Raw genomic sequence first — 57,671 nt, forward strand, 5'->3', positions numbered from 1 at the left:
AATCGGCACCGTCAAAGATCGTGAGCCCCCAAATTCCAGATGCGACACTTTCTGTCGCAATCCGACATGCCGGGGCGTTTGCGTTGTTCGTTTGATGAAACCAACAACAAGAGGGAGATCGCCATGGAGACCACCACCCGCGTGGCCGTTATTGGGGGCGGCGTTGTTGGCTGCTCGGTATTGTACCATCTGACCAAGCTTGGCTGGTCTGACGTCATGCTTCTCGAGCGCAATGAGCTGACCTCTGGTTCGACATGGCACGCTGCGGGCGGCTTTCACACGTTGAACGGCGACACCAATATGGCGGCCCTTCAGGGCTACACAATCAACCTCTACAAGGAACTTGAAGAGCTCACCGGCATGTCCTGCGGCCTGCACCACGTCGGAGGCGTGACGCTGGCGGACAATCAGGACCGGTTTGACATGCTGCTGGCCGAACGGGCCAAGCATCGCTTCATGGGGCTGGACACCGAAATCCTCACGCCGGAGGAAATTCAGAAGTTCGCCCCTGCCACCAATATCGAGGGCATCCTCGGTGCGCTCTATGATCCGCTGGACGGGCACCTTGACCCGTCCGGCACCACCCATGCCTACGCCAAGGCCGCGCGGCTTGGTGGCGCAACGATCCAGACCCACACAAAGGTTCTGGCCACCAAACAACGCACCGATGGCACTTGGGATGTGATCACCGACAAGGGTACGATCCATGCGGAGCATGTGGTCAATGCGGCGGGCCTCTGGGCGCGCGAAGTTGGGGCCATGGCCGGTGTCTATTTCCCGCTACATCCAATGGAGCATCAATACATCGTCACCGAAGATGTGCCTTTGATTGTCGAAATGATGCAGGACGGCAAAGAGCACCCGCATGTGATGGACCCCGCTGGAGAAAGCTACTTCCGTCAGGAAGGCCGCGGCCTCTGCATCGGCTTTTATGAGCAACCCTGCCGCCCCTGGGCGGTCGATGGCACCCCTTGGGACTTTGGCCATGAGCTGCTGCCGGATGATTTTGACAAGATCGAAGACAGCATTGCCTTTGCCTACAACCGTTTCCCTGCTCTGCAAACAGCAGGTGTAAAATCGGTCATCCACGGCCCCTTCACCTTTGCCCCAGACGGCAACCCGCTTGTCGGCCCCGTGCCCGGCATGCGCAACTACTGGTCCGCATGTGCCGTGATGGCCGGCTTCAGCCAGGGCGGCGGCGTTGGGCTGATGCTGGCGCAATGGATGGTCGAAGGAGAATGTGAGCGCGACACCTTCGCCATGGATTGCGCACGGTTTGGCGATTGGATCACACCGGGCTACACGCGCCCGAAAGTCATCGAAAACTACCAGACCCGCTTCTCGGTCTCCTATCCAAACGAAGAACTGCCCGCCGCGCGCCCGTTCCGGCAGACGCCGATGTATGACGTGTTTGACAAGATGGGTGCCGTCTGGGGACAGCAGTTTGGCCTTGAGGTGGTGAACTACTTCGCAGAAGGCGATGAGCCGCGCTATGAAACCCCGTCGTTCCGCCGTTCTAACGCCTTTGAAGCCACCGCGCGCGAGGTCAAAGCCGTGCGCGAAGCCGTGGGCATCAACGAAGTCCACAACTTCGGGAAATACATGGTCACCGGCCCAAATGCCCGCAAATGGCTCAACAAGATCATGGCGGGCCGCATTCCGGAACCGGGCCGCCTGAGCCTGACCCCCATGCTGTCCCACAAGGGCCGCTTGATCGGCGACTTCACCGTGTCTTGCCTGTCAGAAGACGCTTTCCAGCTGACCGCCTCTTACGGCGCGCAGGCCTATCACATGCGGTGGTTTGAGCAGAATGAGGCCGAAGGCGTGCTGGTCAAAAACGTGTCCGACCGCCTGACAGGCTTCCAGATCGCTGGCCCCAAGGCCCGCGAAGTCCTGCAGGCCTGCACCCGCAGCAATATCTCAGACATGGCCTTCATGGATGTGCGGCCGCTGACCATCGGCATGGCGGACTGCATTGTCCAGCGGGTCAGCTACACCGGCGATCTGGGCTTTGAAATCTACTGCGATCCGATGGCACAACGCGCCCTCTGGAACACACTTTGGGGGGCCGGAGAGCCGCTTGGCATGCGCCCCTTTGGCATGCGCGCCATGATGTCTCTGCGGCTCGACAAATTCTTCGGCTCCTGGCTTTCGGAATATTCCCCTGATTACACCGCCGCTGAAACCGGATTGGACCGCTTTATCTCCTTCAAGAAAGAAGGCGCTTTCATCGGTCGTGAAGCAGCGGAAGCGCAGAAAGCCGAAGGCGCAGCCCGCAAACAGTGCTGCTTTGAGGTAGAGGCAGAGGACGCAGACGTTCACGCCTATGAGCCGATTTGGCTCGATGGTGAAGTGGTTGGCTTCTGCACATCCGGCGGCTACTCGCACCACGCACAGAAATCCATCGCCATTGGTTTTGTGCCCACCAAACAGATCACCGATGATCTGGAGGTTGAGATCGAAATCCTTGGAAAAATGCGCTCGGCGAAGATCATGACAGCCCCGCCATTTGATGCAGACGGCACGCGCATGCGGGGCTAGTATCGCCTCAGAAAACAGAGGCGCCGCAAAACCTGCGGTACCCACTATGGGCGTTGGTTCAAGAAAATGATTTCGATACTGATACTTGCAGCAGGATCTTCATCTCGCATGCGCGGCGGAGACAAATTGATGGAGGAGGTAGAAGGCGCCCCACTGCTGCGCAATCTGGCCCAACGGGCCATGAAGACCGGCTCAGAGGTTCTGGTTGCCCTACCCACGGACAGACCACAGCGCCGCGACGCTCTGGACGGTCTGAACGTCGGCATCGTTGAAGTTTCAGATGCGAGAGAAGGCATGGCCCATTCCCTGCGCGGCGGCATTGCGGCATTGCCAGAGGAGACCAGCGCCGTAATGATCTTACCTGCGGATATGCCGGAGCTCACGTCAGAGGATTTTCAAACACTCACTGCCGAGCATCAAGACGACCCAAAAGCCATTCTGCGGGGCGCGACCAGCACCAACAAACCCGGCCATCCGGTGCTCTTTCCCAGGCGCTTCTTTGAAGATCTGCGCAAACTGTCAGGCGATGTCGGCGCGCGCGACGTTCTGAAAGCCAACCATGATGTGGTGAAACTGATCCCCTTGCCCGGCGATCATGCCCTGATTGATCTGGACACACCGGAGCAATGGGAAAACTGGCGCGCGGCTCAGGATCAAACCCAAGCCGCGCCCCAGTCTTAGAGAAGAGGTCTTAGAACAGCACTCTTAGAACAGGAAGTGGTCGCTGCTCAGATCATTGAGCTGCGCATCTTCCAAAGTGATATTGTGACTGCCCAGCGAGATCACCACATCAGCCCCGCTTTGCTTGGCGTGATTTGACATCAGGTCGGAGAAGCTCTTGATCTCTGTGACCTCAGAGAAGTCCAGCACATCCGCGTCACCATCCACGTCAAAATCGGTCACCACATCGCTGCCAAAGCCGTTGTGGAAGACAAACACATCCACGCCCATGCCACCGGTCATCCGGTCATTGCCCGCATCGCCGCGCAAAGTGTCATCACCGCCGCCGCCAATCAGCGTATCGTTGCCTGCCGCGCCGCGGATATAGTTATCCCCCGCGTCACCGGTCAGATGGTCGGAAGCCTCTTGCGATCCCACCAGCCCTTCGATGCTGACATAGGTGTCAGAGCTTGAGTTTTCGCCGGTCTGCAGGTTGGCAGTCACGCCGGTCGCATGGCCCCAATAGCTGGCGGTGTCAAAACCTTCGCCGCCGTCAAACACATCTTTGCCGTCATCATCGCGCAGATAGTCATCGCCCGCGCCACCTTCCAGCCGGTCATTGCCCTCGCCGCCATAAAGCCGGTCGGTGCCTTCACCGCCGATCAGCGTGTCATGCCCGTCATAGCCATGCAGCGAGTCATTGCCACCAGCCCCGTCCAGACGGTTTGCCACCTCATTGCCGTAGAAACGGTCGTCCGCAATATTGGAGCCAAGCAGATGCTCGATGCTGTCATAGGTGTCAGCACTGGTGTTCTTGCCGGTGGTCAGGCTCGCCGCCACACCGTATTTGTGGCCCCAGTAAGACACGGTGTCCTGTCCGGCACCACCCTCAAAGACATCCCGGCCGTTCTCATCACGCAGATAGTCATCGCCATCACCACCTCTCAGCGTGTCGTCCCCGGCGCGCCCATAGAGGCGGTCATCCCCGAAAGCACCATAGAGCAGATTGTCACCACGGCTGCCTACCAGCGTGTCATTGGCTTCATTGGATCCGTAGAGATTTTCGATGCTGTCATAAGTATCAGAGCTGTTGTTCTTGCCGGTGTGCAGATCAACATAAACGCCGTAGTGGTGCCCCCAATAAGAGGCCGTGTCATTGCCAGCGCCACCGACGAACTCATCACGACCGTTTTCATCGCGCAGATAGTCATCGCCATCCCCGCCGATCAGCAGGTCATCGCCGCTGCCGCCATAAAGCCGATCCGCACCGTCGCGCCCTTCCAAACGGTCGTCGTTGCGCCCCCCAATAACGGTGTCATCGCCGGTGCCGCCCACCAGGAAATCATCCCCGTCGCGCCCGTTGATATAGTCGTCCCCCCCGCTGCCATCAAAGCCGTCCTCACCGTCACCACCTTCGAGAACTTCTGCGGAATTGGTGCCGAAGATGACATCTTCATGCACGATGGTGATTTCAATCACCTCATAGGGGTTGAGCGTCGCCGTCAGGTTGGAAACATCGCTGCCAAGCGCCTGCTGCGAGACATCGGTGACCGAACCCGTGACATCGGTTTCCGTCGCGAAATAGAAATCATTCAGGCTGGTTGCACGCGACACACCGGGACGCAACAGAATGTCCTGCGGCTGCGGCAAATAGGTTTTAATGTTGCCGCCAACAGTCTTGATCAGACTGTCATCCCAGGCATCTCCCAGAACATCGCGCAGCGCATTCAGCTCAGCCTGATCAATGGTCCGCCGCGGGTTACGCGAGGCCAGATCGCCATATTCGTCATAGGCCGCATTGTCGCTCAAACCGTCCGAGGTTGCCGCGTCAAAGCCGATCAGCCGCCCGCTCCAGCTTTCGGCCATACCCGCAAGATCAGACAGATCGAGCGTAAAGTCCTGGCCAAAATTTTCGCTGTGAGAGGTCACATAGACAACCGTCCGGTAACCGTTGGTAAAGGCATTCACCTCCAACTGCGTCGGATCAAAGCCCCCCAGGCTGACGGCATACATCGCGCCGTTCTCCGGGTGCAGGCTCTCGGTCATCAGTTTCAGCGCAACACCCGCGGGGGTCAACTCAACCGGACCAGCATCATTGTTGCCACCCGCAATCGCGGAGGCAGTGTTGTGGCGGATGGTCCAGAAATCCGCCCCATCGACACCCAGCTCCACCATGCTGTGGAACTGCTCCACAATCGCACCAGCCGCGCGCAGGCCGAGATAGGACCAATGGCCGATTTCGACGTTCCATTCCGTAAGCTGCAGATCGAGGTCCTGAGGGATCAGTCCCTCCCAAGTTGCCAGACGCAGATCGAGGTTCTTCAGCTCTGAACGGCTGGCGGCAGGGCTGAGGTCATAGCCGTCCACCTCATCATCAAAGTAGTAGTGCGCAATCACCCCGTCTACGGCACCAGAGGCACTATCTGTCTGGAAGCCATTGGTGATATCGCGGTCGGCATCCAACTGCTCAATGAGCTCAAGATTGCCCTTCACGATGCGTTTTTCAAAACCGCTCAGGCTGCGATAATAGTCTTCGCCAGATTGCGCGTCAGACCAATCCGCCGGCCGCACGTCGCGGTCCCAATGCTGCATGGCCGCAATTGCATCTTCATCCGAAATGCTCCCAAAGCTGCCGCCTTTGTAGTTGGAGCCATCCCCGACCACATTGGAGCTCTGCACCCAGATATCGGGCTGATAGCCATTGATCGAAGCTCCGCTCAGGCCACGTGCAATGTCATGGGCGTATTCGCCGTATTCTCTCTCATCAATGTGCTGCCAGAATTCATTGCCGATTTCATAGCCGACAATCAGCTCCGCCTTGTCGCCCATATACTGCAGCATCAGGTTGGCCCAATCGCGCACATCCTGCTGATTTGCGTTCTCAGGAGACAGCGCAGGCACCACCAAAGTGGTCCGGTTGCCGGTCTCCATCACCCAGTCGAGATAATTCCGCAGATCTTCGCGCAGCTGATCCGTGCCGCTTTCAGAGCGGTCCAACTCAATGATGTTCTCGCTCGCAGCGCGGCCACCGGGATAGCGCAGTCTTGTGGAGCCCAGAACGTCAATGGCATCAGAAAACTCGTCTGTGGGGACGCCATTGACCTCATTGGTTGTGCCAAGGAGGTTGGCTCCAAACATGTCCGCGCGCACTTCGACTGGCGCACTACTGCGATCCACAGTAATGGTGATAGGCATCAAACTGTCCTCAGACTGAGTATTAGTGCGCGGCGCGTCCTGCGACCTGCTGTGCGGCGCTACGTCCGCCTAACGGCATAGCGTCCTGGCTATGCGGCTTGCTCTTGGCAAAGCTGTACTGCTTGAGAAACATGACTGTGTCCCCACGATAAGGCCTTCCCAGGCCGTTACAAATCCCACCTCTATTGGTAGGACTTTCCGCTTAACGAAGCCAAAACATTGAATTTTCAAGTTCTCTCAAATTTGCAGAGAACTAAAAAATTGGCGATTGCTAGACGTAAGCCACTGTAAATAATTGGATTTTCAAAGTGCAACAATTCGCCAGAGAATTGCATCCTATTGTCAAAATTTTAAGAAGATGCTGATCGCCCAATTCTTGCCACATTCTAAACACACGAGCGACTCACTGCCTCAACCTGGCTGACACAATCGATCTGACTGCCACAAAAACACCCCATTAGGGCGAGTCGCAGATTCGGTTCACGAGAGTTTTTTGTAGGAGAGATGGCGCACCCAGAAGGATTCGAACCTTCGACCTTCGCCTTCGGAGGGCGACACTCTATCCAGCTGAGCTATGGGTGCTTCCAAAACGGGGTATAGCCAGTGTGGCTACGCCCCGCAATCGCAAAATGCGTGGTTAGGCAAAGAGTTCGTGGGCGAGTTCGAGCGCATCCACCAGCACATCCACCTCTTCTGTGGTGTTATAAAGGCCAAAGCTGGCGCGGCAGGTGGCCGACACACCCAGATGATCCATCAGCGGCCCGGCACAGTGGTGCCCTGCCCGCACAGCCACACCTTTTTTGTCCAGAATGGTGGAGATGTCATGCGCGTGCGCTGCGCCATCCAGCGTGAAGCTGAAGATCGCCGCCTTATCCGCCGTTGTGCCCTGCACCTGCAGCCAATTCAGCCCGGAGAGCTTCTGCACCGCATAGTCCCGCAGCGAGGCCTCATGTGCGGCGATGTTCTCCATGCCGAGATCCATCATATACTCCAGCGCCACGCCCAGACCGATGGTCTGCACAATGCCCGGTGTACCTGCTTCAAACTTCATTGGCGGATCATTGTAGATGACAGCTTCTTTGCTGACTTCCTTGATCATGTCGCCGCCCCCGATAAAGGGGCGCATCTCCGCCATGCGTTCTGCCTTACAGTAGATCGCGCCGGAGCCGGACGGGCCATAAAGCTTGTGCCCGGTGATCGCATAGAAATCGCAGTCGATGTCCTGCACGTCCACAGGCGCGTGAACCGAGCCCTGAGAGCCGTCCACCAGCACCGGCACGCCTTTTTCATGGGCTGCAGCGGTGATGGTTTTCACATCCACCATGGTGCCCAGTACGTTGGAACACTGCGTGATGGCGACAAGCTTGGTCTTGGGGCCAATGGCGTCAATCACCGCCTGCGGGTCCAGCGCACCGGTTGCGTCCACATCCACCCATTTGATCACCACGCCCTGACGCTCGCGCAGGAAATGCCACGGCACAATATTGGCGTGGTGCTCCATCACCGACAGAACAATCTCATCGCCAGCTTCCATCCGCGGCATCGCCCAGCCATAGGCCACCATATTGATGCCTTCGGTGGTGCCGGAATTCAGGACGATCTCATCCTCGCTCTTGGCGTTCAGGAACTTAGCAATGATGCCCCGCACGGCCTCATATTTGTCGGTCGCCAGATTGGACAGATAGTGCAAACCGCGGTGCACATTGGCGTATTCATCAGCATAGGCCTGCGTGACCGCATCAATCACCACCTTGGGCTTTTGCGCGGAGGCCCCATTGTCCAGATACACCAGCGGCTTTCCATTCACCTCACGGCTGAGGATCGGAAAATCAGCGCGGATTTTATTGACGTCATACATGTTAGGACATCCCAATTGCGGTTGCGGCAGTCAGTGACAGCAGCATGGTCATTCCGAGCACAAGGCCCAATGAGGTAAAAAGCAGCAGCACGAAGGTTTTGCCAAGGCTGCCGATGCCATGGATCACATTGACGAAATGCAACACGATCCAGATCGAATAGAGCCCCACGCCAAGCGACAGCAGCAACGCGAAGTTTGGCAGCAAAACCATAAGGATAAGCACAAACAATTGAACCACGAAACGCATATACTGCAGCCAGCCCATGGCCAGCAGCAGATCGTCAAACCGCCCGCGTCCACCAATCGCGCGACCGCCCCAGAAGAAGGCAAAGATCAGCACAATCAGCCCACCGCCCATGGCAAAGGCATAGAGGAACGGCGCATTCAGCAGAGGTGTGGCAAACTCTTCAGGCGCGGGGAAAATGGCCAGCGTCAGGAAATGAGCAAACACATTCAGCAGGATGCCCAGAAAGAGGATCATCCAGCCAATTTGGCGTGCCACCGGGCGGCTCATGATCGCCAAGGCCGCCTCCGCAGGGTCACGGATCGTGAGCCAGAACAAAGCGCTCAATTGGTCTTTCATGCGTCTACCCTGCCCGCCTCAATCAATCCGGAAAACCAGATCCACAGAAACACCGCAAACCACAAGCCCCCCACGATGGTCAAGGCGGTGCCCTCACCGATGAAGCCCTCCACAAGCCCCACCAAAAGATAGAGCGGGCCGGTGGCGATCATCGCCCAGAACAGCGACATGCGCGCACCAAAGGCGCTTTGCTTACGTCCAACGGTGCGCAGGATCAGATGTGTCACATAGGCCAGAACATAGGCACAAAGCGGCAAAATGAACAAAAGCGCAAAAAGGCTGCCCCCCAGAAGCGGGTTCAGCTCGATCTGCTCAAAATGAGCTTGTCGCGCAAGCGCAGGCCAGCGCGATACAAAAATGACCGCGCAAGCGGCCATGAGGATCGCGAAAGCGCGATCCTCTCGTTCTCCCATTGCAAGCAATCTGCGCACCACGGAGCGTGGTGCGCGATAGCTCGCAACAATGTCTTGCGTGATTGACATCAGTGGTGACGACGCTCCAGCCAGCCTTGAAGACGCTCAATCAGCGCCTCACGCAGCTCTTCGCTTTCGACCTCATCCACCGCTTCGGCCACAAAGGACATCACCAACAGATCAGTTGCAATGTCTTTGGGCACGCCGCGCGCACGCAGATAGAAGAGCGCATCTTCGTCGATCGCACCCGAGGTGGAGCCGTGTGAACAGGCCACATCATCGGCGTAGATCTCAAGCTCTGGCTTGGCGAGGAACTGGCTATCTTCATCCAGCAGAAGCGACTGGCTGATCTGATAGCCATCGGTCTTCTGTGCGCCTGCTTTCACGAGGATCTTGCCCTGGAAGGTGCCAACCGCGCTATTGCGCAGCACCTTTTTGAACACCTGACGGCTTTCACAGTTCAGCGCATCATGGGTCACAAACACCGTGTCATCATGGTGGAACTCACCGTCACCCAGACACGCACCTGCCACATGGGCCACCGCGTCATCCCCGGTCAGCTCCAGCACAGCTTCGTTGCGGGTCAGACGGCCGTTCACAGTCAGCGTGAAGGATTTGAACACGCTTTCAGTGCCCAGACGCCCAAACAGATGGGTCACCGCACGGCGCTCGTGATCACGGCCCTGCGCCCGCACATGGTGGAACGCCGCCCCATCCGCCACATCCACTTCCATGGATTTGTTGAAACGCGCCGCTGCCGGGCCGTTTTCCAGGATGGTCACTTCCGCACCGGCATCCAGTTTTACAACATGGTGCAGGATCGCATCAGAGGTGGTTTCCTTGTGGCGGTAGATCAGGTTCACAGGTTTGCTCACCTTGCCGGTCACATGGATCACCACACCGTCGGTGGCAAAGGCCGTGTTCATGGCCGCCATCGGGCGCTCAACCGGATCCTGACCTTTGGCTTCCAGATGCCCATAAAGGTCTTTGGCCCAGTGAATGTCCTTGCTCGCCACATCCGCCAGACGCTCGATGCTCAGGCCTTCACCGGCCAGTTCATCAGAGGCATCCGCGTCAAACACACCGTCCACAAAGACAACCTTGATGCGGTCAAAATTGTCAAACAGCGGCGCTTCACCGGTTTCAAACACAGCCGCCTCAGGCGCCTCTGCTTGGGTCAGAGTGTCCGGGCGGGTGAACTTCCAGTATTCGTCGCGACGATCCGGCAGACCCATTGCCTTGAGACGGCTCAGCGCCGCCTCACGTGCCTCAGTGGCCCACTGGCCACCGGCCGGCAGGCTCAGCCCGTCCAGCCGCGCCGCCGTTGCCTCTTGTTTCTTTGCCAAAGCGGCCATTATGCCACCTCCGCCAGAATGTCGGCATAGCCGTTCTTTTCAACTTCCAGCGCCAGCTCTGGGCCACCGGTCTTCACAATGCGGCCGTTTGCCATGATGTGCACAACGTCCGGTTTGATGTGGTCCAGCAGACGCTGATAGTGGGTGATCACAAGGAAACCACGGCCTTCATCACGCAGCGCGTTCACACCCTCAGACACCAGCTTCATCGCATCCACATCCAGACCAGAGTCAGTCTCATCAAGGATGCACATCTTTGGCGCAAGCATCGCCATCTGCAGGATCTCGTTGCGCTTCTTCTCACCACCGGAGAAGCCCACGTTCACCGGACGCTTCAGCATATCCGCGTCGATTTTCAGGGTCTTCGCCTTGGCACGCACCTCTTTGAGGAAGTCCGCCGCAGAGAGCTCTTCTTCGCCACGTGCCTTGCGCTGTGCGTTTACCGCGGTGCGCAGGAAGGTCATGTTACCAACACCGGGGATTTCCACCGGATATTGGAACGCCAGAAACAGACCAGCCGCCGCACGTTCTTCCGCTTCCATCTCCAGCAGATCTTCGCCCTCAAGGGTCGCTTCGCCGTCGGTGACCTCATAGCCGTCTTTGCCGGACAGAACATAAGACAGGGTGGATTTGCCGGAGCCGTTCGGGCCCATGATCGCATGCACCTTGCCCGCTTCGACTTTCAGATCCACACCTTTCAGGATCTGCTTGTCTTCTTCTTCCAGTTTGACCTTCAGGCCTTTGATTTCCAACATTTTCTATTCCTCAGAACTTCTTCGAGCGCGCGCGCCCGGTCATAACTTTTGGGGAGAAGGCGCCGCTTTTGAGCCGCCGCGCCCTCAAACAGGCGGTATCAGCCCACAGAGCCTTCCAACGAGATCGCCACAAGCTGCTGCGCTTCCATGGCGAATTCCATCGGCAGCGCCTGAAGCACTTCCTTGGCAAAGCCGTTCACGATCAGCGCCACGGCCTCTTCCTCGTCCATGCCCCGCTGGCGGCAGTAGAACATCTGTTCATCATCCACCTTGGAGGTTGTCGCCTCGTGCTCGACACGGGAAGAATTGTTCTTCACCTCGATGTAAGGCACCGTGTGCGCCCCGCATTTATCGCCGATCAGCAGGCTGTCACACTGCGTGTAGTTCCGGCTGTTCTTGGCTTTCGGGTGCATGGAGACCAGACCGCGATAGGTGTTCTGCGCCACACCTGCGCTGATGCCTTTGGAGACAATGCGCGATTTGGTGTTTTTGCCCAGATGGATCATCTTGGTGCCGGTGTCGGCCTGCTGGTGGTTGTTGGTGATCGCAATCGAGTAGAACTCGCCCTGGCTGTCATCGCCACGCAGAATGCAGGACGGGTATTTCCAGGTCACGGCAGAGCCGGTTTCCACCTGTGTCCACATCACTTTGGAACGGTCGCCACGGCAATCCGCGCGCTTGGTCACAAAGTTGTAGATACCACCTTTACCATTCTCATCACCGGGATACCAGTTCTGAACGGTGGAGTATTTCACCTCAGCGTCTTCCTCGATGATGATTTCCACCACCGCGGCGTGCAGCTGGCTGGTGTCACGCTGAGGCGCGGTACAGCCTTCCAGATAAGACACGTAAGAGCCTTTGTCCGCGATGATCAGCGTGCGCTCAAACTGGCCGGTGTTTTCCGCGTTGATACGGAAATAGGTGGACAGCTCCATCGGGCAGCGCACACCGGGCGGCACATAAACAAACGAGCCGTCAGAGAACACGGCGCTGTTGAGCGTCGCATAGAAGTTGTCGCTCACCGGCACCACGGAGCCGAGGTATTTCTTCACCAGCTCAGGATGCTCGCGGATCGCCTCGGAGATCGAGCAGAAGATCACGCCCGCTTCTTTCAGCTCTTTCTGGAAGGTTGTGCCCACGGAAACCGAGTCAAACACCGCATCCACAGCCACCTTGCGGCCTTCTGCAGGGGCGTTCTCAGCACCTTCGACACCTGCCAAAATCATCTGTTCTTTCAGAGGGATACCGAGCTTTTCGTAAGTGGCCAGCAGCTTGGGGTCCACCTCATCCAGAGACTTTGGCTTCTCTTCCATGCTTTTGGGGCGCGCATAGTAGTACTGATCCTGAAAATCCACCTCATGATAGTCCAGCATCGCCCAATCGGGTTCTTCCTTGGTCAGCCAGCGCTGATACGCCTCAAGCCGCCATTCGGTCATCCACTCAGGCTCTTCGTTCTTCTCGGAAATCAAGCGAACGATGTCAGGGGTCAGCCCTTTTGGGGCATATTCCATCTCGATCTCGGTTTCCCAACCGTATTTGTATTTGCCGCCCACTTCACGCACGGCATCTACGGTTTCCTGATCGACGCCTTCTTTTACTTGCGTCTGGTCGATTGCCGCCATCTGCTACTCCTATGTGTTCGCTGCCCTGCCGTGTTCTTATGCAGAACGGGCAAGGTGTTTCCTCTGGACGGAGAGCCAAGCATCGGCAAACCCCATCACATCGTTCTCTGTTGTTACGGGCCCCAAGCTGACCCGGATTGCACTCGCGGCTGTGGGTTCATCAAACCCCATTGCGGTCAGCACCTTGCTCGCCCGGACTTTGCCCGACGAACAGGCTGAACCGGCAGACACCGCAAAGCCTGCCAAATCCATCTGCATGACCTGCGTCTCTCCCTTCCAGCCGGGGGTCGCAATGCAGCTTGTGTTGGGCAGACGTTTTGCACCCTGCCCCACAAAGATGGTGTCAGAGGTCTCGCTCGCAAGACGTGCCTCCAACATATCGCGCAACTCGGCCACGCGGTCCCAAACGCCGTTGGCCAGATCACGCGCCGCCGCGCTCGCTGCGGCCGCAAAGCCTGCTGCGCCAATGACGTTTTCGGTACCAGCACGACGGCCCATTTCCTGACCACCACCCAAAAGCTGCGCAGGCACGTCCGTGCCGCGTCTCACCACCAGCGCGCCAATGCCTTTGGGGCCACCCAGCTTATGGGCCGAGATCAGCGCCATCTGCGCGCCGCTCCAGTTAAACGCCAGCGGCAGCTTGCCAAAGGCCTGCGTCATATCGCTGACCGCTAGCCCTTCGGGCAGATCCTGCACAATGCCGGTTTCCGAATTGGCCAGCTGCACGCAGCTTTGGCTCGGGTCTTCAATCGCAACGCGCCCGCCGCCATCCACAGGCAAGGTGCCGGAGGTCCAGGCCGCAACAGCATCATGCTCCACGTCAGCACCAAGCAAATCTCGCCCGCGCAGCGCCAAAGCCGCAGCCTCGGTGGCGCTGGAGGTAAAAATCACATCCGCCCCATCCGCCCCAAAGGCTGTCGCGATCTCTGCCCGCGCGCGCTCCAAAAGGCTCTTGGCCGCGCGCCCCTCGGCATGCACGGAGGATGGGTTGCCCACCACATCCATCGCCGCGATCATCGCGTCCTTGGCCTCCTGCCGGATCGGCGTGGTGGCATTATGATCCAAATAGGCGCGCATCAGGCTTCTTCATCCACAACCGCAAACAAGGTTGGGACCGCCGGACATGGCGCAAGATCGTTCTGCACGATGTCAGACAGGCGTGTCTGATGCAGAAACACATAAACATGTGCCGACAGACCTTCCCAAAGGCGGTTTGCCATCGACTGTGCCCGCGATCCGCTGGACCCGCCGCTCGCGCCGGCACCGGTGTGCAGCGCTGACACGGTTTCATCCACCGCCGCCAGAATATCCGCCGTGCGAATCTCAGACGCGCTGCGCGCCAAACGATACCCGCCGCCCGGGCCGCGCACAGATTCAACCAGCCCGGCCCGGCGCAGCTTCACAAACAGCTGTTCCAGATACGGCAGGGAAATGTCCTGACGCTTCGCAATCTCATTGAGGCTCACGAGGTTCTCTGGCGGCTGCAATGCAATATCCGCCAACGCAACCACCGCATAGCGTCCTTTTGTCGACAGTTTCATGACAGACCCCTTCGAACTGATTGACCTCGGCCACTTCTGAGCTTAAGTCGCTAGAACCTGCACGGCGCACAAGCGCCACACGATTTAGAAGCGTTCTAAGGTGATAGAGGGATTTCGTCAAGAATTCCCGGCCACCTTTCTGAGGGAGATTGACGACAAACATGCCTGAGGTGATTTTTCCAGGACCAGAAGGCCGCCTCGAAGGCCGCTACCACCCGCAGAAAGAAAAAGACGCCCCCATCGCCATCGTTTTGCATCCGCATCCGCAATTTGGCGGCACGATGAACAACAAGGTCGTCTACAATCTGCACTACGCATTCTACAACATGGGGTTCACCGTTTTGCGGTTTAACTTCCGTGGTGTTGGCCGGTCTCAGGGCGAATACGACCAGGGCGTGGGTGAGCTGTCTGATGCGGCCTCCGCACTCGACTATCTGCAGTCGATGAACAACAACTCCAAGCACTGCTGGGTTGCTGGCTTCTCCTTTGGTGCCTGGATCGGCATGCAGCTTCTGATGCGCCGTCCGGAAATCACCGGCTTCATCTCCGTGGCCCCGCCTGCCAACATGTATGATTTCTCCTTCCTCGCGCCCTGCCCGAGCTCTGGCCTGATCATCAACGGCAAGAACGACCGTGTGGCGCCTCCGGCAGAAACCCATACGCTTGTGAACAAACTTCACGAGCAAAAAGGCATCACCATCACGCACACCGAAATCGACGGTGCCGGCCACTTCTTTGAAACCGATGAGTATATGGATCAGCTCACCGGCAATGTGACCGACTACGTGAAGCGTCGTCTGACGGAAAGCACCCGCTGATGAGCTCTTCGCTGGAGACGCTGGCGGCCAAACTTGCCGAAGACACCCTCAAAGCCCAGAAAGAGCTGGGCGATGAGCGCCTCTTTGTGGAAGTTGGAAATATGCTGGCGGCGTCTTCGCAGTCTCTTGAAGAGGCCTTTCTGACCGAGATCCGCGTGCGCATGTCCGAGGAAAAAGCGCGCGCCTTTCTGGTGAACAAAGTCAAAGCCGCCCGTGCGGCCAAAGCAGCAGCGGAAACAAAGCCCACATGAGTGATCGTCTCAGCCAGCAAATTGCCTTTCTGACTGAGGCGGACAAACTCAAATCTGTATATCGGGCCACCAAGGTGCTCGATGGCCACCGCAAAGAAGACAGCGGCAGCCACAGCTGGCACATCGCGCTTTATGCGATGATCCTGGCCGAACATTCCAATCGTGACATCAACATCGACCGCGTGATCCGCATGCTGTTGATCCACGATCTTGTGGAAATCGATGTGGGCGACAGCCCCATCCACGGCGATCATGACATTGCCGCGATGGAGGCCGCCGAAAGCGCCGCCGCAGATCGCATCTTTGGCCTTTTGCCTGCCGATCAAGCCAATGAATTCCGTGCCTTATGGGATGAATTTGAAGCTGCCGAAAGTGATGACGCGGTCTTTGCCAAAAGCATTGATCGGGTCCAGCCGGTGATTGGCAACCTAGAAACCGACGGCGGCACATGGCCAGAATACAACGTCACCCGCCAGCAGCTCGAAGACCGCGTCGGCTGGAAAGTGGCCAAAGGGGCGCCCGCGATTTGGGATCACCTCATGGCCCGCATTGCCGCGTGGTTTGAAAGTCGCGCCTAAGCGCAGCTTACCAGCATTGCGGCCAGCCATAGCCCCAGCGCCAGGACAGCCCTGAGCACGGCCACCCGCCTAGGCGCACGGCCTCATACATCCGCTGACTGACAAAAGTGATGATCGCCGCCACTTCCTCAGCCTCGCGCCCGTATTGCGCCGCCAAGGCCGCACTGTCGCGTTGCCCGACGTCTTGCACACAGCTGCGCAGCGCCTCATCCGCCTGCAGGCGCGCCCAGTAACCGGCCTCCGGCGCGGGATCTTCTCCACCCAGATGATACGCCCGATCATGGGTCACACAACACGCATGCCACGGCGCCTGCGTTTCAAAGACCTCATAAAACCAGGGTGATTGCTCTGCCAGCGCTTCCCAAGCGGCGGACATGCCCCCCGAACACCCGTCTGAGGTGAAGGGCTGCAACGCATCTGGATCGCTGTCCCGCACCAATTCCAATCGGCTGTGCCGCCAGATTTCCACCTTGGCCGGAAAGGCAAACCGCGCCGCATCACGCTCATCCGCGAAACTCACATGGCCCGGCACATATGCAGCCAAAAGGCACAGGCCCAACCGTTTAAGCATCCTCATCGCCCTGCTCTGGCAGATCCAGCCCAATGCGCCCCGCCATGCCAAGGATCGCCCGTTCAATGCCACTCAGCGTCTTGCGCTCTGCCAGCACCTGCCGCGCCAAGGCCGGCTCATCCGTGATCAAACCGTCCACCCCCAGCGACAGCATGCCTGACATCGACAGCGCATCATTGACCGTCCAGACATAGACGGGCTTGCCCACCGCCTGCGCGGATTTCACCAGATCAAGCGACACGGTCGCGCTGTTCACCGCCAGAAAATCCGCATCCAGCTTCCACATATTGCCAAGCGCAGCCGAGGCCAGCAGGCCCACCGACCACTCCGGGCGCAGCCCATGTATCTTTTGCACCGCATCATATTTCAGCGACATCAACTGCACCTGCTCCACCATGCCGGTCTCTTCGACAATATCGACCACCCGCTGCTCCAACTGTTGATCACGGCCGTAGTATTTCAGCTCAATGATCACCCCGGCTTTGTCTTTCGCCGCCAAAAGAACATCGCGCAACAGCGGAACACGCTCTTCAGCAAAGGCCGGATCATACCAGCTGCCGATGTCGATCTCCTCCAGATCCGCCAAGGTGGCGTCCCAGATCTTTATGGGATTGCCCGCAAGCTTCATGAAATCGCTGTCATGCATCACCACCACCGCGCCATCGACGGTTTCCTGCACGTCGATCTCAATCCAGTCAGCCTGATCTTCAATCGCCTTCATCACCGAGGCCATGGTGTTTTCCGGGCGCGCGCCTGCCGCGCCGCGATGGGCAATCACCGCCACCGGTCGTGTCTGATCAACGCGCGCCAGCTCCAGCACCCCCGCACCACCAAGGCCCGCAGACCCGGCGGCCACGGCCACCACCGCGATCAACAGCCCGCGTGGTGCAAGCGCTTGGCGCTCTGCCTTGCTGTCGGGCCATTCCGAAGCATCCAAAAAGGTCACCGCCAATGCGCCGGTGGTCCAGGACGTCAGAAGCAAATTCAAAAGCGACCAGCAAGCAACTGAAACCAATAAGAAAGCCGCGGTTGCACGCAGGTTCTCAGACAGCACATGCAGCCCCGCTTGCAGCCCAAACGCCACAACGCCAAGCACCAGCGCACTCACCAGCGCGCCAATCAGCGCCCATGCAATGATCTGAAGCGCAAACGCCATGCGCTTGCCTGTCATCATCCCTTTGCTCTCTCTGATCGCATCTGCTGGCGCCATGCTCTCAAACAGCACCAATGGCAGCGACAGAACCCAACCCAGACTGCGCCACAGCATCACCCCCGCCATGACAGCCAGCGTCGCGGCGATCACCAAAACGGCACGCTGAAACTCCGGCGGGCGCTTGCTGAGGTAATAGTTGATGTCATAGGCACTCAGCCAATACCAAAACGCCAGCCCCGCCACCGCGAGGAAAGGCAAGGCAAGCGCCAGAAGTCTCAAGGCAATCTGCACCGCCAGCCCCAGAACCGCAGGCAAGCGCGGCATCACCAGATCGATGCCATCCCAAAGCCCGTGTGATTTGCCCACCCGGTCCCTGAGTGCCACCGCCATCATGAACGACAGGTTCAGAGTCAGCAGCACAAGCGTCATGCCAATCAGCAAAAGCCCCGCCACAAACCCCACCGGAGACAGCAGGAAATACGCGATGTCAAAATCCGCGAGCGCCGGTTTGCCGGAGAGCTTCAAGGCCAGAAAAATCGCACCCGCCATCATCGGTGTGAACACAGCCGCCAACAGCAGATTGAAAACCAGATGGGATTTCACAAAAGGCACCCGCAAGCGCCAGGAGTCGCCATAATGTCTTAAGACTTCTGTTGTCATATGCGGCTCAGGCTCCCAATGGCGTTAATCAATGGCCACATGTTATCCTTGCACGTGGGTGCGGTCGAGATGCCTTCTCGCCAACCCGCAGCGCTCCCGCGGCACCGCAAGGCAAAGACTTCTCCGGATGTTACGAATTTTTAGTATACTATTGCATACAATACTTTCAAATCGGCCTGACTTCCGCTAAGGAAGCGGCAAGAAGGACTCGGCTCACAGGAGACCCCCATGACCAAGATCAAAGTTGATAACCCGATCGTCGAAATGGACGGCGATGAGATGACCCGCATCATGTGGCAGTTCATCAAAGACAAGCTCATCCTGCCCTATCTCGATCTCGATCTGCTCTATTATGATCTCGGCATCGAAGAACGTGACCGCACCAACGACCAGATCACCATCGACGCCGCCGAAAAAACCAAAGAGGTCGGCGTTGCGGTGAAATGCGCGACCATCACACCCGATGAGCAGCGCGTGGAGGAATTTGGCCTCAAACAGATGTGGCGCAGCCCCAATGGCACCATCCGCAACATTCTCGGCGGTGTGGTCTTCCGCCAGCCAATCATCTGCCGCAACGTGCCCCGCCTTGTTCCGGGCTGGACCTCGCCCATCGTTGTGGGCCGCCACGCTTTTGGCGATCAGTACAAAGCCACTGATTTCACCTTCCCGGGCGCGGGCAAGCTGACCATGAAATTTGTCGGCGAAGACGGCACCGTGATCGAAAAAGAAGTCTATGACGCGCCATCCGCAGGCGTCTATCAAGCGATGTACAACCTCGACAGCTCGATCGTCGACTTTGCACGCGCCTCGCTGAACTACGGCCTCAACTTGGGCTGGCCGGTGTATCTCTCCACCAAGAACACCATCCTGAAAGCCTACGACGGCCGCTTCAAAGACCTGTTCCAGAAGGTCTATGAGGAAGAGTTTGAAGAGAAATTCAAAGCCGCCGGAATCTGGTATGAGCACCGCCTGATCGACGACATGGTCGCCTGCGCCATGAAGTGGAACGGCAAATTTGTCTGGGCCTGCAAAAACTACGATGGCGACGTGCAGTCTGACACCGTGGCACAGGGCTTTGGCTCACTCGGCCTGATGACCAGCCAGCTGATGACCCCGGATGGCAAGATCGTGGAGGCAGAGGCGGCCCATGGCACCGTCACCCGCCACTATCGTCAGCACCAGAAGGGCGAAGCCACCTCCACCAACTCGATCGCCTCGATCTACGCTTGGACTGGCGGCCTGAAGCACCGCGCCAAACTCGACAACAACATCGCCCTGCGCGCCTTTGCCGAAACGCTGGAGCGTGTGATCATCGAAACCGTGGAAAGCGGCTATATGACCAAAGATCTGGCCTTGCTGGTGGGTCCCGATCAGGGCTGGCTCACCACCATGGGCTTCCTTGAGAAGATCAACGAGAATCTCAACAAGGCGCTTGCCGCGTAACGTTTGAGAGGGCGCCTCATACGGGCGCCTTTTCTTTTTACCACCTGAATTTACCTGCCCAAACTTCATGCAACGGCAGAGCTTTGTGCAGCGTTCATAGCTGCTTTGTCCTGCCCCCTCTGGACAGTCCGCGCTCTCTGATCCAAATCGCACTCCATGGTTAGCTTTCTGGAATCCCCCCACCCCGAAAAACACAGCCTCTTTGATGATTTTCAGGGGCTTATGGTCGGCACGCTTTTGGTGGCGCTTTCTGTCACCTTCCTGCAGAATAGCGGGTTGTTCACCGGTCAAATCGCGGGCCTCGCACTTGTGGCCAGCAAAGCGCTTGGCGTGCCCTTCGCCGCGCTGTTCTTTGTGTTCAACATGCCGTTTTACGTAATCGCCTACCTGCGCATGGGGCTCACCTTCACGCTCAAAACCTTCATGGCTGTCGGACTGCTGTCGCTTTGGTCCTATCTGCTGCCCAGCTTCTTCACCATCAGCGACCTCAACAGTCTGGTGGCTGCAATCCTCGCAGGCATCACCGCAGGCTCCGGCCTGATCGCGCTGTTCCGCCACGGCGCAACCCTTGGCGGCGTGGGCATCGTTGCGGTCTGGCTGCAAGACACCCGCGGCATCAAAGCTGGCTGGACACAACTTGGGTTTGATGTGGTCGTCTTTGCACTCGCCCTGTCGTTTTTTGACCTGAACGCTGTCGTCTTCTCGCTGATCGGCGCTGCGATCACCAATATAATGATTGCAACCAACCACCGGCGCGATCGCTACATCGCGCGCTGACCATCAGGACGCCCCATGCCCAAAGCCTATCTGATCCTCATGATCGCCGTTGTGTTTGAAACCATCGGCACCGCCGCGCTTCAGGCAAGCCAGCAGTTCACCAAACCGATCCCCTCCATCATTGTGGTGATTGGCTATGGTCTGGCGTTTTACATGATGGCGCTCACCCTCAAGTTCCTGCCGGTGGGCATCACCTATGCGGTCTGGTCCGGGCTCGGCATCATCTCGATCTCTGTGATCGCCTATTTTGCCTTCGGCCAAAAGCTCGACCTGCCCGCCATTTTGGGAATGGGTCTGATTGTGGTTGGCATCTTGATCATCAACCTGTTTTCTAAGACCGCAGTGCATTAATTTCCCCATAAAGGGCTGGCCTTTTGTCGCAACCCACGTTAGGGCGGGCGCGAACAGAAAAGGCTGCCCTTATGGATCTTCGCAACATCGCCATCATCGCTCACGTTGACCACGGCAAGACCACGCTTGTGGACGAGCTGCTGAAACAGTCGGGCGCATTCCGGGAAAACCAAGAAGTGGCGGAACGCGCCATGGACAGCAACGATCTGGAGCGCGAACGCGGCATCACGATCTTTGCCAAGCCAACTTCCGTGGAATGGAAAGGCACCCGCATCAACATCGTGGACACCCCCGGCCACGCCGACTTCGGTGGCGAAGTGGAGCGTATCCTGAGCATGGTGGACGGTGTGGTTCTGCTGGTGGACGCCGCTGAAGGCCCAATGCCACAGACCAAATTCGTGACCTCCAAGGCGCTTGCGCTGGGTCTGCGCCCGATTGTGGTGCTTAACAAAGTGGACAAACCAGACGCCGAGCCTGACCGCGCGCTGGATGAGTGTTTTGACCTCTTTGCCTCGCTCGATGCAAACGACGACCAGCTCGACTTCCCCCACATGTATGCCTCCGGTCGTAACGGCTGGGCGGATGCAGAGCTTGATGGCCCACGCAAAGACCTGCACGCGCTCTTCAACCTGATCGTGAACCACGTCCCTGCACCCAAGCAGGTGACCCGTCAGGACGACGACTTCCGCATGCTGGCCACCACGCTGGGCTCCGACCCGTTTGTGGGCCGCATCCTCACCGGTCGTGTGGAATCCGGCACGCTGAAAGTGGGCGCAACCGTTCAGGCGATCTCCCGCATCGGCCAGAAAATCGAACAGTTCCGCGTCACCAAAATTCAGGCCTTCCGTGGCCTTGCCCAGCAGGACATCGAAGAAGCCCAAGCTGGCGACATCGTCTCCATCGCAGGCATGGCGAAAGCCACCGTGGCAGACACCATCTGTGCGCTCGCCGTGGATGAGCCGCTTGAGGCGCAGCCAATCGATCCGCCCACCATCACCGTGACCTTTGGCATCAACGACAGCCCTCTGGCCGGTCGTGACGGCAAAAAAGTGCAGTCCCGTGTGATCCGTGACCGCCTCTACAAAGAAGCGGAATCCAACGTCGCGATCAAAATTGAAGACACCCCGGGTGGCGAAGCCTTTGAGGTTTCCGGCCGTGGCGAACTTCAGATGGGCGTTCTGATCGAAAACATGCGCCGCGAAGGCTTTGAGCTGTCGATCTCCCGTCCGCAGGTGATCATGCGCGAAGAGAACGGCGTGAAGATGGAGCCGGTCGAAGAAGCCACCATCGACGTGGATGACGAATACTCCGGCGCGGTGATCGAAAAACTCACCGGTGCGCGCAAAGGTGAGCTGGTCGAAATGCGCCCCGCTGGTGCTGGCAAAACTCGCATCATCGCCCATGTGCCCTCCCGTGGCCTGATCGGCTACCACGGTGAATTCCTCACCGACACCCGCGGCACCGGCGTTCTGAACCGCGTGTTCCACGGCTGGACCGAATTCAAAGGTGCCATCCCGGGCCGCCGCGCAGGTGTGCTGATCTCCATGGAGAACGGCCAGTCTGTGGCTTACGCCCTCTGGAACCTCGAAGATCGCGGCAAAATGATGATCGGTGCACAGGCCGACGTCTACACCGGCATGATCATCGGCGAGCACTCCCGCGACAACGATCTCGAAGTGAACCCGCTCAAAGGCAAGAAGCTCACCAACGTCCGTGCCTCTGGTTCCGACGAAGCGGTACGCCTGACCACACCGATGGTGCTATCTCTGGAAGAGGCGATTGCCTACATCAACGACGACGAGCTGGTGGAAGTGACCCCCAACAACGTGCGTCTGCGCAAGCGCTATCTCGACCCGCATGAGCGCAAGCGGATGTCCAAACAGGTTGGCTAAATGACAAAACGCCGGAGCCCCGCTCCGGCGTTTCTTTTTGGTGTCTGCCGCGCCATGGTTTTGCAACCGTGCGCGACAAATCGCATTAAGTCTTGAGAAAACGCGCATTTTGTTTGACCTTTGGAGCAATTGATTTCCAAAGGTTCTTTTTCGTCGCCATGTTGCTCAGACTGCTTGCAGCTTTTGCCCTCAGCCTCCTTACCTTCACGCCCGCGCTCCTGCATGCCCAGATGGAAGGCTTTGGCGCGCTCCCCGCACGACAAGCGATCACCACACAAAACGCCCATAAGCGCGTGGGCGTTGGCATCAAGATCGACCAGATCACCTTTGTTGATCAGCAGTCCGAAAACTTCGGCGTGGTCGGCACGCTGTTTCTACAGGTGGACTACCCCAATCTCGCCTTTGACGCTGAAGAGCACGGCTTTGAATACAAAACCTACAGTCCGGAAGGGTTCAGCGAAGAACTGAAAGAGACCGGAGAGTTTCTGCCCTATTTCATCTTCCGCAACCAGCAGGGCCGCCGCTTCACACAGCAATCCTCGATACTGGTCTCCGCAACAGGCCAGACAAACTACGCCGAACGATTCAGCGCCACCTTTCAGGCGCCACACTTCAATTTCAAAAGATACCCGTTTGATAAGCAGGAGTTTTTTGTCGAAGTCTCCTCCCTTCTTCCCACTGAATTTGTAGAATTCTACCCGCTGGAAGACAAAACCGGCATGGGCGATTTGCTGGGCGAAGAGGAATGGATCCTGTCCAACTCCAGCATCGCCGCCTCAAACGTGCCCGGCATTGGGGAGCGTGAAACCTCCATGGTTGCCCTGCGGTTTGAGGGCAAACGCCACGTGCAATATTACATGCTGCGCATCATGCTGCCGCTGGTCATCATCCTCTTTGTGACCTGGGCCACGTTCTTTCTCGAAGAATACCGCCGCCGCATCGACATGGCCTCTGCCAATCTGCTGGTGTTTGTCGCCTTTAACTTTGCGATCTCCACCATGCTGCCAAAGCTCGGCTATCTCACTTTCATGGATTCCCTGCTCGCGGGCATGTTTGTCATCACCGGCTCAACCGTGCTTGTGAACATCATGCTCCGGCGCATGAAAACCACAGGCCGCGAAGCCCTGGCGCGCAAAATCGACACCTATCTGGTGATCTGGGTCTACCCGATCCTGCACGGCATCTTCCTATTCTGGGCCGTGAAGTTCTTCTTGATCTGAGATCAGCTCAGCGGCGAGAACGGCTCGATCTCATAGCTGCCATCTTTGTGAAAACGGCAGAAACTGCCCGGCGGCACCACTTCCCAGCCATCTTCGGCGGGCACCAGCGGCTCGCTCACCACCGCACGGCCGCTCCGGCTTTCGCTGATCTTGTGATAGACCGTGGGCGCGCGCTCATCTGAGGCATAGCGGATCGCATAAAGCGTCTCGCCATCGGAAAACGCTGTGGCCAGCCGCATATGTGGCGTGCTGCCCCGCTCCCGGCTCATCCGCTCCAGAATGCCCACGGCGATTTCCATCGCCTCGCGTGGATTGTCCTGCAAGCCTTCGGTCAGCCCCAAGAGAAACAGCACTTCGCTGTCGGTTGCGCCTTTGCGCTCTTGGTAGAGGTCATCGGGGATCAGCATATCGGCACGACGGCGGAAATTCTCAAATCCCCCGATCTGCCCGTTGTGCATGAAAGACCATTTGCCCACCGCAAAAGGATGGCAATTGTTGCGGCTGGTAGCGGTGCCGGTCGAGGCCCGCACATGGGCCAGAAACAGCTCCGATTGCACCTGCGCGGTCAGCGAGCGCAGATTGGGATCAGACCAGGCCGGATGGGTGTCGCGGTACAGCCCCGGTTCCGGGCGGCTGCCGTACCACGCCAGACCAACGCCATCGCCATTGGTCTGGGTTTTGCATTCAGTCGCCTGCATACTTTGCTGGATCAGCGAGTGATCTGGCCGCGTGACGAGATCTTCAAGATAACAGGGGTGCCCGATATAGGCGGCCCAACGACACATCTGGCCAGTCTCCTTCCGCTTAATCGGTGGTTTCAACCACCATCAGTTCGCGCTCACTTGCGCCCCGCGCGTGGTTCAGCGCTTCTTGGTATTCGGGGCTGTGATAGCAGGCCACCGCCGTGTCCACATCCGGGAATTTCGCCACCACATTGCGGGGGCGCTCTTTGCCCTCAAGCTGCACAAATTTGCCGCCGCGCGCGATGAACTCGCCGCCATGTTTGGCAATCGCAGGGCCTGCGAGCTCTGCGTATTTTCCATAGGCCTCCGCGTCGGTCACGGTGACATGTGCAATCCAAAGTGCGCCCATCTGGCTCTCCAATCCTGTTGTTCTGCCCGGCAGTTTAGTTAAAAAGCCGGGCAGTCCAAGCAGAATTTGACCAAATGGTCAGCCAGCGATCACCGCTTCAGCAGCCACAAAGGCTTCGTCTGCTTTGGAGGCATCTTTGGCGCCGCCCTGAGCCATATCCGGACGGCCACCGCCGCCCTTGCCGCCCAATGCGCCCACGGCCGCACGCACCAGATCCACGGCGCTCAGGTCGCCTTTCAGATCATCGGTCACACCAGCGGCCACAGCCACTTTGCCATCGGTGTCCGCAATCAGCAGAACCGCACCGCTTTCCAGACGCGCCTTATGCTCGTCAATCAGCGGCGGCAGGTCTTTGCCGGACACACCAGAGAGCACCTGTGCAAAGAATTTCACACCGTTGATCTCTTTGGCTTCCGGGCCAGCGCCCTGACCAGCTCCACCAGACATGGCCAGCTCACGACGCAGAGTCGCCACTTCGTTTTGCAGCGCCTTACGTTCATCCAGAAGCGCTTTCACACGGTCCACGATGTCCGCTGGCTGCGCCTTCAGCGTGCCAGCCACTTCGGCCACACGTTTGGCTTCACGTTCCAAATGCGCAAACGCCACCTCACCGGTCAGCGCCTCGATCCGGCGCACACCGGCAGAGGACGCGCTGTCAGACAGAAGCACAAACACACCGATGTCGCCGGTCTGTTTCACATGGGTGCCGCCGCAAAGCTCCAGCGAGTAAGTGTCGCCATTCAGCCCTTTGCCGGTGTTGGCACGGCCCATAGAGACCACGCGCACCTCATCGCCATATTTCTCACCAAACAGCGCCTGTGCGCCCATTTCACGCGCGTCATCAGGCGTCATGATCCGGGTTTCCACGGCGGTGTTCTGGCGAATATAGGCGTTCACATCGAGGCCAACCTGGGTCAGTTCCTCAGCGCTCAGCGCCTTGTTGTGGCTGAAGTCAAAGCGCAGACGGTCATCGGCGTTGAGCGAGCCACGCTGAGCCACATGATCGCCAAGCGCTTCGCGCAGCGCTTCATGCAGCAGGTGGGTCGCAGAGTGGTTTGCGCGAATGGCCGTGCGGCGCGCATGATCCACGTCCATGGCAACCGGATCACCTTTGGAGATCGTGCCACGCGCCACTTTGACCTTATGGGCAATTAGCTTGCTGTCCGCAAACTTCTGCACGTCGGTGACATGGCCCAGCTCATCGCGGTTCTCAAGGCGCGCAACCACACCATGGTCTGCTACCTGACCGCCGCTTTCAGCATAAAATGGCGTCTGGTTCATCACCAGCCAGCCCTCTTCGCCTTCCGCCAGCGCATCAACAAGCGCACCATCTTTCAGCACGGCCTGCACCTGCCCCTCGGCGGTTTCGGTGTCATAGCCCAAGAACTCGGAAGATCCGTTGTCCTCGGCAATATCAAACCAGATCGCATCCTCAGCCACATCGCCGGACCCCACATGGGCCGCACGCGCCTTGGCCTTCTGCTCCGCCATCGCGGCATCAAAACCGTCGGTGTCAACCTCACGGCCCTTCTCGCGCAGCGCATCCTGCGTCAAATCCAGCGGGAAACCGTAAGTGTCATAGAGTTTGAAGGCCGCCTCACCAGAGAGCGGCGCGCCCTCTTCCAACCCGCCAAGCTCGTCATCCAGCAGCTTCAGACCACGATCCAGCGTCGCTTTAAACTTGGTTTCTTCCTGCTTCAGGGTCTCTTCGATCAGCGCCTGCGCCTGTCCCAGCTCCGGGTAGGCTTGGCCCATCTGAGTGACCAGAGCCGGCACCAGCTGATGCATCACTGGATCTTTTGCGCCCAGCAGGTGCGCATGACGCATCGCGCGACGCATGATGCGACGCAGCACATAGCCCCGGCCATCGTTGGACGGCATCACACCATCTGCCATCAGGAAGGAGGTGGAGCGCAAATGGTCCGCAATCACGCGGTGATGCACGTTCTGATCGCCATATGGATCGGTCGAGGTCAGATTGGCGGAAGCCTCGATCAGCGCCTTGAACAGATCAGTGTCATAGTTGTCGTGGCTGCCCTGCAGCAACGCGCCAATCCGCTCCAGCCCCATGCCGGTGTCGATCGACTGCATGTCCAGCGCCTTCATCGAACCATCTTCAAACTGCTCGTTCTGCATGAACACCACGTTCCAGATCTCAATGAAACGGTCGCCATCTTCCTCAGGGGAGCCGGGAGGGCCACCCCAGATGTGATCGCCGTGGTCATAAAAGATTTCCGTGCACGGACCACAAGGGCCGGTTGGCCCCATCTGCCAGAAGTTATCGGAGGTGGCGATGCGGATGATCCGCTCCTCAGCCACGCCGAGTTTCTTCCAGATCTCAAAGGCTTCGTCATCGGTGTGATAGACGGTGGTGTAGAGCTTGTCCTTCGGAATGCCGAATTCCTTGGTGATCAGCTCCCACGCAAACGGGATTGCTTCGTCTTTGAAGTAGTCGCCAAAAGAGAAGTTGCCGAGCATCTCAAAGAATGTGTGGTGGCGCGCGGTATAGCCCACGTTGTCCAGATCGTTGTGCTTGCCGCCGGCGCGCACACATTTCTGGGAGGTTGTCGCGCGCTGATAGTCGCGTTTTTCCACCCCTGTGAAGAGGTTCTTAAACTGCACCATCCCCGAGTTGGTGAACATCAACGTCGGGTCATTGCGTGGCACCAACGGGCTTGAGTCCACAATCTCATGGCCCTGTTTGGCGAAGTAATTCAGAAAGGTCGACCGGATGTCGTTAAGGCTGGCCATGGGCTGATCTCTTTACCTGAGTTTCGGTATTGCAGCGGGTTTATAACCCCCACGCCTGCCTGTCCACATGTCAAAGAGATCAAGGCGCAGCTGGACCTATATCCGGTCGATTTTTCGCATCACATCCCCGCTGCGCACAACACCGTCCTTCTCAATGCTGCACAAAATGCCCCGCAGTCGCAGGTTGCGGTATTCCGGCCTGCGCACCCAGTCAAAAACCGGCTGACCATAGCGCGCTTTCCACTTCACGCAGGCATCATTGAACACCTCAGACACCCGCAGCTCCGCGCTGCCCACCGAAAGATATTGCCCCTCGGGCAGGTTCGCCTCGGTCATATCCAAATCGGCGGTAAAGGTATCGCCCGGAAACAGCGCGTCATCTTCTGGCGACCAGACCAGATCCAGAACCCGTTTTGGAATCACACAGACCTGAATGCCCGGATGCGGATCACCGTTTTCCGTGCGGATCCAGGGTTGGGTCATCCACCGCTCCCCCGGAATGCCCTGTGCCTTGGTCAGGGTGATCTCATCGACAAACTTGCGCGCATTGCGTTCAGGCCGCAGGCACAAATGCGAAATGGCCGCCCCGTCTTTGGGAGCGGCCAAAACATGCGGCAAAGCCCGCATTAAGTCTTCATGTGACGGGGTCAATCTTCCAAAAGCTCTTCGTCAGCAGGTGGCATGTCGAAATCCAACCCATGTGCGGCGCGGATCTTGTCTTCGATCTCAAGCGCCATACGGTTGTTTTCCTTCAGGAAGGTCTTGGCGTTCTCACGCCCCTGCCCGATCCGCTCATCACCATAGCTGAACCAGCTGCCGGATTTCTCCACCACACCGGCTTTCACGCCCAGATCCAGCAGCTCACCCATTTTGGAGATGCCTTCGCCATACATGATGTCAAATTCCACCTGCTTGAACGGCGGTGCCACCTTGTTTTTGACAACTTTCACACGGGTCGCGTTGCCGACCACCTCGTCGCGGTCTTTCAGCGCACCAATGCGGCGGATGTCCAGACGCACGGAGCTGTAGAATTTCAGCGCGTTACCACCGGTCGTGGTTTCAGGGCTGCCAAACATCACGCCGATTTTCATCCGGATCTGGTTGATGAAGATCACCATACAGTTGGAGCGCGCGATGGAACCGGTCAGCTTACGCATCGCCTGGCTCATCAGGCGGGCCTGCACACCCACATTGCTGTCACCCATGTCGCCTTCAAGTTCGGACTTCGGCGTCAGCGCCGCAACCGAATCGACCACAACCATGTTCACAGCACCAGAGCGCACCAGCGTGTCGGTGATCTCAAGCGCCTGTTCCCCGGTGTCGGGCTGCGAAATCAGCAACTCGTCCAGATTGACGCCAAGCTTCTTGGCATACTGCGGGTCCAGCGCGTGTTCCGCGTCCACAAAGGCGCAGACGCCGCCTTTTTTCTGCTCTTCTGCAATACAATGCAGCGTCAGCGTGGTTTTACCGGAGCTTTCCGGCCCGTAAATCTCAATGATCCGGCCCTTGGGCAGACCGCCAATGCCCAACGCAATGTCCAGACTCAGGGACCCGGTCGAGGTCGCCTCAATCTCCTGCGCAGGGTTGTCGGCGCCCAGCTTCATGATGGAGCCTTTGCCGAACTGCCGCTCGATCTGTGCCAGCGCGCTGTCCAGCGCCTTCTGTTTATCCGGGGATGAGGATTTCTTGGAGGTCATTGTCAAAAGATCTGCCGTTGCCATTTTGCTTGGTTCCTTATTCCACACCCGCACGCGGGCGGCAATCACTGCCTGTGTTCACCTCTTGTTCTGCAATCTTATGAGATCAAAAGGAGAACAAATCAATAGAAAAGAATAAGAACATCTTCCGCAGGCGCTGGTTAACAACTAGTTTACGGATCAATAATAAGTTGAGACAAACCATAACGAGGCCGCGCAGATGCTTGTTTTCTGGAACAAAAAACTTGTATTCCTATCGGTGCCCAAAACCGGCACCACCGCGATTGAGGCCGCTTTGGCCCCTGTGGCCGATATGGTGATTGCGAATCCCCCGGAGCTGAAACACGCGCCGGTCTATCGCTATAACCGCTTCTTCCGCCCGATGTTTGAACGCGCCTGCAACCGCGATGACATGGAACTCATGGCCGTGATGCGCGAACCTGTGAGCTGGCTGGCAAGCTGGTATCGGTATCGCCGCCGCGACAGTATGCGCGGCCATCGCAACTCCACCCATGACGTGAGCTTTGACGAATTTGTGCAGGAATATATGAAGGGCGACAAGAAAGCGCCGTTTGCCAATGTCGGCAGTCAGGCCAAGTTTCTGGAGCCGCGCCCCAATGGCGTGCAGGTCGATCATCTCTTCCGCTATGAGGATCAGCCCAAGATGCTCGCCTTTCTTGAGGCACGTCTGGATCAGAAGATCACTCTGGAGCGGCGCAACAGCTCCCCGTCGATGCCGCTTGATCTGCCTGAGGCCACCTTGGCGAAACTGCGCCGCAAATGCGCCGCAGAATTTGAGCTTTACGAAAGCCTGTCTTAACCGCTGATCCGCGCCTGCACCGCTTCGGTGAGATCGCCCAGCGAAAACGGCTTGGGCAGGAAGCTTGAGTTGTCGATACGTGACTGATCGTCCGAAAAGCTGTCTTCCGCGTAACCTGACACAAAGATCACCGGCACTTCCGGATATTCAGAGCGTGCCTGACGCACCCAGGTTGGCCCGTCCATCCCTGGCATGATCACATCGCTGACAAAGACGTCGATGCCGGGCTGGTCTGCGGCCAAAATCTCCAAAGCCTCTTCACCGCTCGCAGCTTCGAGCACCGTGAAGCCCCGCATCTTGAGCGCGCGGGTCGCAAAGGAGCGCACCGGCGCCTCGTCTTCCACCAGAAGCACCACACCGCTGTGCTCCACCGCCGGCAGATCGGGGCGCTTTTCATCCAGCTCCGGCACAAACTCTTCCGCCGCGCCATAGGCCGGGAACATCAGCGTAAATGTGGTGCCCACCCCCTCGGTGCTGTCCACAAAAATGAACCCGCCGGTCTGTTTCACAATGCCATATGCGGTGCTGAGCCCAAGCCCGGTGCCCTCACCGGTTTTCTTGGTGGTGTAAAACGGCTCAAACACCTTCTGCATCTTGTCCTGCGGGATCCCGATGCCCTGATCGGCCACTTTGACCGCCACGTATTTGCCGACAGGAACCACAACACGGTCCCGCTCCAGCGGCGCATCCAAAGCAACCTCTTCAGTTGTGACACGGATTTCGCCGCCATCCGGCATCGCATCACGCGCATTCACCACGAGGTTCATCAGCACCTGCTCAAGCTGGCGCTTGTCTGCGCGGATCGACGGCAGCACCGGATCATTGCTCAGCGAAAGCGCCACGCGTTCCCCCACCAGCCGGTTCAGCAGATGGGTCAGATCCGCCAAAGTGTTGCGCAGATCAAGCACTTCGGGCCGCAGGTTCTGTTTGCGTGAAAACGCCAGCAGCTGCCCCACAAGTGCTGCGGCGCGGTTGGCGTTCTGGTTGATCTGGATGAGATCCGCATAATCCGCATCCCCCTGATCATGGCGCAGCAACAGCAGGTCACAATGCCCTGAAATCGCGGTCAAAAGATTGTTGAAATCGTGCGCCACACCGCCAGCCAGCTGGCCAATCGCCTGCATTTTCTGGCTTTGCACAAACTGCTTTTCCAGCGATTTGAATTCGGTTGCGTCGTTCAGAACCGCGATCAGGGATCGCCCGTTGCCTTCCACGATGCGGTTGAGGCTCACCTGCACGATGACTTCTTTGTCTTCGCGCTTCAGGCGCAGGAATTCGCTTTTCTTGGCAGATTTGCCCTGTGCAGCTTCCACCAGCCAATCCCGAATGGAGCGGCCAAGGCCTTCCATCAGATCGCTCATCACAGTGTCTTCGGTGATGTCCAGATGGATCAGGCTGCGCGCGGCACGGTTGGCCAGAACCACACGGCCCTCAGGCTCTAGCTTCACAATCGGCACCGGCAACTCATCAAACTGCATCGCACCGCCGTGAGTCACAGGGGTTTCGGTTGGCAAAAGATAGATCTCACGACGGCCCGCCGTGGCATCATATTGCGCCACCAGACACTGCTGCTCACCGCTTGAGGTGTGGATCACCGTCGCATCGCGCGGCTGCGCCACATCGGGGCCAAACACATCTGTCAGCGTCTTTTTACGTTCGCCGAGCAGCGCGCGCGCCGCGGCATTCATGAACAAAATCGTGCCGGTGCGCCCGGCAGTCAGCATCGGCAGCTTTGGCCCGGTGCCCGCAGCAGCGGCGTCTTTGGCCGGGTGGGTCTTGCTCATGGTCCAGAGCAGAATATCCTCGTCAACCAGCTGAACCTTGAGCCGCAACATATTGTCACGCAACACAAGTTCGTCTTCGTGCTTGCCTTCGGTCAAGCTGGTGGCAATGGCATCCGCGACCTTGTTTTCCGCATCCAGAACGTGACCGGCCAGCACATCCTGCATGGTCTCACGCGCATCCCCGCCCGCTTCCAGCGCTGTCTTGTTCGCATAAAGCACGCGACCTGCAAAATCGGTAACAAGCACCTGCTCTTCGGCATCCACATGCAGCTGGGTCAGCAGCTCAACAACGCCGTTTTGCACCGCACGGCGGCGCATCGACAGCGCCATGGTCACCGCACAGGCAAAGCCTGTCAGCCCGCTGGCAAACAGCATGATCAGCCGCAACATCTCGTTTTCGAGCATAAATGTCGTAGCCACCATGGCGAGCGCGGCAAAGGCGAGAAGTCCGGCGTGATGGGGAGTTGCTGCCTTTTTGCGGGGCAGCGGTTGCGCTGCATCGGTCGAGCTAGACACGTTTGCACCTACTGTTTTTGGTTTTCGTTAATATGCGCGAAATATCCTTAATCACGCATTAACGATAACTGAGGATTCATCTATTCTACCTTATTTTCGACGCAAAACCGCGTCAAAAAATCCGTCGCCGCCATCAGCAAATGAATACTGCCGCGACGAGAGCGTCTCCCACCCCGGATGACGGTCGTGGAAGGCGTTGATTTGCGCCATATTTTCGGCCTCAAGGAAAGAGCATGTGGCATAGGCCAGCACGCCATCCTCTGCGACCAAACTCTGTGCCTGATCCAGAATCCCCGCCTGAATTCGGGTCAGATCCGCCAGATCGTCTTGGCTAAATCGCCACTTCGCATCCGGTGTACGCCGCCATGTTCCGCTGCCCGAACAGGGTGCATCACAGAGCACCAGATCATAAGGCGCATGTGTCTGCGGCGCATCCACCAAGCTGACTTTCAAGCCTGCGCGTTTGGCCCGTTCCGGCAAATCCGCCATCCGGCGCGGGGCTGCATCATGGGCATAAAACTGCCCCTTCACCTGCCCCGCCATGGCAAGGGTTTTGCCCCCACCACCCGCGCAGTAATCCAGAACTTTCATGCCTTTGGCCAGCGGCAGCTCTGCCACCATCGCCTGTGAGGCCGCATCCTGCAGCTCCACAGCGCCGTTCAGATAAGGTGCTGCCTGCCGAATGCGCCGCGCGCCCTCCGTGACCTCCAGCGCTGTGTCCACAAGCGCCACCGCGCGCGTCGCAACACCCTCCGCATCCAAGGCCGCCTGCGCCTCTGCCACAGTGGATTTCGCAAGGTTCACGCGCAGAAACACCGGCGCACGCGCACGCATCTGCTCAAGCGTTTCATCAAATTGCCCACCAAGACTTTCTCGTAACAGCTCAACCAGCCAGTCCGGCACATCCAAGGGCAAATCTGTTGCTGGAGCCGCGATTTCAGCATCCTCCAAAGCAGCAGGTGCATAGGCCGTCCCCGTGAACAACGCCGCCAGATCAGCCCCCTGCGCCCGCAGAACCCCGACCATGAGCCCGCGCCCGCTCAGCCCGCCGCCCAGATGAGCCGCCGAATTGCGCTGACGCAACGCATCAAACACATGGTCGCGGATTGCTGCCCGATCTTTGGAGCCCGCAAACCGGCTGCGTCTTGCCCAGCCGGTCAGGGATTTCTCTGCTGGCGCGCCTTCAAGGATCTGATCCAGAACCTCAATCGCCGCCTGAACGCGCGCCGCCGGTGTCATCAGCCGATCCGGTAGTTTGGCGCTTCGCGGGTGATCTGCACGTCATGCACGTGGCTCTCTTTCAGGCCCGCACCGGTGATTTTCACAAACTTGCAGTTCTTGCGCATCTCTTCGACAGTGGCATTGCCGGTGTAGCCCATGGCCGCACGCAAACCGCCCACCAGCTGGTGGATCACCGTGCCTGCCGGACCTTTATAAGGCACCTGCCCTTCGATCCCTTCCGGCACCAGCTTGTCGCTTGCCGCATCCTTCTGGAAGTAGCGGTCCGCCGAGCCACGCGCCATCGCGCCAAGGCTGCCCATACCGCGGTAGGATTTGAACGAACGGCCTTGATAGAGGATCACCTCGCCGGGGCTCTCATCGGTGCCCGCAATCATCGAGCCGACCATGGCACAGCTTGCACCCGCCGCAATCGCCTTGGCGAAGTCACCGGAGAATTTGATGCCCCCGTCTGCGATCACCGGCACGTCACCGGCTGCGGTCGCACAATCATCAATCGCGGTCAGCTGAGGCACGCCCACGCCGGCCACCATCCGTGTGGTGCAGATCGAGCCCGGCCCGATGCCCACTTTCACCGCATCCGCGCCCGCATCAATCAAGGCGCGTGTGGCGTCACCTGTGGCAACGTTGCCCGCAATCACCTGCACGGCGTTGCTTTGGGATTTGATGCGTTTCACCGCTTCGATCACCCCTTCAGAGTGGCCGTGTGCGGTGTCCACCACAACGATGTCCACACCCGCGTCAATCAGCATCTCAGAGCGCTCAAAGCCGCTGTCACCCACGGACGAGGCCGCAGCCACACGCAGACGGCCCAGCTCGTCTTTGCAGGCGGTCGGGTTCAGCACAGCCTGCTCGGTGTCTTTCAGCGTCAAAAGGCCAGTGAGCTTACCCTGCCCGTCATGCACCAACAGCTTTTCAATCCGGCGCGCGCGCATCAGGCTCTTGGCCTCTTCCAGATCCGCAGGCTCCGCCAGCATCGCCAGATCATTGGTGGTCATCATCGCGTGCACAGGCGTGTCATCGCTCTGGGCAAAGCGCATGTCGCGATTGGTCACGATGCCGACAACTCGGCCCGCTTCATCCACCACCGGGAAGCCGGTAAAGCGATAACGCTCAATCAGCGCCTTGGCATCTGCCAATGTCTGGTTCGGGGTCAGCGTGACCGGGTTATAGACAATCCCGCTCTCAAAGCGTTTCACCCGGCGCACTTCACGTGCCTGGGATTCCGCATCAAGGTTCTTGTGGATCACCCCCATGCCGCCGGCCTGCGCCATAGCAATCGCCATCCGGCTTTCGGTCACAGTGTCCATCGCCGAACTGAGCAGGGGAATGTTAAGATCAATGCTCTTTGTGACCCGTGTGCGCGTGTCCGCCGTAGACGGCAGCACCACCGACGCGGCTGGAACCAGTAGAACATCATCGAAAGTCAGCGCCTCACGAATCTCCATCGCAAATCTCCTTGGGGGAACCTCGTTTGGCACGTCCCTATCGCACGCCCTCCGCCTGTGGAAAACCCCTAATCCGCCAAAGCTCTTACTCTCGGTCAAAATTCCCGAAGTGATGCCTATTTTACGTCACGCTTGCGCCAGTTCGCTCGTATTGGCCCAATAATACGGGTCAGGAATAGTGGACTGGAGTAACATTTAAGGCGCTACTAAACAGAGCTCCATGAAGGAAAATCAAACCCTCTTGCGCTCTTGGAGGAGACACATTCTTGAGGCTGCTGTTATCGCCACCTGCATGTTTTTTGTGGTCATGCTTTCGCGGCATTACTTGGCCTTTACAAGTCCAGGCCAGTCTCACGCTCATCTAAACATCGGCGATGTCATCTGTATCGTCATGTCTCTGTCGATTTTCTCAGTGTATCTTAAGTACCGTATTGGCCCCGAAACTCGCGCCCGACAAATCTTTCGCCCGACACGCGCCCGCCTAGTCACCGCTTTGGGAATTTGGTTGTTTTTGCCTGCAGGCTTCTTTTGGGGATTTCCAATCCCATTTTCGCTCCTCCTCATGAACTTCACACAAAATCTTGTTTCCGGCGAGATTACCCGCAGCTTGGGTGACATGAGAATACTGGCCAGCGGTGCGCTAGTGTGGAGCTACTGTTTGTCTTGCCTGATCGTTTCCAGTACCAGATTGGGCATAGCTCGAATTGGTCTCACCGCAATCGGCTGGAACCTCACTGCAGCTTTCCTTCTGACGATCACCGGCAGCCAAGGCATCTGAGCCCCCCGGTCATTTTTCGCGCATCCATCGCAATTTACGCCTGACCGTGCCGCCCACAGACCAATCCATGCCGCTCCTTGTCATTCCCGCCTGCGCACGCCAGATATGCTCTCAGACACGCGAACAGACCCAAGGCACTCCAATGAGCAGCGATCCACTTGTGATTTTCACTCCCTCCGGCAAGCGCGGCAACTTCCCGGTCGGCACTCCCATTCTCACCGCCGCGCGCCAGCTTGGCGTCGATCTGGACAGTGTTTGCGGCGGGCGTGGCGTCTGCTCCAAATGTCAGATCACCCCGTCTTATGGCGAATTTCCCAAGCACGGCGTGACCGTCGCGGATGATGCCCTTTCTGAATGGAACGCGGTTGAGCAGCGCTATGACGACAAGCGTGGCCTCACCAAAGGCCGCCGCCTGGGCTGCCAGGCCACCGTTCAAGGCGACGTGGTGATTGATGTTCCAGCCGAGAGCCAGGTCCACAAACAGGTGGTGCGCAAACGCGCCGAGGTGCGTGACATCACGCTCAATGCCACCGTCTCGCTCAGCTATGTTGAGGTGGAAGAGCCTGACATGCACAAGCCCTCCGGCGATCTGGAACGACTGCTGACCGCGCTGAAGGCGGCGACAGGCCATGCAGAAATCGCGGTAGACACCCATCTTCTGCGCCCGCTGCAGCCGCTCCTGCGCAAAGGCAACTGGGCCGTGACCGCCGCGCTGCATCAGGGCCACAACGACAGCACCCCGCGCGTGATTGCGCTTTGGCCCGGCTATTTCGAAGGGCCGATCTACGGCCTCGCCGTTGACCTTGGCTCCACCACCATCGCAGGCCACCTCTGTGATCTCTCCTCCGGCGAAGTGGTGGCCTCCTCCGGCCTAATGAACCCGCAAATCCGCTTTGGCGAAGACCTCATGAGCCGCGTCAGCTACGCCATGATGAACAAAGGCGGCGATCTGGAAATGACCGAGGCCGTGCGCGAAGGTCTCAACCAGCTGGTTGTGGACATCGCCCAGGAGGCCAACATCGAGACCAGCCAGATCCTCGATGCGGTCTTTGTGATGAACCCGGTGATGCACCACCTGTTCCTAGGCATCGACCCGTTTGAACTGGGTCAGGCGCCTTTTGCGCTTGCCACCTCTGACGCGCTCGAACTTTTGGCCTCCGATCTTGGCCTCACCATCGCGCCGGGCACCCGCGCCTATCTGCTGCCCTGTATCGCAGGTCACGTGGGCGCTGATGCCGCAGGCGTTGCGCTCTCCGAGGCGCCCGACAAATCCGAAGACCTCGTTCTGGTGGTCGATGTGGGCACCAACGCCGAAATCCTGCTGGGTGACAAAGACGGCGTTCTGGCTTGTTCCTCCCCCACCGGCCCTGCGTTCGAAGGCGCACAGATCAGCGCAGGCCAGCGCGCCGCGCCCGGGGCCATTGAACGAGTGGAAATTGATCCCGTCACCAAAGAGCCACGCTTCCGCGTGATCGGCTGTGAGCTCTGGTCTGATGACGAAGGCTTTGCCGCCGCTGTCGCGGGCACCGGCATCACCGGCATCTGCGGCTCCGGCATCATCGAAGTGATCGCCGAAATGCGCCTTGCAGGTCTGGTGGATGCCTCCGGCCTCATCGGCTCTGCCGAGCAAACCGGCACCGCCCGCTGTTTTGCGGACGGGCGCACCAACTCCTACACCCTGTGGGAAGGCGACGCGGATCAGAAATCCGTCACCGTCACCAACGGCGACATCCGCGCCATCCAGATGGCCAAAGCCGCGCTTTATTCCGGCGCCCGCCTGCTGATGGACAAACGCGGCGTCGATCAGGTCGACCGCGTTGTGCTCGCCGGGGCCTTTGGTGCGCATATCTCCGCGAAACACGCCGTGGTGCTGGGCATGATCCCAGACTGCACGCTGGAGAAAGTCACCTCAGCAGGCAACGCCGCTGGCACCGGCGCGCGCATTGCCCTGCTCAACCGCGAAGCGCGCGGGCAGATCGAAACCCTTGTGCGCCAGATCGAGAAGATCGAAACCGCCGTGGAGCCGCGCTTTCAGGAGCATTTCGTCAATGCCTCCGCCATGCCGAACTCCTCTGATCCCTTCCCGATCCTGCGCACCGTAGTCGATCTGCCAGAGGTGAGTTTCAACACAGGTGGCGGCGATGGCGGAGCCGCTGGCGGCGGACGCCGCAGACGCCGGCGCGGCTGACACGCGCCTATACACCTTCATCCTTGCGGCCAGCCATATGGCCGTGGGGATCGCGCAGAGGACGCTAGGTATCTCATTCCCGAATTGTCCCCAACCCCATTCAGGCCTAGTCTTTAGACTGGTGAGGGAGTGGGTTTCATGGCGCGTAAACTGATCATCTGTCTGGACGGCACAGGCAACGAAGTCGAGAAAAACGAAAGCAATATTCTCCGCCTCTACAAGTGCCTCAAACATGACGAGCAGCAGCTTGTTTATTACGAGCCGGGCGTCGGCACCCTGTCCACCAGACCTTTCGCACGCGGCCATTTCTCAAAAATCAAACTGCTTCTGGGGCTGGCCACCGGCCTTGGGTTGCACCAGAACGTCATGCACGCCTATTCCTTCCTCTGTGAAAACTACCGCGATGGCGACCAGCTCTATTTCTTTGGCTATTCCCGTGGCGCCTACACCGCGCGTGTGCTCGCGGGCTTCATCAATGACTTCGGTCTGGTCGCGCCCCATGAGCTGCATCTGGTTGGCCCGGTGTTCAAAGCCTGGCGCAAACTGCGCACGGACAGCGACTCCAAAGACTATGCCACCCTGCGCATCTCCGAACAGTTCTTCCACATGCGCCACCCCTCGATCCGCTTTCTGGGGCTTTGGGACACGGTCAGCTCCATGATCCGACTGCGCCTGAGATGGGGCAGCCTGATCGAATTTGGCAGCCACTCCAGCGTGGATGAAAACCCAAGCGTCAAGGCCGTGCGCCACGTGCTCGCCATCGACGAAACCCGCCGCTTTTTCCGCCATCAATTCTGGAAACCCGGGCAGAAATACTACGGCAACCGTTTCAAAAAGAAATCCGATCCACCAGATCAGGACGTCAAACAGGTCTGGTTTGTCGGCACCCACACTGACGTGGCTGGATCTGTTACCGAAAAAGAGGCCGGCCTCGCAAAGGTAACAATGCAATGGATGCGCGAAGAGCTTGATGGCCTCGACAGCGACAGCACCCTGCTGTTCCGCGATATTTTCTACAACCGCTATGTGCAGGGCAAAGAGGATGAGGTCACCAAACGGATGGGGCTGGAGATCTCCTCACCCGATGCCAAAGCCCCGATCCACAGCCAGATGAAGCTGCACAAATTCTGGCCCATTCTGGAGGTCTTCCCCCGTCTGGTCAGCCGCAGCCGTCACCCCGATCAGAAGGGCTGGTTTGGCTACTACCTGCCCCTCGCCCAGCCCCGCTACATCGCACCGGGCTCAGACATCCATCCCACTGTGGCGGAACGCAAATCTGACCCGGCCACAAACTATGATCCGCCCAACTTGCCGTGATCTCAGAATGCCGTCTTGCGCCACCAGCCACGCGGCAAAAAGAATGCCCCGCCCGCCACTTGACCTTCGGACGGGTTAGAAGTAGCTCTGCCAACCAGAGCGCGGGTATGGTGAAATGGTATCATGCGAGCTTCCCAAGCTTAAGGTGCGGGTTCGATTCCCGCTACCCGCTCCAACTCCACCAATTTGATGTCGCCTGCCGGAATGCTACGCCGCGTCTCGGTCATGTTGCGTAAGGTCATGTTTGCTGCCCACCTGACGTGCAGGTAAAGTTTCCTGCAAACATCCAAACCTATGAGCCTTCCATGTCTACCGTGACCTATGAAACCCGCGGCAAAACCGCGATCCTCACGCTGAACAATGGCGAAAACCGTCAGAACCCGGCCTTCGCCACAGCCATGCTGGATGCCTTGCAGCAAGCTGAGGACGACAAATCCATCCGCGCTGTTGTGATCACCTCCAGTGATGAGAAAAACTGGTCCCAGGGCGTCGATCTCAACTGGCTGATGGCCGCCAAACAGGCAGGCAAAGTTGATGACATGCGCGCCTTCATGAACGGCATGAACGAGGTTTTTGCCCGCGTTCTGACCTTTCCGATGCCAGTGATCGCCGCGATCACAGGGCATGCCTTTGGCAATGGCGCCATGCTGGCCTGCGCCTGCGATTTCCGCTTCATGCGCGCGGATCGCGGCTATTTCTGCTTCCCGGAAGTGGATATCAACATCCCCTTCTTGCCCTCCATGATCGCCTATGTGCGCAAAGCCATCCCCGAATACCGCTTCAACGAGATGAAGCTGACCGGCCGCCGTGTCACCGCCCCCGAACTTGAGGCCGACCACGTGCTGACCGCTGCGCCTGATGCAGAGGCGACCCTGACAGCGGCGCTGGAATTTGCCGCGACTTTCTCCAAAGGGCGCGCGATCTTTGGCGAGCACAAACGCCGGATGCACAAGGACATCCTTGAAACCATGGCACGTGACGACGCGCCCCTGATCGAGGCGCTGAAGCTCACCGTTTGAGGAACATCTGGCCGCTGCTTACGGGCTGCAAACCTGCGCGGCCAGATCCATATCAGCTGTGAAAGCTGCGGATATAGGCCAGAAGCGCCTTCGTGGATGCGGAGGCCGCTTCCGGAGCTTCACCACTGGCAACAGCATCCAGCAATCCCCCCGCCAGCTCTTTGCCCAGCTCCACGCCCCATTGGTCGTAGGAGTTGATCCCATAGATCACCCCTTCGACAAACACGCGGTGCTCATAAAGCGCCACGATCTGGCCCAGCACAAAGGGCGTCAGCCGCGGATAGACAAGCGTCGTTGAGGGGCGGTTGCCGCTGAACACCCGGTGTTTGGCCAGCTGATCCAGCGTGCCGCCCGAAACGCCCTTCGCCTCCAGCTGTGCGCGCGCCTCTGCCTCGCTGCGCCCCTTCAAAAGCGCCTCAGACTGCGCCAGACAATTGGCCACAAGCGCACGGTGATGGCTGCTTAGCGCGGGCTCATGCCCCTCCGCACCGACAATAAATTCACAAGGCACCACCTGCTTGCCCTGATGGATCAGCTGATAAAACGCATGCTGCCCATTGGTGCCCGGCTCGCCCCAGACAATCGGCCCCGCCACACGGTCAAGCGATTGGCCATCCACTGCCACACCCTTGCCGTTGCTCTCCATCTCAAGCTGCTGCAGATAGGCCGGCAAGCGCGCCAGCCGCTGCTCATAAGGCAGCACAGCGCGGGTGTCATAGCCACAGACCTGCTGGTGCCAGATGCCCACCAACGCCAGCAGCACAGGCAGGTTTTCCGCCAGCGGCGCGTCACAGAAATGGCGATCCATCGCCTGACCGCCTTCAAGGAAGCCCTCAAAGGCTGTAGGCCCAATCGCCAGCATCAGCGAAAAGCCAATTGGCCCCCAGACCGAATAGCGCCCGCCAACCCAATCCTCAAAGCCAAAGACCCGCTCCGCCGGAATGCCGAACTCGGCACAGCGCTCAACCGCCGAGGAAATCGCCACAAACCGCTCCAGCGCTGCCTCACCACCTGCCCAGTTCAGCACGGTGCGGGCATTCATCAGCGTTTCCTGCGTGGTGAAGGTCTTGGAGGCCACAATCACCAGCGTGGTTTCAGGGTCCAACCCGTCCAGCGTGTCAGTGGCGTCCGCGCCATCGACATTTGAGATGAAGTGACATTTCGGCCCGTCGTGATACGGCGCCAGCGCCAGCACCGCCATCAACGGCCCCAGATCAGAGCCGCCAATGCCGATGTTCACCACATCGGTGATGCGTTTGCCCTGCCCCAGAAAGCTCCCATCGCGCACCGCAGAGGCCAGTTTCGCCATCCGCGCGCGCGTCTCTTTGATCTCCGGCAGCACGTCTTCGCCATCCACAACCACCGGCGCACCACTCAGGTTGCGAAGCGCCGTATGCAGCACCGCGCGCCCCTCGGTGGCATTGATCTTTTCCCCGCCAAACATGGCCGCCCGCTTCTCAGCCACCCCCGCAGCCTCTGCGATCTCGATCAGAGCAGCCTTGGCCTCGGCGTTGATTGTGGTCTTGCTGAAATCAAACAGCACCCCATCCGCCGTCAGCGAAAACCCCGCCGCGCGCTCAGGATCACCCGCAAAAAGATCTGCAATCTGAGCATCTTGCGCGCAGGTCTTCAAGGCATCCAGTTTGGTCCACATCTCACTCACTCCGTCCAATGCACATCAGCACCCGCACAGACCGCGCGGATCGGGGCATCCACCTCCGGCAGGCTCTGCGCCGCATTCAGCGCCTCACGTTTGTCCGCCCCTTTGATCAGGATGTGCTTGCGCAAGGCCCCATTCAGCACCCGTGCCGACAGCGTGATCCGAATGTCAGGCAGATCATCGCGCCGCACAGGGATCAGGATCGGCGCATCAGCAGCCAGCGCCGCCTCAAGCCCTTCCGAGCCCGGGAAAAGCGAGGCGGTGTGCATATCCGCGCCCATGCCCATCACCGCCACATCCACCGGCAGCGACGGCGCAATGCCAGCCTCAAGCTCCGGCAAGACGTCTTCCGGCACCTCCGCAGGCGCATAAAGCGGCAGGTAGCGTGCCGCCATGGCGCGGTTGGTCAGAAGCCGCGCCTTCACCAGCGCGGAATTGGAGCGCTCGTGATCTTCTGGCACCCAGCGCTCGTCAGTCAGGATCACATCCACACGCTCCCAATCCAGATCCACCGCGCTCAGCGCATCAAAAATCGGCCCCGGCGTGGTGCCACCCGGCACCGCCAACACAACCCGTTCCTTCTGGTGCAGCGCCTCGCTCAGGTCTCCGGCCAGCGCTTGCGCCACATCCATCGCCAGCATGTCGGCATCGGGGTAACTCTTGAAATTCATTTGTCTAAACCTCTCCATGCGCGCGCATCCCGCCGCATCATCAATTCCGCATCATCCGGCCCGTCAGAGAACGCATCATAGGGTTTGGGCACATCGCCGCGCGCTTCCCACCCGCGAATGATCGGATCGGTCCAGGCCCAGGCCGCCTCCACCTCGTCATCGCGCATGAAAAGCGTCTGATTGCCCCGGATCACATCCATAATCAGCCGCTCATAGGCGTCCGGCGTGCCCTCAGCTGATGGCCCCAAGGCCTCCGCAAAGCTCATGTCCAGCGGCACATCCACCAGTCGCATACCCCCCGGGCCCGGCTCCTTGATGGTCACATTTAAGGTAATACCTTCATTGGGTTGCAGCTGAATATTCAACTCGTTTCGATGCCGTCCGGCCTCGGGGCCAAAGATCGAATGCGGCGTGTCCTTGAACACCACCGTGATCTCGCTGTCCCGCGCGCTCAGCCGCTTTCCGGTGCGCAAGTAAAACGGCGTGCCCGCCCACCGCCAGTTGTTGACCTGACATTTCAGCGCCACAAAACTCTCGGTTTTGGAGCGCGCATTGTCGACATCTTCACGATAGGCCGCCGCGCCATCCGCCGCCGTGTACTGGCCGCGCACAATATGATGAGGCTGCACATTGTCCAGCGCGCGGATCACCTTGAGCTTTTCGTCACGCACCGCATCCGGCTCAAACTGCGCCGGTGGCTCCATCGCGATCAGACACAACAGCTGCATCAGGTGGTTCTGCACCATATCGCGCATGGCACCGGATTTTTCGTAGTAATCCCCGCGCCCGGCCACGCCGACCGTTTCCGCCACGGTGATCTGGATATGATCAATGTATTGCGCGTTCCACAGCGGCTCAAACAGCATATTGCCAAAGCGCACCGCCATCAGGTTTTGCACGGTCTCTTTGCCAAGGTAATGGTCGATCCGGTAGATCTGCCCCTCGTCAAAATACTGTGCCAGCTCGCTGTTCAACGCCTCCGCGCTCTCCAGATCATGACCGAAGGGCTTTTCCACCACGATCCGCGTGTCATCTTCCACCAGCCCGTGTCTTTTCAGGCCTTTGGCAAGATCGGAAAACACCCCCGGCCCAACCGAGAAGTAAAACGCTCGCACAGAGCCCGGCGTCAACAGCGCCGCCAGCTCAGACCAGCCGCCCTCGCCCCGCGCATCCACCGCCACATAATCCACATGCTCACAAAACGCCGCGACCTGCGCGTCATCCAGCGCCAGCTCTCCGGCAAACTCCTTGAGCGCTGTGCTCACAGTGGCGCGATACGCCTCAGAGCTCAGCGCACTGCGCGCCGCGCCCACCACTTTGCTGCCATCCGGCATCTGCCCGGAACAAAACCGCCGAAACAGCGCAGGCAGGATCTTGCGCCGCGCAAGATCACCCGTTCCCCCAAACACCACCAAATCAAAAGGCTCTACTGGAATAATACGAGAAACCATGCGGCCTCTTCCCTTGCTTTCTGCTCGGACGTTGCTGCGGCGCCGTCCCATTGCCCCAACATCGTTAGCGCTAACGATGCTTTCGAGTGGTCTAACATCGCCACTCTAACACCGCAAGCGCGCATCACAACTCTGTCAGAAGCGCTGCGGCATGGATGGTCAAGCCCTATAACATTGGGTAGGAGGCATTGGGCACATAACAGATGGCAGTTTCATGAAAGATCAGGCAAATCTCGGCAAATTCCAGGATCCATTCATCACCGCCAAGGGCGAAGATCGGGCGCATGTTGCGCTCAACAACCCTGAAACGCTGTGGTTCAACACCGGCACGCTCTGCAACATTGAGTGTGAGAACTGCTATATCTTCTCATCGCCCACCAATGACGACCTACTCTACATCACCGCTGATGAGGTGAGCGACTACCTCGATCAGCTGGAAGCCCGCGAATGGAATGTGCGCGAGATCGGCTTCACCGGTGGCGAGCCTTTCATGAACCCGGAAATGATCGAAATCACCCGCCGCTCGCTGGAACGCGGCTATGATGTGCTGATCCTCACCAACGCCATGCAGCCCCTGATGCGCAAACGTGTCCGCGAAGGCCTCCTGGAGCTGCGCGACACCTACCGCGACAAACTCACCTTCCGCATTTCCATCGACCACTGGAACCCGGAGCGTCACGATCAGGAACGCGGTGCCGGCTCCTTTGACCGCATGATCCTCGGCATGGAATGGCTGCGCGACGAAGGTTTTCAGATGACCGTTGCCGGCCGCACCCTCTGGGGCGAGTCCGATTCGGACTCCCGCGCCGGATACGCGCGGCTTTATGCCAAACACGGGTTTGAGATCGACCCGCAGCACCCGGCGCAAACCATGCTTTTCCCGGAAATGGATGAAACCGTCGAAGTGCCAGAAATCACCACCGCCTGCTGGGGCATCCTCAACAAATCTCCCAACGACATCATGTGCGCCAGCTCACGTATGGTCGTGCGCCGCAAAGGCTCCAAAGCCCCGGCGGTGATCGCCTGCACCCTGCTGCCCTATGTGGAAGAGTTTGAGCTTGGCCAGACGCTCAAGGAGGCCGAGAAGCCCGTGCTTCTCAACCACCCCCACTGCGCCAAATTCTGCGTGCTCGGCGGCGCGAGCTGCTCCGCCTGAGCGTATTGCGCTACTGAGCCTCATTCAGCTCAGGAGAGCGCCAGTATTTGCTGCCTTCCAGACTGGCGTTCACGCGCCAGCGGTTTTTGTCGAGCAAAAACACCGACCGCCCATCGCGAAAGCTGGTCTGCTCGGTGTCCCCATCCGTTCCTGACTGCGCCCCGCCGCTTGCGCCCGCATCATAGCCATGGGTGACAAAATTGTTCAGATCCTCAGAACTCTCAAACAGGATCACAAACTGATTGGTAAAGCCGCCAATGCCAATCGCCCCACCAAGCCCGCCGGTGCCCATATTCATATAGACCCGGCCAGAGCCGTCTTTGGCCATCGCCACCCCGCGCCCATAGCCGGTGGTCAGCGGGAAAATAGTTACTTTACGCGCATCAAACGCCGCATAGCCTACGCCCTGCTCATAAAGCCGTGCCGCCTCCGGGTTTTCCTTCAAGAGCCGCGCCAGAATCTCATCCGCCATTGCATCGAGCCGCGCCCGCGTCTGTTCGGCTGTCTCTTCATTTGAAAGCAACTCATCGGTGGAGGTCACAGTGTTCTCCACCGCCTCAGCGCCCTTGTGGACCACATCGCCCACGGCCTCAGCCCCAATGGCCTGTCGCACTCAGCCCGTCACCAATCGCTTCACCGGCGTTCTCCGCCCCGCGCTTGATCTTGTCTGCCAGCGACTCCGCAGACGCCATAGGGGCACAGACTGAGGTAAAGGCAGCCCCACCGCACAGCGCGACAACTCTAAAAATACTCTGCTTCATAAAATACCCTCAAAACTGGTTTTACCACGGCTCCTACCAAGAACGCCGCGCTGCGCAAACCCCTGTTGGCGCAACGGCAGCCTCTGGCAAAAACCATGCGGAATTTCCCTCAAAAACTCAAAGGGCTAGGGTTTTTTCGGCGGAATAGCCGCCGGATCACCACAGCCCCATTGCACCCTACATGTCGCCTCTGATATAAGCGAGCCAACAAGATATGGACCGCCAAAAAGAAGCGAGATCGGGACTTGAGCGACACGCCGGAAACCCCTGAAAACGAAGAAGAAAACACGCATGAACGGATGATCCACGACGGTCCTACTGTGACCATCGAGGAGGAAATGCGCGCCAGCTACCTCGACTACGCCATGAGCGTGATCGTCAGCCGCGCCATTCCAGACCTGCGAGATGGCCTCAAACCGGTGCACCGCCGCATTCTTTATGCGATGCATGAAACCGGCAACACCCACGACAAAGCCTACCGCAAATCGGCCCGCCCTGTGGGTGACGTGATGGGTAAATACCACCCGCACGGCGATGGCGCGATCTATGACGCTTTGGTGCGGATGGCACAGGACTTCTCCATGTCGCTGCCGCTTCTGGACGGTCAGGGTAACTTCGGCTCCATGGACGGCGACAACCCGGCGGCCATGCGTTACACCGAGGTCCGCATGGACAAACCGGCAGCTGCGCTGCTGGCCGACATCGACAAAGAAACCGTTGATTTCCAAGACAACTATGATGGCAAAGACCAGGAGCCAACCGTGCTGCCTGCGCGCTTCCCGAACATGCTTGTCAACGGCGCGGGCGGTATCGCGGTGGGTATGGCCACCAACATTCCACCGCACAATCTGGGCGAAGTGATCGACGCAACCTTGGCGCTGATCGAAGACCCCGATCTGACCTCTGAGCAGCTCATTCAATATGTCCCCGGCCCGGACTTCCCCACCGGCGGCATCCTTCTGGGCCGCTCCGGCGCGCGCAAAGCCTATCTTGAGGGCCGCGGCAGCGTTGTGATCCGCTCCAAAACCCGCGTGGAGGAAATCCGCAAGGACCGCTACGCCATCGTCATCGACGAGATCCCCTATCAGGTGAACAAAGCCTCCATGATCGAAAAAATCGCCGAGGCCGCGCGCGAAAAGCGCATCGAAGGCATCGCCCACGTGCAGGATGAATCTGACCGCGACGGCGTGCGCGTGGTGGTCGAGCTCAAGCGCGACGCCACCGCCGAGGTGGTGCTCAACCAGCTCTTCCGCTTCACCCCGATGCAGACTCACTTTGGCTGCAACATGCTGGCGCTCAATGGCGGTCGCCCGGAGCAGCTCACCCTACGCCGCTTCCTGACCTCCTTCATCGATTTCCGCGAAGACGTGGTTGCCCGCCGCACCGCGTACCTCTTGCGCAAGGCCCGCGAACGCAGCCACATCCTCTGTGGTCTGGCCGTGGCCGTCACCAATGTGGACGAAGTGGTTGCCACCATCCGCAGCTCCGCTGACGCAGCCGAAGCCCGTGAAAAGCTGATGACCCGGCGCTGGCCAGCAGCAGAAATCGCCGGCTACATCCGTCTGATCGACGATCCGACCCACACCATGAACGACGATGGCACCTACAACCTGTCTGAAACACAGGCCCGTGCCATTCTCGAGCTGCGCCTGCAGCGCCTCACCCAGATCGGGGTGAAAGAGGTCACGGACGAACTCGAAGAACTGGCGGCTAAGATCAAGGAATACCTTGAAATTCTCGGCTCGCGCGAGCGCATCATGGGGATCATCGGCGACGAGCTGCGCGAAGTCCGTGAGAACTTCGCTGTAGAGCGCCGCACCGAAATCGTCGACTGGTCCGGCGACATGGACGACGAAGACCTGATCGAGCGCGAAGACATGGTTGTGACCGTCACCTCCGGCGGCTACATCAAGCGCACCCCGCTGGCCGACTTCCGCGCCCAGAAACGCGGCGGCAAGGGCATCTCGGGCATGCAGACCAAAGAAGAGGATGTGGTCACCACCCTCTTTGTGGCCAACACCCACACCCAGCTTCTGTTCTTCACCACCGATGGCATGGCCTACAAGCTCAAGACCTGGCGTCTGCCGCTGGGGGGCCGCACCGCCAAAGGCAAGGCGATTGTGAACATCCTGCCGATCCCGTCCGGGGTCTCCATTGCTGCGATCATGCCGGTGGACCGCCCAGAGGATGAATGGGACGATCTGCAAATCATGTTTGCGACTTCTGCGGGCACCGTGCGCCGCAACCGCCTGTCCGATTTCACCAATGTGAAATCCAACGGCAAGATCGCCATGAAGTTTGAGGATGATCACGCCGACACCAAGCTGATCAACGCACGCATCTGTACCGAAGAGGACGATGTGATGCTGGTGACCAACTCCGGCCGCGCGATCCGCTTCCCCACCACCGAGGTGCGCGTGTTCAACAGCCGCTCCTCCACCGGTGTGCGTGGCATTCGCCTGAACGGCAATGACGAGGTGGTCTCCATGTCCGTCATCCGCCACTTCCGCGCCGAAAGCGAAGAGCGCGCCGCCTACCTCAAGATGCGCCGCGCCGTGGCTGGTCTCACCGATGATGGCGGGGATGAAGACGAGGCGCCAGCGGGCGAACTCTCTCAAGAGCGCTACGCCGAAATGTCCGCCGCCGAAAACCTGATCCTCACGATCACCGCAGGCGGCGCGGGCAAACTCAGCTCGTCTCATGACTACCCCGTGCGCGGCCGTGGCGGCCAGGGTGTGGCAGCCATGGACAAAGCCATGCGCGGCGGCGAACTTGTTGCCTCCTTCCCGGTGGAACTGGGCGATCAGATCATGCTCGCCACCTCCAAAGGCCAATCCATCCGCGTCCCTGTGGATGGCATCTCCTTCCGCTCCCGCTCTGCCGGCGGCGTCCGGGTGTTCAACACCGGCAAAGGCGAAGAAGTGGTCTCCGTGGCCTGGATCGCAGAACAAGACGACGAGGGTGTGGCGGAAGAATAAACCGCCTCACTCAAGTAAAACACAAGCCCCGGCGCTCATGGCGCTGGGGCTTTTTTTATCGCAAAGACAGAGTGTTACGCAGGTTTCTTGAGATGCCAGACCTGCTCCATCGGATAGGTTTTGGCCCATTCCGCCGGGATCGCCGCCCGTGTGCCTTTCGCCCATTCCGGCGCATATACCTCCTGATAGCGCACCACCGCGAAACCGATCTCAGCAAAAAGTGCCATCCAATCAGCCATTGTCAGGTTGAAACACACCCCGCTTGGCTCAAACGCAACCTCCGTCCAATCCGCGCCCCACATATCTTTGTAGGGCCGATGTAACTGCCGATCACAGGGCGCGCCATTCAGGGGCGAACAGATCAGAGACAGCGGATGATTGCCCAGAAACACCAGCGTCCCATCCGGCTTTAACAGCCGCCACGCCTCCCGAAGCCAAACCTCCGGCGGGCACCAGATCGCCGCGCCATATTCCGAGATCGCAAAATCAAACGACGCATCCGGCAAACCCGTCGCCTCCGCATTGCCTTCCAGAAAGTGGATTGCGGCCCCATGGATCTGTGCCAGCCGCCGCGCTGTCGCCAATTGTTGAGGCGAGACATCAACCGCCGTCACCTCCGCGCCCCGCCGGACCATCCAGCCGGAGACATAGCCGGTGCCGCAGCCCAACTCGATTGCCGCCATGCCGCGCATGTCTTCGGGCAAGATATCCAGCGTTTCCTCGGGCGTGTTCCAATTTCCCCAAACCGCCGCTTCCATCGACCAAAGCCGCGCGCCAATCTCTTCCCAATTGGCCGCATCCGCCTCCCAGACCGCCTTATTGATCGCCACATGATCCCGTGTCACCGCACCACCTCCAAACCACACATCACCAAACCCGACCGGCAAGCTTTTCCTTGCCTCACCAACATTTCTGTGCCGAAGTTCGCATAGACTATCACTGACTTTAGAAAACACCTAAATACCTATGATAAAATACCTTTCCGGCGCAGCTCTTTTGAGCGCCTGCCTCGGCCTTGTGACCACCTCTCCGGCACAGGCCGCCACCCTGATTTACAACACAACCGAAAGCCAAGACGCGCTCGACACCCGATATGGAGGCGCCGTCACAGCAGAACAGCTCACCGGAAAATACGCCGACTGCACCCTGCTTTATGACGGTGACGTCACGCCTGGTGATCTTCAGAAATTCCAAGCCATTTATGAGTACAACGGCCTCCCCGAAGGCGCGCGGCTCTGCCTCAACAGCCGAGGCGGCAGACTTTATGAAGCCCTTTCCATCGTGGATTTCCTGCGCGACTCCTTTGCCGATCTGCAAACCTATGTGGCGGAGGATGATCGCTGCGCCTCTGCCTGCTCCACGCTCTTTCTCGCCGGGGCACATACCTTTGAAGGTGAGAGCTACGAAACGATTGCGATGCGCGCCATTGCGCCCACCGCCCGACTGGGCGTGCATGCCCCGCGCATTGTTTTGCCAAACTATGGTGAGCTCTATGACGCCGGCGAAGTCGAAGCCGTCTATGACGACGCCATCCGCGATTCCGCTCTGCTCTTTGCCTTTGCACAAGAGGCTGATGACGAAGGCACCCCCTATCTGACACCTTATCTTTACGCGCGCAGCATCGAAACACCGCCACAGGAGATGTACTATCTCACCACCGTGGCCGATGCGCTGTTCTCACAGATCCCCGTCATCGGGATCTCCTATGACGTCACGCTGAATACAGATCTGATCACCTCAATATGCCACAACGCCTTCCTGATGGATGACGGCGCTTTCACCTGGTCTTTTGCCCCCACCTGGAAGCCGCACAGGCTCGCCTCTTTTGAGGAGTTCTGGCCCAATTTTGTCGAGATTGTTCACAGCACCTATCAACCTGACGCCCCGCCGTTTGCGACCGATGTGCAAATCGAGCAAAAAGACGGTGCCATCTACGGGGTTCAGCGTGGCTACCCGGTCGGCGGGCCTTACTTTGCCGAAGACTGCCTGGTGCGCCTGCCCACCTCCGCAGAGGTTGGGGAAAAAACCAGCTTTGGCTACATTCGGGATGCCTGGGACGCGCGCATTAGCCCTGACATTGAAGTCCGCATCGCCACGCAATACCCACGCGGCCCCCACAGCCTGCCTCAGCCCGACCATGTCGCCACGCCGTACACCTATTGGCAGTATGAAAGCGAAAACAGCGGGACGGAGCCGCATACCTATCCAACCTTGATGCTGTTTCCCATGACCCAGCCTCTTGCGGATCTGCCACGCCTCCCTGCGCCAACCCAAACAACCGAACCCCCAGAAGCCCCACACACGCAACGGCTCTCCTGCGACGATCTCTGGTTTCACCGCAACCGCATCTTTCATGAAAACGGCTATTGCTTCGCCTCAGAACGCGGCATCGACACATTCGGCAACGAAGGCTGCTTCACAAAATCCCCCGAACTCTCAGGGCGGGATGCGGAGCTGATGCAAATCATCAAAGCCGGAGAAAAAGAACTCGGATGCTAAAGCAGTTTGCGATTTATGTGAGGCAAGTGGATCGCTTTTTGCGTTCGACCGAAAGGGAGAGGCAGCGAACAAGCGATTCAGCTCAAACGGAAACTGCTATAATCCGCGCGCGGCGTTTGTCCCAACCTTGTTTTAAGGCACGCGCGCCCCGACTTCTCATTCTTCAAATATCCAAAAACAAAGGGGACGCCAAAGCGTCCCCTTTTTTATCCAACATTTCCCCAAGCGCTCACAGCTTGTAGATGTCACCAAACTTCTCTTCCAGATAGGCCAGCAGCGGCTCCCCGCTTGGGGCCATACCCGTGGCATGTGCGATGGTCGCCGCAGGCTCGCGCAAACCACCGTGCTGCTGCAGGTTTTCGCGCAGCCAGCCTGTGGCAGCAGAGGTATCGCCCTGCGCCAGTTGCGCATCCAGATCCGGCACCGCGCGGCGCAGCGCCTCATTCAGGCAGCCCGCATAGACATTGCCCAGCGAATAGGTCGGGAAGTAGCCAAACAGCCCCACCGACCAATGCACATCCTGCAATACCCCGTTGGAGGGCTTGTCCACCGCATAGCCAAAATCAGCAGCAAAGCGGTCATTCCAGGCCGCTTCCAGATCATCCACTGCAAGATCGCCCTGCATCAATGCCCGCTCCAGATCAAAGCGCAGCATGATATGCAGGTTATATTGCACCTCATCCGCCTCGGTGCGGATATAGCCATCATTCACCCGGTTCACGGTGCCATAAAACGCCTCCGCGTCAGCAATGCCAAAATCGCCAAATTCCGCCTTCATCTGCTCATAGAGCCAGCCGGTATAGGCGCGCCCACGCCCCAGCTGGTTCTCATAAATCCGGCTCTGACTCTCATGCACCCCCATGGAGACCCCATGCCCGATCGGCGTCAGCAGGTAGTCGCGGTGAATGCCCTGCTCATAGGCGGCATGGCCCACCTCATGAATGGTGGAGTAAAAACAGTTGAACGGATCATTTTCGCTGGTGCGTGTGGTGATGCGCACATCCAGCCCGCTGCCTGAGCAGAACGGATGGGTCACACAGTCAATGCGCCCGTGGTCAAAATCATAGCCGAAGGATTTTGCCAGTTTGGCGGTCAACGCCATCTGCTTGTCACTGGCAAAGGTGCCACTCAGCTTCGCTGGAGCTTCTGCTGCCAGCACCGCCGCGCGCAACGCCACCAGCCGGGGCCGCATCGCGTCAAACATAGCCGCGATCTCAGCCGCCGTCATCTCCGGCTCATAGTCGTCAATCATGGCGTCATAGACATCGCCACCGGCCGCCAGCGCCTGCCCTTCCTGACGCTTGAGGTTCACAACCTCTTTTAGCGTCGGAAGAAACGCTGCCACATCCTCATCACTGCGCGCCTGTGCCCAGATACCCTGCGCACGGCTGGTGACTTTGGCAATCTCCGCCGCCAGATCCGCCGGCACTTTGGAGGTGCGCTCAAAGCTCTTTTTGATGTGGCGCAGCTGCGCACGGCCCACATCATTGAGCGTGGCCGGATCAATCTCCGCCAGCCAGGCGCCCACCTTCGGGTCGGTGCGGCGCGCATGCAACACGCTTTCCATCGCCGCCATCTCTTCGGCCCGCTGCGGCGCAGCCCCTTGTGGCATGATCGCTTCCTGATCCCAACCCAGACGCCCGGCCACCTGCCCCAGCGCCTCTGTGGTGTGGCTGAACGCCATCAACTGCTCATATGCAGACATGTCTTTTCCCTCTCTCTCGGGTGAAATCTTCAAGCTGCGTCGCGCACCGACGTGGCAACAGGATAATGGCTCAGGAACCGGGCACGCAGGATCAGCGCCACTACGAGTACCGCCATGATCTGATGGGTGATCGCCACATGCATATGCGCGAATGTCAGCACCGTGACCACGCCCAGCACCATCTGCAAAAACACCGCTGCCAAGACCAGATTGAAGGCAAAGCGCGTGGATTTATGCGCAGAGCCCTGCCCCATGCGCCACACCACGATGGCAAAGATCATCAGCAGATAGCCCCAGCTGCGGTGAATGAACTGCACCAGACCGGCATTCTCAAAGAAATTGCGCCACGCAGGCTCGATGTAAAACGCATCCGACGGAAACACCTGCCCCGCCATCAGCGGCCAGTCATTAAACGTCCGCCCCGCATCAATCCCGGCCACCAGCGCACCCAGCAGGATCTGCACAAAGGTCATATGCAAAAGCCCTGTCGACATGGAAAACTGCTTGGCCTCCTTGCCGCGCCGCGCCTGCATCAGATCGCGCTCGCTGCGCCCCAGCATCAGCACATACCAGCCAATGAACGCGAGGATCAGGAACGCCAGCCCCAGATGCGTGGCCAGACGATAGCTCGCAACCGTGGTGACCCCTTCACCGGAGGTGACGCCAGAGGCCACCATCCACCAACCAATCGCGCCCTGCAGACCACCCAAAGCGCCGATCAGCAACAGCCGCCCAGTCCAGCCCGTCGGGATCTGTCGCGCCAGCGCAAAGCCGGCAAAACCAACCGCCCAGACCAGCCCGATCACCCGGCCCAGCTGACGATGGCCCCATTCCCACCAATAGATGACCTTGAAGTCCGCCAGCGTCATCCAGTTGTTCTCAAGCGCCCATTGGTCGATCTGCTTGTATTTCTCAAACTCGCTCTGCCAGTCGGCTTCATTCATCGGCGGCACAGCCCCGGTCACAGGGCGCCATTCGGTGATCGACAACCCGCTGTCGGTCAGCCGTGTGAGGCCGCCAACGGCGATCATCACCACCACCAGCGCAAAGAGGATCATCAGCCAGATCCGAATGCCGCGCCGTGCGCCTTTGGCACCGGCATCAATCACGCCAACAGCCTTGGGGGCCTCTTTGGGCGCCTCGCTGCCAACCTCTTCAAAAATGCTGCGTTTCTGGCTCATCGCTGCCTCCTGATATTGCGCGCGAGCCTAATCCGGCCACACGCGCGCTGCAACCACTCAAGGGGTCCTCAATGGTACGGATAGACTATCTGTTCAGACGTTGAAAAAAGGGCGAAACTCACCCTTTTTCCTTCCAGCGGACCATCTGTCGCATGACCCCATGCAGCATCTGCACATCCGCGCGTGTCAGCCGCATCCGGCTCCACATATTGCGCAGATTGATCTTCATGCCCTCAGCCTTCTCTGGCGGGAAGAAGAAACCGGCCGCGTCCAGCCGCTCTTCATAGTGACGCTCCAGCGCCTCCATCTCGGCGTGATTGGCCCAGTCGGTCTTGGTCATATCCACGCGCTCATGCACAATTTCCGCGCTCTGACGGCGCCATTCATAGGCGGTCAGCAGCACGCATTGCGCCAGATTGAGCGAGGCATACTCCGGGTTCACCGGCACATTGATGATCGCATTGGCGCGCGCAATGTCCTCATTCTCAAGGCCGGAGCGCTCCGGCCCAAACAGCACCGCCACTTTCTCGCCGCGCGCAATCATCTCGGCCGCTTGTTTCATCGCCACTTCCGGCGTCACCACAGGTTTCGTCAGCCCGCGCGCCCGCGCCGTGGTGGCAAAGACATAGTGGCAATCCTCAAGCGCCGCCTCTGTGGTTTCGGTCAGAAACGCCGCATCCAGCACCCGCCCCGCACCGGAGGCCATCGCCACCGCGCGCTCATTGGGCCAGCCATCACGCGGATCCACCACCCGCATCTTATCGAGCCCGAAATTCAGCATCGCGCGCGCCGCGCCACCGATGTTTTCCCCCATCTGCGGGCGCACAAGAACAAAGGCAGGCTGCGGTGTGGCGGATGTCATGGCACTCTCCGGGGCATCTCATAAGAAAATCTGGCCGCTGATACCGCTCCGGGCGGCTCAAAACAACCCACCCCGAATTCTCATTCTTCAAATATCCCCGCCGGAGGCTAAACTCTCTTCCACCAACCCCGAACCACTGCCCGGGAGAATGACACAGGAGAGCGACAATGGCATATGACGAAGGACACGCCACCCTGATGCGCGAAGAGCTCTTTGACATCATCGGCCACAACACCATCACCGAGAAAAAGATGTTTGGCGGGCTCTGCTTTCTGCTCAACGGCCATATGGTCTGCGGTGTTCACAAAGACGGCGGCATGGCGCGCATCGGCAAATCCCGCGAGGCCGAGGCGCTGCGGATCGAAGGCACTGCCCCGCTCTCTTTCACCGGACGCCCCATGGGCGGCCTCATCGATCTGTCAGAGGATCTGCTGGAAGATGACAGCCGCCGCGCCGCCGTGTTGCGTCTCGCGCTCAAAAACGCCCAAAGCCTTCCGCCCAAATGAAAACCTGTTTTGCGCAGATGCGCATAGCCAAGCCGCAAAATCCGCGTTATAGCGGCGCGATCAAGACACGAGGAGCCCGCGCATGGCCGAGACAGAGCTGCCGCAGATCTATCTGATCACCCCGCCAGAGATCGAACTCTCCCGTTTCCCCGATCAACTGGCCGCTGTGCTGGACGCAAGCGACATCGCCTGCGTGCGTCTGGCCCTTGCCACACGGGACGAAGACCGCCTGTCACGGGCCGCTGACGCTCTGCGCGAAGTGGCGCATGCACGCGATGTGGCCATTGTGATCGACGAACATGTGCTGCTGTTTGAGCGTCTGGGACTGGACGGTGTGCATCTCACCGATGCCGCGCGCTCTGTTGCCAAGACCCGTAAAGAGCTTGGCAAAGACGCCATTGTCGGCGCCTTCTGCGGCGCCTCCAGCCACGAGGGCATGACCGCCGGGGAAAACGGCGCGGATTATGTAAGCTTCGGCCCCGTCGGCAGCACCCCTCTCGGGGATGGCACGCTGGCGGAAAAAGACCTCTTTGAATGGTGGTCTCAGATGATCGAAGTGCCGGTTGTCGCCGAAGGCGCGCTGGACACCGACATCATCCGCACCCTTGCGCCTTATACCGATTTCTTTGGCATCGGCGAAGAGATCTGGCGCGCCGAAGATCCGGTTGCCAAACTCAAAGAGTTCGAAGCCGCCTTTGCCGGCTAAACGCGCACCCAAACCCCTCTGTGCGGGCCAGTACCTTGCTTTGGCCCGCCCTCCCTGTGAGCTGCCATGACCGCGACATCTGCCACCTCATCCGCCACCCACCCTGACATCCTCTGCATTGGCTCCGTCCTATGGGACATCATTGGCCGCGCCCCAAGCCACATGCGGCAGGGCTCTGACGTGCCGGGACGGATTTCCCGCCTGCCCGGAGGCGTCGCCTGGAACATCGCCATGACCCTCGCGCGCTTTGGCCTGCGCCCCGCCGCGCTCTCGGCCATCGGTCAGGATGTGGAAGGCGACGAGCTGATGACCGCCTGCCGCGAAATGGGCGCGATCATGGATTACGTCTACCGCTCAGCCGATCTGCCCACCGACACTTATATGGCGGTGGAAGGCAAAAACGGTCTGATCGCCGCAATCGCCGATGCACATTCACTTGAGGCCGCAGGTGACAAAATTCTGGCCCCGCTGGAAAACGGCACGCTTGGGTCAGAGGCCGCCCCCTATAGCGGGCTGATTGCGCTCGATGGCAATCTCACCCAGCGTCTGCTTGATCAGATTGCCCGCAGCCCGCTCTTTGCGGCCGCCGACCTGCGCGTCGCACCTGCCTCTCCGGGCAAGGCCGAACGCTTGATGCCTTTCCTGATGC

49 protein-coding genes and 2 tRNA genes (1 of these 51 only partly in view) are annotated in these 57,671 nt (G+C 59.0%); 22 read left to right on the top strand and 29 right to left on the bottom strand.

The genetic code is table 11. The features are described 5' to 3' along the window. Positions 1-123 precede the first annotated feature (123 nt). Entirely contained in the window at positions 124-2,541 is a 2,418-nt protein-coding gene (locus J7400_RS10545) for an FAD-dependent oxidoreductase (RefSeq protein WP_209062884.1), read from the top strand. 66 nt (positions 2,542-2,607) lie between these two features. Next, positions 2,608-3,222 (top strand): nucleotidyltransferase family protein, encoded by a 615-nt coding sequence (locus J7400_RS10550; protein ID WP_209062886.1) that lies wholly within the window; start codon positions 2,608-2,610, stop codon positions 3,220-3,222. A 24-nt stretch (positions 3,223-3,246) separates the two neighbouring features. On the opposite strand, the gene J7400_RS10555 is transcribed toward J7400_RS10550, so the two are convergent. The 10 genes from J7400_RS10555 to J7400_RS10600 form a co-directional block, all read right to left on the bottom strand. Next, entirely contained in the window at positions 3,247-6,396 is a 3,150-nt protein-coding gene (locus J7400_RS10555; protein ID WP_209062887.1) for a calcium-binding protein, read from the bottom strand. Between the two features lie 505 nt (positions 6,397-6,901). After that, positions 6,902-6,978, bottom strand: a tRNA-Arg gene (locus J7400_RS10560). A 55-nt stretch (positions 6,979-7,033) separates the two neighbouring features. Further along, positions 7,034-8,254, bottom strand: coding sequence for a cysteine desulfurase (locus J7400_RS10565; RefSeq protein ID WP_209062888.1), 1,221 nt, complete (start codon positions 8,252-8,254; stop codon positions 7,034-7,036). A 1-nt stretch (position 8,255) separates the two neighbouring features. Beyond that, a complete protein-coding gene (locus tag J7400_RS10570; RefSeq protein ID WP_209062889.1) occupies positions 8,256-8,837 on the bottom strand; it encodes a YIP1 family protein in 582 nt (193 codons plus the stop codon). Continuing rightward, positions 8,834-9,319: a YIP1 family protein gene (locus tag J7400_RS10575; RefSeq protein WP_209062890.1), complete on the bottom strand. Its 486-nt coding sequence runs from the start codon at positions 9,317-9,319 to the stop codon at positions 8,834-8,836. The genes J7400_RS10570 and J7400_RS10575 overlap by 4 nt, the downstream gene beginning before the upstream one ends. Next, the gene (sufD, locus tag J7400_RS10580; RefSeq protein WP_209062891.1) at positions 9,319-10,605 is read right to left on the bottom strand and encodes a Fe-S cluster assembly protein SufD; all 1,287 of its coding nucleotides are present in this window, start codon (positions 10,603-10,605) and stop codon (positions 9,319-9,321) included. The genes J7400_RS10575 and sufD overlap by 1 nt, the downstream gene beginning before the upstream one ends. Beyond that, positions 10,605-11,360 (bottom strand): Fe-S cluster assembly ATPase SufC, encoded by a 756-nt coding sequence (gene sufC, locus J7400_RS10585; RefSeq protein WP_209062892.1) that lies wholly within the window; start codon positions 11,358-11,360, stop codon positions 10,605-10,607. The genes sufD and sufC overlap by 1 nt, the downstream gene beginning before the upstream one ends. Before the next feature lie 98 nt (positions 11,361-11,458). After that, positions 11,459-12,982, bottom strand: coding sequence for a Fe-S cluster assembly protein SufB (gene sufB / locus J7400_RS10590; protein ID WP_209062894.1), 1,524 nt, complete (start codon positions 12,980-12,982; stop codon positions 11,459-11,461). A 36-nt stretch (positions 12,983-13,018) separates the two neighbouring features. Then, a complete protein-coding gene (locus J7400_RS10595) occupies positions 13,019-14,062 on the bottom strand; it encodes a cysteine desulfurase family protein (protein WP_209063057.1) in 1,044 nt (347 codons plus the stop codon). Next, on the bottom strand, positions 14,059-14,523 hold the full coding sequence (locus tag J7400_RS10600) for an Rrf2 family transcriptional regulator (protein WP_209062896.1): 465 nt from the start codon (positions 14,521-14,523) through the stop codon (positions 14,059-14,061). Before J7400_RS10600 ends, J7400_RS10595 begins: the two co-directional genes overlap by 4 nt. 161 nt (positions 14,524-14,684) lie before the next feature. Here J7400_RS10600 and J7400_RS10605 point away from each other — a divergent pair, with 161 nt between their 5' ends. The 3 genes from J7400_RS10605 to J7400_RS10615 are packed head-to-tail and all read left to right on the top strand — an operon-like array spanning position 14,685 to position 16,170. Further along, on the top strand, positions 14,685-15,341 hold the full coding sequence (locus J7400_RS10605) for an alpha/beta hydrolase (protein WP_209062898.1): 657 nt from the start codon (positions 14,685-14,687) through the stop codon (positions 15,339-15,341). Further along, entirely contained in the window at positions 15,341-15,592 is a 252-nt protein-coding gene (locus J7400_RS10610; RefSeq protein ID WP_209062900.1) for a hypothetical protein, read from the top strand. Before J7400_RS10605 ends, J7400_RS10610 begins: the two co-directional genes overlap by 1 nt. Continuing rightward, a complete protein-coding gene (locus tag J7400_RS10615) occupies positions 15,589-16,170 on the top strand; it encodes an HD domain-containing protein (protein ID WP_209062902.1) in 582 nt (193 codons plus the stop codon). Before J7400_RS10610 ends, J7400_RS10615 begins: the two co-directional genes overlap by 4 nt. Before the next feature lie 7 nt (positions 16,171-16,177). Here J7400_RS10615 and J7400_RS10620 read toward each other — a convergent pair whose 3' ends face one another. Further along, entirely contained in the window at positions 16,178-16,741 is a 564-nt protein-coding gene (locus tag J7400_RS10620; RefSeq protein ID WP_209062905.1) for a hypothetical protein, read from the bottom strand. Continuing rightward, positions 16,734-18,554 carry a glycerophosphodiester phosphodiesterase gene (locus tag J7400_RS10625; RefSeq protein ID WP_209062907.1) on the bottom strand — a complete coding sequence of 607 codons (1,821 nt, stop codon included), beginning with the start codon at positions 18,552-18,554 and terminating at the stop codon, positions 16,734-16,736. Before J7400_RS10625 ends, J7400_RS10620 begins: the two co-directional genes overlap by 8 nt. A gap of 228 nt (positions 18,555-18,782) precedes the next feature. Between J7400_RS10625 and J7400_RS10630 the strand changes: the two genes are divergently transcribed. From J7400_RS10630 to J7400_RS10650, 5 genes are all read left to right on the top strand, one after another. Continuing rightward, the gene (locus J7400_RS10630) at positions 18,783-19,997 is read left to right on the top strand and encodes an NADP-dependent isocitrate dehydrogenase (protein WP_209062910.1); all 1,215 of its coding nucleotides are present in this window, start codon (positions 18,783-18,785) and stop codon (positions 19,995-19,997) included. Between the two features lie 156 nt (positions 19,998-20,153). After that, positions 20,154-20,774 carry a YitT family protein gene (locus tag J7400_RS10635; RefSeq protein WP_209062912.1) on the top strand — a complete coding sequence of 207 codons (621 nt, stop codon included), beginning with the start codon at positions 20,154-20,156 and terminating at the stop codon, positions 20,772-20,774. 15 nt (positions 20,775-20,789) lie between these two features. Beyond that, positions 20,790-21,125 (top strand): SMR family transporter, encoded by a 336-nt coding sequence (locus J7400_RS10640; protein WP_209062914.1) that lies wholly within the window; start codon positions 20,790-20,792, stop codon positions 21,123-21,125. A 71-nt stretch (positions 21,126-21,196) separates the two neighbouring features. Next, positions 21,197-23,017 (top strand): translational GTPase TypA, encoded by a 1,821-nt coding sequence (gene typA / locus J7400_RS10645; protein WP_209062916.1) that lies wholly within the window; start codon positions 21,197-21,199, stop codon positions 23,015-23,017. A gap of 158 nt (positions 23,018-23,175) precedes the next feature. Beyond that, positions 23,176-24,237: a hypothetical protein gene (locus J7400_RS10650; RefSeq protein ID WP_209062917.1), complete on the top strand. Its 1,062-nt coding sequence runs from the start codon at positions 23,176-23,178 to the stop codon at positions 24,235-24,237. 2 nt (positions 24,238-24,239) lie between these two features. On the opposite strand, the gene J7400_RS10655 is transcribed toward J7400_RS10650, so the two are convergent. The 5 genes from J7400_RS10655 to recA all read right to left on the bottom strand — a co-directional run bounded on the left by J7400_RS10655 (position 24,240) and on the right by recA (position 29,801). Continuing rightward, positions 24,240-25,022, bottom strand: coding sequence for a class II glutamine amidotransferase (locus tag J7400_RS10655; protein ID WP_209062919.1), 783 nt, complete (start codon positions 25,020-25,022; stop codon positions 24,240-24,242). A 19-nt stretch (positions 25,023-25,041) separates the two neighbouring features. Next, a complete protein-coding gene (locus J7400_RS10660; RefSeq protein ID WP_209062921.1) occupies positions 25,042-25,329 on the bottom strand; it encodes a DUF1330 domain-containing protein in 288 nt (95 codons plus the stop codon). A 78-nt stretch (positions 25,330-25,407) separates the two neighbouring features. Continuing rightward, positions 25,408-28,080, bottom strand: a complete 2,673-nt coding sequence (gene alaS / locus J7400_RS10665) for an alanine--tRNA ligase (protein ID WP_209062923.1) — start codon at positions 28,078-28,080, stop codon at positions 25,408-25,410. Positions 28,081-28,176: 96 nt separating this feature from the next. Continuing rightward, on the bottom strand, positions 28,177-28,707 hold the full coding sequence (locus J7400_RS10670) for a hypothetical protein (RefSeq protein ID WP_209062925.1): 531 nt from the start codon (positions 28,705-28,707) through the stop codon (positions 28,177-28,179). A gap of 20 nt (positions 28,708-28,727) precedes the next feature. After that, on the bottom strand, positions 28,728-29,801 hold the full coding sequence (recA, locus tag J7400_RS10675) for a recombinase RecA (RefSeq protein ID WP_209062927.1): 1,074 nt from the start codon (positions 29,799-29,801) through the stop codon (positions 28,728-28,730). Between the two features lie 196 nt (positions 29,802-29,997). On the opposite strand from recA, the gene J7400_RS10680 reads away from it, so the two are divergent. Further along, positions 29,998-30,597, top strand: a complete 600-nt coding sequence (locus J7400_RS10680; RefSeq protein WP_209062929.1) for a sulfotransferase family 2 domain-containing protein — start codon at positions 29,998-30,000, stop codon at positions 30,595-30,597. On the opposite strand, the gene J7400_RS10685 is transcribed toward J7400_RS10680, so the two are convergent. The 3 genes from J7400_RS10685 to guaB form a co-directional block, all read right to left on the bottom strand. Beyond that, the gene (locus tag J7400_RS10685) at positions 30,594-32,897 is read right to left on the bottom strand and encodes an ATP-binding protein (RefSeq protein WP_348540168.1); all 2,304 of its coding nucleotides are present in this window, start codon (positions 32,895-32,897) and stop codon (positions 30,594-30,596) included. The two genes, J7400_RS10680 and J7400_RS10685, sit on opposite strands and share 4 nt — an antisense overlap. A gap of 90 nt (positions 32,898-32,987) precedes the next feature. Beyond that, complete coding sequence (locus tag J7400_RS10690; RefSeq protein ID WP_209062931.1) at positions 32,988-34,136, bottom strand: RsmB/NOP family class I SAM-dependent RNA methyltransferase; 1,149 nt, start codon at positions 34,134-34,136, stop codon at positions 32,988-32,990. After that, positions 34,136-35,584 carry an IMP dehydrogenase gene (gene guaB, locus J7400_RS10695; RefSeq protein ID WP_209062934.1) on the bottom strand — a complete coding sequence of 483 codons (1,449 nt, stop codon included), beginning with the start codon at positions 35,582-35,584 and terminating at the stop codon, positions 34,136-34,138. Before guaB ends, J7400_RS10690 begins: the two co-directional genes overlap by 1 nt. 220 nt (positions 35,585-35,804) lie before the next feature. Between guaB and J7400_RS10700 the strand changes: the two genes are divergently transcribed. From J7400_RS10700 to J7400_RS10720, 5 genes are all read left to right on the top strand, one after another. Continuing rightward, positions 35,805-36,362, top strand: a complete 558-nt coding sequence (locus J7400_RS10700) for a hypothetical protein (protein ID WP_209062936.1) — start codon at positions 35,805-35,807, stop codon at positions 36,360-36,362. Between the two features lie 142 nt (positions 36,363-36,504). After that, complete coding sequence (locus tag J7400_RS10705) at positions 36,505-38,550, top strand: ASKHA domain-containing protein (RefSeq protein ID WP_209062938.1); 2,046 nt, start codon at positions 36,505-36,507, stop codon at positions 38,548-38,550. 138 nt (positions 38,551-38,688) lie between these two features. Further along, a complete protein-coding gene (locus J7400_RS10710; protein WP_209062940.1) occupies positions 38,689-39,867 on the top strand; it encodes a DUF2235 domain-containing protein in 1,179 nt (392 codons plus the stop codon). A gap of 101 nt (positions 39,868-39,968) precedes the next feature. After that, a tRNA-Gly gene (locus J7400_RS10715) sits at positions 39,969-40,042 on the top strand. A 130-nt stretch (positions 40,043-40,172) separates the two neighbouring features. Beyond that, a complete protein-coding gene (locus J7400_RS10720; RefSeq protein ID WP_209062942.1) occupies positions 40,173-40,886 on the top strand; it encodes an enoyl-CoA hydratase/isomerase family protein in 714 nt (237 codons plus the stop codon). A gap of 52 nt (positions 40,887-40,938) precedes the next feature. On the opposite strand, the gene pgi is transcribed toward J7400_RS10720, so the two are convergent. The 3 genes from pgi to zwf are packed head-to-tail and all read right to left on the bottom strand — an operon-like array spanning position 40,939 to position 44,668. Next, positions 40,939-42,540, bottom strand: coding sequence for a glucose-6-phosphate isomerase (gene pgi, locus J7400_RS10725; RefSeq protein WP_209062944.1), 1,602 nt, complete (start codon positions 42,538-42,540; stop codon positions 40,939-40,941). A 5-nt stretch (positions 42,541-42,545) separates the two neighbouring features. After that, positions 42,546-43,217, bottom strand: coding sequence for a 6-phosphogluconolactonase (pgl, locus tag J7400_RS10730; RefSeq protein ID WP_209062946.1), 672 nt, complete (start codon positions 43,215-43,217; stop codon positions 42,546-42,548). Further along, positions 43,214-44,668: a glucose-6-phosphate dehydrogenase gene (gene zwf, locus J7400_RS10735; RefSeq protein WP_209062948.1), complete on the bottom strand. Its 1,455-nt coding sequence runs from the start codon at positions 44,666-44,668 to the stop codon at positions 43,214-43,216. The genes pgl and zwf overlap by 4 nt, the downstream gene beginning before the upstream one ends. A 214-nt stretch (positions 44,669-44,882) precedes the next feature. Here zwf and J7400_RS10740 point away from each other — a divergent pair, with 214 nt between their 5' ends. Then, positions 44,883-45,824: a radical SAM protein gene (locus J7400_RS10740; RefSeq protein ID WP_209062950.1), complete on the top strand. Its 942-nt coding sequence runs from the start codon at positions 44,883-44,885 to the stop codon at positions 45,822-45,824. Between the two features lie 10 nt (positions 45,825-45,834). On the opposite strand, the gene J7400_RS10745 is transcribed toward J7400_RS10740, so the two are convergent. Together J7400_RS10745 and J7400_RS10750 are read right to left on the bottom strand one after the other, a co-directional pair. Then, positions 45,835-46,437 carry a hypothetical protein gene (locus tag J7400_RS10745; RefSeq protein ID WP_209062952.1) on the bottom strand — a complete coding sequence of 201 codons (603 nt, stop codon included), beginning with the start codon at positions 46,435-46,437 and terminating at the stop codon, positions 45,835-45,837. Next, entirely contained in the window at positions 46,415-46,585 is a 171-nt protein-coding gene (locus tag J7400_RS10750; protein ID WP_209062954.1) for a hypothetical protein, read from the bottom strand. The genes J7400_RS10745 and J7400_RS10750 overlap by 23 nt, the downstream gene beginning before the upstream one ends. A gap of 245 nt (positions 46,586-46,830) precedes the next feature. On the opposite strand from J7400_RS10750, the gene gyrA reads away from it, so the two are divergent. Next, positions 46,831-49,563 (top strand): DNA gyrase subunit A, encoded by a 2,733-nt coding sequence (gene gyrA, locus J7400_RS10755; protein WP_209062956.1) that lies wholly within the window; start codon positions 46,831-46,833, stop codon positions 49,561-49,563. A gap of 74 nt (positions 49,564-49,637) precedes the next feature. On the opposite strand, the gene J7400_RS10760 is transcribed toward gyrA, so the two are convergent. Beyond that, entirely contained in the window at positions 49,638-50,408 is a 771-nt protein-coding gene (locus J7400_RS10760; protein ID WP_209062957.1) for a class I SAM-dependent methyltransferase, read from the bottom strand. A gap of 121 nt (positions 50,409-50,529) precedes the next feature. Between J7400_RS10760 and J7400_RS10765 the strand changes: the two genes are divergently transcribed. After that, positions 50,530-52,062, top strand: coding sequence for a YARHG domain-containing protein (locus J7400_RS10765; protein WP_209062958.1), 1,533 nt, complete (start codon positions 50,530-50,532; stop codon positions 52,060-52,062). A gap of 229 nt (positions 52,063-52,291) precedes the next feature. On the opposite strand, the gene J7400_RS10770 is transcribed toward J7400_RS10765, so the two are convergent. The 3 genes from J7400_RS10770 to J7400_RS10780 all read right to left on the bottom strand — a co-directional run bounded on the left by J7400_RS10770 (position 52,292) and on the right by J7400_RS10780 (position 55,810). Then, positions 52,292-53,767: a carboxypeptidase M32 gene (locus J7400_RS10770; protein WP_209062959.1), complete on the bottom strand. Its 1,476-nt coding sequence runs from the start codon at positions 53,765-53,767 to the stop codon at positions 52,292-52,294. A 29-nt stretch (positions 53,768-53,796) separates the two neighbouring features. Then, positions 53,797-54,948 carry a heme A synthase gene (gene ctaA, locus J7400_RS10775; protein ID WP_209062960.1) on the bottom strand — a complete coding sequence of 384 codons (1,152 nt, stop codon included), beginning with the start codon at positions 54,946-54,948 and terminating at the stop codon, positions 53,797-53,799. 118 nt (positions 54,949-55,066) lie between these two features. Next, positions 55,067-55,810, bottom strand: a complete 744-nt coding sequence (locus J7400_RS10780) for an RNA methyltransferase (protein WP_209062961.1) — start codon at positions 55,808-55,810, stop codon at positions 55,067-55,069. Positions 55,811-55,977: 167 nt separating this feature from the next. Here J7400_RS10780 and J7400_RS10785 point away from each other — a divergent pair, with 167 nt between their 5' ends. The 3 genes from J7400_RS10785 to J7400_RS10795 form a co-directional block, all read left to right on the top strand. After that, the gene (locus tag J7400_RS10785; RefSeq protein WP_209062962.1) at positions 55,978-56,316 is read left to right on the top strand and encodes a TfoX/Sxy family protein; all 339 of its coding nucleotides are present in this window, start codon (positions 55,978-55,980) and stop codon (positions 56,314-56,316) included. Between the two features lie 82 nt (positions 56,317-56,398). Then, positions 56,399-57,022 carry a thiamine phosphate synthase gene (locus J7400_RS10790; protein WP_209062965.1) on the top strand — a complete coding sequence of 208 codons (624 nt, stop codon included), beginning with the start codon at positions 56,399-56,401 and terminating at the stop codon, positions 57,020-57,022. Between the two features lie 66 nt (positions 57,023-57,088). Next, positions 57,089-57,671 carry the 5' portion of a PfkB family carbohydrate kinase gene (locus J7400_RS10795; protein WP_209062967.1) on the top strand. Its footprint extends 335 nt past the window's final position, so the window shows 583 of its 918 coding nt (coding positions 1-583); its start codon is at positions 57,089-57,091; the stop codon falls past the right edge of the window.

Origin of the sequence: Shimia sp. R9_2, assembly GCF_017743735.1 — a bacterium.
In the GTDB taxonomy this organism is placed as follows: Bacteria; Pseudomonadota; Alphaproteobacteria; order Rhodobacterales; family Rhodobacteraceae; genus Shimia.

What these genes read in the sequence shown, in the direction of transcription:
- J7400_RS10545 (WP_209062884.1), top strand. Translation starts at nt 124, where the DNA reads ATGGAGACCACCACCCGCGTGGCCGTTATTGGGGGCGGCGTTGTTGGC.
- J7400_RS10550 (WP_209062886.1), top strand. Translation starts at nt 2,608, where the DNA reads ATGATTTCGATACTGATACTTGCAGCAGGATCTTCATCTCGCATGCGC.
- J7400_RS10555 (WP_209062887.1), bottom strand. Translation starts at nt 6,396, where the DNA reads ATGCCTATCACCATTACTGTGGATCGCAGTAGTGCGCCAGTCGAAGTG.
- J7400_RS10565 (WP_209062888.1), bottom strand. Translation starts at nt 8,254, where the DNA reads ATGTATGACGTCAATAAAATCCGCGCTGATTTTCCGATCCTCAGCCGT.
- J7400_RS10570 (WP_209062889.1), bottom strand. Translation starts at nt 8,837, where the DNA reads ATGAAAGACCAATTGAGCGCTTTGTTCTGGCTCACGATCCGTGACCCT.
- J7400_RS10575 (WP_209062890.1), bottom strand. Translation starts at nt 9,319, where the DNA reads ATGTCAATCACGCAAGACATTGTTGCGAGCTATCGCGCACCACGCTCC.
- sufD (WP_209062891.1), bottom strand. Translation starts at nt 10,605, where the DNA reads ATGGCCGCTTTGGCAAAGAAACAAGAGGCAACGGCGGCGCGGCTGGAC.
- sufC (WP_209062892.1), bottom strand. Translation starts at nt 11,360, where the DNA reads ATGTTGGAAATCAAAGGCCTGAAGGTCAAACTGGAAGAAGAAGACAAG.
- sufB (WP_209062894.1), bottom strand. Translation starts at nt 12,982, where the DNA reads ATGGCGGCAATCGACCAGACGCAAGTAAAAGAAGGCGTCGATCAGGAA.
- J7400_RS10600 (WP_209062896.1), bottom strand. Translation starts at nt 14,523, where the DNA reads ATGAAACTGTCGACAAAAGGACGCTATGCGGTGGTTGCGTTGGCGGAT.
- J7400_RS10605 (WP_209062898.1), top strand. Translation starts at nt 14,685, where the DNA reads ATGCCTGAGGTGATTTTTCCAGGACCAGAAGGCCGCCTCGAAGGCCGC.
- J7400_RS10610 (WP_209062900.1), top strand. Translation starts at nt 15,341, where the DNA reads ATGAGCTCTTCGCTGGAGACGCTGGCGGCCAAACTTGCCGAAGACACC.
- J7400_RS10615 (WP_209062902.1), top strand. Translation starts at nt 15,589, where the DNA reads ATGAGTGATCGTCTCAGCCAGCAAATTGCCTTTCTGACTGAGGCGGAC.
- J7400_RS10620 (WP_209062905.1), bottom strand. Translation starts at nt 16,741, where the DNA reads ATGCTTAAACGGTTGGGCCTGTGCCTTTTGGCTGCATATGTGCCGGGC.
- J7400_RS10625 (WP_209062907.1), bottom strand. Translation starts at nt 18,554, where the DNA reads ATGACAACAGAAGTCTTAAGACATTATGGCGACTCCTGGCGCTTGCGG.
- J7400_RS10630 (WP_209062910.1), top strand. Translation starts at nt 18,783, where the DNA reads ATGACCAAGATCAAAGTTGATAACCCGATCGTCGAAATGGACGGCGAT.
- J7400_RS10635 (WP_209062912.1), top strand. Translation starts at nt 20,154, where the DNA reads ATGGTTAGCTTTCTGGAATCCCCCCACCCCGAAAAACACAGCCTCTTT.
- J7400_RS10640 (WP_209062914.1), top strand. Translation starts at nt 20,790, where the DNA reads ATGCCCAAAGCCTATCTGATCCTCATGATCGCCGTTGTGTTTGAAACC.
- typA (WP_209062916.1), top strand. Translation starts at nt 21,197, where the DNA reads ATGGATCTTCGCAACATCGCCATCATCGCTCACGTTGACCACGGCAAG.
- J7400_RS10650 (WP_209062917.1), top strand. Translation starts at nt 23,176, where the DNA reads ATGTTGCTCAGACTGCTTGCAGCTTTTGCCCTCAGCCTCCTTACCTTC.
- J7400_RS10655 (WP_209062919.1), bottom strand. Translation starts at nt 25,022, where the DNA reads ATGTGTCGTTGGGCCGCCTATATCGGGCACCCCTGTTATCTTGAAGAT.
- J7400_RS10660 (WP_209062921.1), bottom strand. Translation starts at nt 25,329, where the DNA reads ATGGGCGCACTTTGGATTGCACATGTCACCGTGACCGACGCGGAGGCC.
- alaS (WP_209062923.1), bottom strand. Translation starts at nt 28,080, where the DNA reads ATGGCCAGCCTTAACGACATCCGGTCGACCTTTCTGAATTACTTCGCC.
- J7400_RS10670 (WP_209062925.1), bottom strand. Translation starts at nt 28,707, where the DNA reads ATGCGGGCTTTGCCGCATGTTTTGGCCGCTCCCAAAGACGGGGCGGCC.
- recA (WP_209062927.1), bottom strand. Translation starts at nt 29,801, where the DNA reads ATGGCAACGGCAGATCTTTTGACAATGACCTCCAAGAAATCCTCATCC.
- J7400_RS10680 (WP_209062929.1), top strand. Translation starts at nt 29,998, where the DNA reads ATGCTTGTTTTCTGGAACAAAAAACTTGTATTCCTATCGGTGCCCAAA.
- J7400_RS10690 (WP_209062931.1), bottom strand. Translation starts at nt 34,136, where the DNA reads ATGACACCGGCGGCGCGCGTTCAGGCGGCGATTGAGGTTCTGGATCAG.
- guaB (WP_209062934.1), bottom strand. Translation starts at nt 35,584, where the DNA reads ATGGAGATTCGTGAGGCGCTGACTTTCGATGATGTTCTACTGGTTCCA.
- J7400_RS10700 (WP_209062936.1), top strand. Translation starts at nt 35,805, where the DNA reads ATGAAGGAAAATCAAACCCTCTTGCGCTCTTGGAGGAGACACATTCTT.
- J7400_RS10705 (WP_209062938.1), top strand. Translation starts at nt 36,505, where the DNA reads ATGAGCAGCGATCCACTTGTGATTTTCACTCCCTCCGGCAAGCGCGGC.
- J7400_RS10710 (WP_209062940.1), top strand. Translation starts at nt 38,689, where the DNA reads ATGGCGCGTAAACTGATCATCTGTCTGGACGGCACAGGCAACGAAGTC.
- J7400_RS10720 (WP_209062942.1), top strand. Translation starts at nt 40,173, where the DNA reads ATGTCTACCGTGACCTATGAAACCCGCGGCAAAACCGCGATCCTCACG.
- pgi (WP_209062944.1), bottom strand. Translation starts at nt 42,540, where the DNA reads ATGTGGACCAAACTGGATGCCTTGAAGACCTGCGCGCAAGATGCTCAG.
- pgl (WP_209062946.1), bottom strand. Translation starts at nt 43,217, where the DNA reads ATGAATTTCAAGAGTTACCCCGATGCCGACATGCTGGCGATGGATGTG.
- zwf (WP_209062948.1), bottom strand. Translation starts at nt 44,668, where the DNA reads ATGGTTTCTCGTATTATTCCAGTAGAGCCTTTTGATTTGGTGGTGTTT.
- J7400_RS10740 (WP_209062950.1), top strand. Translation starts at nt 44,883, where the DNA reads ATGAAAGATCAGGCAAATCTCGGCAAATTCCAGGATCCATTCATCACC.
- J7400_RS10750 (WP_209062954.1), bottom strand. Translation starts at nt 46,585, where the DNA reads ATGAAGCAGAGTATTTTTAGAGTTGTCGCGCTGTGCGGTGGGGCTGCC.
- J7400_RS10765 (WP_209062958.1), top strand. Translation starts at nt 50,530, where the DNA reads ATGATAAAATACCTTTCCGGCGCAGCTCTTTTGAGCGCCTGCCTCGGC.
- J7400_RS10770 (WP_209062959.1), bottom strand. Translation starts at nt 53,767, where the DNA reads ATGTCTGCATATGAGCAGTTGATGGCGTTCAGCCACACCACAGAGGCG.
- ctaA (WP_209062960.1), bottom strand. Translation starts at nt 54,948, where the DNA reads ATGAGCCAGAAACGCAGCATTTTTGAAGAGGTTGGCAGCGAGGCGCCC.
- J7400_RS10780 (WP_209062961.1), bottom strand. Translation starts at nt 55,810, where the DNA reads ATGACATCCGCCACACCGCAGCCTGCCTTTGTTCTTGTGCGCCCGCAG.
- J7400_RS10785 (WP_209062962.1), top strand. Translation starts at nt 55,978, where the DNA reads ATGGCATATGACGAAGGACACGCCACCCTGATGCGCGAAGAGCTCTTT.
- J7400_RS10790 (WP_209062965.1), top strand. Translation starts at nt 56,399, where the DNA reads ATGGCCGAGACAGAGCTGCCGCAGATCTATCTGATCACCCCGCCAGAG.